This is a genomic window from Pikeienuella piscinae (genome assembly GCF_011044155.1).
Lineage (GTDB): Bacteria > Pseudomonadota > Alphaproteobacteria > Rhodobacterales > Rhodobacteraceae > Pikeienuella > Pikeienuella piscinae.
Genome location: NZ_CP049056.1, coordinates 1,968,608 through 2,023,872 on the forward strand (window position 1 = coordinate 1,968,608; position 55,265 = coordinate 2,023,872).

Annotated in this window: 55 protein-coding genes (2 of these 55 running past the window's edge); 25 read left to right on the plus strand and 30 right to left on the minus strand. The window is 65.8% G+C overall.

Annotated elements, in window-relative coordinates; genetic code table 11:
• Both G5B40_RS09535 and G5B40_RS09540 read left to right on the plus strand, forming a co-directional pair.
• Nucleotides 1-215, plus strand: partial view of a tetratricopeptide repeat protein gene (locus G5B40_RS09535; RefSeq protein WP_165097885.1) — the 3' end only. The gene continues 1,972 nt to the left of window position 1, outside the view; the window shows 215 of its 2,187 coding nt (coding positions 1,973-2,187); the start codon falls outside the window, past its left edge; its stop codon occupies nt 213-215.
• 36 nt (nt 216-251) lie between these two features.
• Nucleotides 252-1,211, plus strand: coding sequence for a hypothetical protein (locus G5B40_RS09540; RefSeq protein WP_165097887.1), 960 nt, complete (start codon nt 252-254; stop codon nt 1,209-1,211).
• Here G5B40_RS09540 and G5B40_RS09545 read toward each other — a convergent pair.
• Entirely contained in the window at nt 1,204-1,533 is a 330-nt protein-coding gene (locus G5B40_RS09545) for a nucleotidyl cyclase domain-containing protein (protein ID WP_165097889.1), read from the minus strand. The two genes, G5B40_RS09540 and G5B40_RS09545, sit on opposite strands and share 8 nt — an antisense overlap.
• A gap of 319 nt (nt 1,534-1,852) precedes the next feature.
• A complete protein-coding gene (locus G5B40_RS09550; protein WP_165097891.1) occupies nt 1,853-2,323 on the minus strand; it encodes an Lrp/AsnC family transcriptional regulator in 471 nt (156 codons plus the stop codon).
• A 668-nt stretch (nt 2,324-2,991) separates the two neighbouring features.
• Here G5B40_RS09550 and G5B40_RS09555 point away from each other — a divergent pair.
• The 3 genes from G5B40_RS09555 to G5B40_RS09565 all read left to right on the plus strand — a co-directional run bounded on the left by G5B40_RS09555 (nt 2,992) and on the right by G5B40_RS09565 (nt 5,903).
• On the plus strand, nt 2,992-4,173 hold the full coding sequence (locus G5B40_RS09555) for a diaminopropionate ammonia-lyase (RefSeq protein ID WP_165097893.1): 1,182 nt from the start codon (nt 2,992-2,994) through the stop codon (nt 4,171-4,173).
• Nucleotides 4,174-4,674: 501 nt separating this feature from the next.
• Entirely contained in the window at nt 4,675-4,818 is a 144-nt protein-coding gene (locus G5B40_RS09560) for a hypothetical protein (protein ID WP_165097895.1), read from the plus strand.
• A gap of 464 nt (nt 4,819-5,282) precedes the next feature.
• The gene (locus tag G5B40_RS09565) at nt 5,283-5,903 is read left to right on the plus strand and encodes a hypothetical protein (RefSeq protein WP_165097898.1); all 621 of its coding nucleotides are present in this window, start codon (nt 5,283-5,285) and stop codon (nt 5,901-5,903) included.
• Between the two features lie 997 nt (nt 5,904-6,900).
• On the opposite strand, the gene G5B40_RS09570 is transcribed toward G5B40_RS09565, so the two are convergent.
• From G5B40_RS09570 to G5B40_RS09600, 7 genes are all read right to left on the minus strand, one after another.
• Complete coding sequence (locus G5B40_RS09570; protein ID WP_165097900.1) at nt 6,901-7,956, minus strand: amidohydrolase family protein; 1,056 nt, start codon at nt 7,954-7,956, stop codon at nt 6,901-6,903.
• A gap of 33 nt (nt 7,957-7,989) precedes the next feature.
• Nucleotides 7,990-9,753, minus strand: a complete 1,764-nt coding sequence (locus G5B40_RS09575; protein WP_165097902.1) for a thiamine pyrophosphate-requiring protein — start codon at nt 9,751-9,753, stop codon at nt 7,990-7,992.
• The gene (locus tag G5B40_RS09580; protein WP_165097904.1) at nt 9,750-10,484 is read right to left on the minus strand and encodes a GntR family transcriptional regulator; all 735 of its coding nucleotides are present in this window, start codon (nt 10,482-10,484) and stop codon (nt 9,750-9,752) included. Before G5B40_RS09580 ends, G5B40_RS09575 begins: the two co-directional genes overlap by 4 nt.
• Nucleotide 10,485: 1 nt before the next feature.
• Nucleotides 10,486-11,811 (minus strand): RidA family protein, encoded by a 1,326-nt coding sequence (locus tag G5B40_RS09585; protein WP_165097906.1) that lies wholly within the window; start codon nt 11,809-11,811, stop codon nt 10,486-10,488.
• Nucleotides 11,808-13,325 (minus strand): tripartite tricarboxylate transporter permease, encoded by a 1,518-nt coding sequence (locus G5B40_RS09590; protein ID WP_165097909.1) that lies wholly within the window; start codon nt 13,323-13,325, stop codon nt 11,808-11,810. Before G5B40_RS09590 ends, G5B40_RS09585 begins: the two co-directional genes overlap by 4 nt.
• A gap of 12 nt (nt 13,326-13,337) precedes the next feature.
• Nucleotides 13,338-13,844, minus strand: a complete 507-nt coding sequence (locus G5B40_RS09595) for a tripartite tricarboxylate transporter TctB family protein (protein ID WP_165097911.1) — start codon at nt 13,842-13,844, stop codon at nt 13,338-13,340.
• Nucleotides 13,845-13,925: 81 nt separating this feature from the next.
• Nucleotides 13,926-14,882, minus strand: coding sequence for a tripartite tricarboxylate transporter substrate binding protein (locus G5B40_RS09600; protein ID WP_165097913.1), 957 nt, complete (start codon nt 14,880-14,882; stop codon nt 13,926-13,928).
• Nucleotides 14,883-15,095: 213 nt separating this feature from the next.
• Here G5B40_RS09600 and G5B40_RS09605 point away from each other — a divergent pair, with 213 nt between their 5' ends.
• From G5B40_RS09605 to G5B40_RS09615, 3 genes are read left to right on the plus strand one after another with little or no spacing between them, the layout of a single operon-like run.
• A complete protein-coding gene (locus G5B40_RS09605) occupies nt 15,096-16,004 on the plus strand; it encodes a polysaccharide deacetylase family protein (protein WP_165097915.1) in 909 nt (302 codons plus the stop codon).
• Between the two features lie 9 nt (nt 16,005-16,013).
• Nucleotides 16,014-17,549, plus strand: a complete 1,536-nt coding sequence (locus G5B40_RS09610) for an aldehyde dehydrogenase (RefSeq protein WP_165097918.1) — start codon at nt 16,014-16,016, stop codon at nt 17,547-17,549.
• 49 nt (nt 17,550-17,598) lie between these two features.
• Nucleotides 17,599-18,540 (plus strand): asparaginase, encoded by a 942-nt coding sequence (locus tag G5B40_RS09615; RefSeq protein WP_246209843.1) that lies wholly within the window; start codon nt 17,599-17,601, stop codon nt 18,538-18,540.
• Nucleotides 18,541-19,129: 589 nt separating this feature from the next.
• Here G5B40_RS09615 and G5B40_RS09620 read toward each other — a convergent pair.
• Nucleotides 19,130-20,233 (minus strand): porin, encoded by a 1,104-nt coding sequence (locus tag G5B40_RS09620; protein ID WP_165097922.1) that lies wholly within the window; start codon nt 20,231-20,233, stop codon nt 19,130-19,132.
• A 1,114-nt stretch (nt 20,234-21,347) separates the two neighbouring features.
• Between G5B40_RS09620 and G5B40_RS09625 the strand changes: the two genes are divergently transcribed.
• The 3 genes from G5B40_RS09625 to G5B40_RS09635 are packed head-to-tail and all read left to right on the plus strand — an operon-like array spanning nt 21,348 to nt 24,808.
• Nucleotides 21,348-22,595, plus strand: a complete 1,248-nt coding sequence (locus G5B40_RS09625) for an aminotransferase class III-fold pyridoxal phosphate-dependent enzyme (RefSeq protein WP_165103483.1) — start codon at nt 21,348-21,350, stop codon at nt 22,593-22,595.
• Between the two features lie 37 nt (nt 22,596-22,632).
• Complete coding sequence (locus G5B40_RS09630) at nt 22,633-23,799, plus strand: cytochrome P450 (protein ID WP_165097924.1); 1,167 nt, start codon at nt 22,633-22,635, stop codon at nt 23,797-23,799.
• Between the two features lie 46 nt (nt 23,800-23,845).
• Entirely contained in the window at nt 23,846-24,808 is a 963-nt protein-coding gene (locus tag G5B40_RS09635; RefSeq protein ID WP_165097925.1) for a DUF6635 family protein, read from the plus strand.
• A gap of 69 nt (nt 24,809-24,877) precedes the next feature.
• Here G5B40_RS09635 and G5B40_RS09640 read toward each other — a convergent pair whose 3' ends face one another.
• The 3 genes from G5B40_RS09640 to G5B40_RS09650 all read right to left on the minus strand — a co-directional run bounded on the left by G5B40_RS09640 (nt 24,878) and on the right by G5B40_RS09650 (nt 26,820).
• The gene (locus tag G5B40_RS09640) at nt 24,878-25,402 is read right to left on the minus strand and encodes a DUF992 domain-containing protein (RefSeq protein ID WP_165097927.1); all 525 of its coding nucleotides are present in this window, start codon (nt 25,400-25,402) and stop codon (nt 24,878-24,880) included.
• Nucleotides 25,403-25,504: 102 nt separating this feature from the next.
• Complete coding sequence (locus tag G5B40_RS09645) at nt 25,505-26,641, minus strand: AI-2E family transporter (protein ID WP_165097930.1); 1,137 nt, start codon at nt 26,639-26,641, stop codon at nt 25,505-25,507.
• The gene (locus G5B40_RS09650) at nt 26,638-26,820 is read right to left on the minus strand and encodes a PLDc N-terminal domain-containing protein (protein ID WP_165103485.1); all 183 of its coding nucleotides are present in this window, start codon (nt 26,818-26,820) and stop codon (nt 26,638-26,640) included. Before G5B40_RS09650 ends, G5B40_RS09645 begins: the two co-directional genes overlap by 4 nt.
• A gap of 284 nt (nt 26,821-27,104) precedes the next feature.
• On the opposite strand from G5B40_RS09650, the gene G5B40_RS09655 reads away from it, so the two are divergent.
• Nucleotides 27,105-28,679, plus strand: a complete 1,575-nt coding sequence (locus tag G5B40_RS09655; protein ID WP_165097932.1) for a phospholipase D-like domain-containing protein — start codon at nt 27,105-27,107, stop codon at nt 28,677-28,679.
• Nucleotides 28,680-28,715: 36 nt separating this feature from the next.
• Here the strand turns inward: G5B40_RS09655 and G5B40_RS09660 are convergent, their stop codons facing one another.
• The 6 genes from G5B40_RS09660 to G5B40_RS09685 all read right to left on the minus strand — a co-directional run bounded on the left by G5B40_RS09660 (nt 28,716) and on the right by G5B40_RS09685 (nt 31,428).
• Complete coding sequence (locus tag G5B40_RS09660; RefSeq protein ID WP_165097935.1) at nt 28,716-29,075, minus strand: hypothetical protein; 360 nt, start codon at nt 29,073-29,075, stop codon at nt 28,716-28,718.
• 3 nt (nt 29,076-29,078) lie between these two features.
• Nucleotides 29,079-29,423 carry a glycine zipper domain-containing protein gene (locus G5B40_RS09665; protein ID WP_165097938.1) on the minus strand — a complete coding sequence of 115 codons (345 nt, stop codon included), beginning with the start codon at nt 29,421-29,423 and terminating at the stop codon, nt 29,079-29,081.
• 90 nt (nt 29,424-29,513) lie between these two features.
• On the minus strand, nt 29,514-30,248 hold the full coding sequence (locus G5B40_RS09670) for a Crp/Fnr family transcriptional regulator (RefSeq protein ID WP_165097940.1): 735 nt from the start codon (nt 30,246-30,248) through the stop codon (nt 29,514-29,516).
• A 197-nt stretch (nt 30,249-30,445) separates the two neighbouring features.
• Nucleotides 30,446-30,673, minus strand: coding sequence for a YMGG-like glycine zipper-containing protein (locus G5B40_RS09675; RefSeq protein ID WP_165097943.1), 228 nt, complete (start codon nt 30,671-30,673; stop codon nt 30,446-30,448).
• Between the two features lie 62 nt (nt 30,674-30,735).
• Nucleotides 30,736-31,224: a Dps family protein gene (locus tag G5B40_RS09680; RefSeq protein WP_165097946.1), complete on the minus strand. Its 489-nt coding sequence runs from the start codon at nt 31,222-31,224 to the stop codon at nt 30,736-30,738.
• A 51-nt stretch (nt 31,225-31,275) separates the two neighbouring features.
• Nucleotides 31,276-31,428, minus strand: coding sequence for a hypothetical protein (locus tag G5B40_RS09685; RefSeq protein WP_165097949.1), 153 nt, complete (start codon nt 31,426-31,428; stop codon nt 31,276-31,278).
• Nucleotides 31,429-31,562: 134 nt separating this feature from the next.
• Here G5B40_RS09685 and G5B40_RS09690 point away from each other — a divergent pair, with 134 nt between their 5' ends.
• Nucleotides 31,563-31,736, plus strand: a complete 174-nt coding sequence (locus G5B40_RS09690; RefSeq protein ID WP_165097952.1) for a DUF1328 domain-containing protein — start codon at nt 31,563-31,565, stop codon at nt 31,734-31,736.
• 71 nt (nt 31,737-31,807) lie between these two features.
• Here G5B40_RS09690 and G5B40_RS09695 read toward each other — a convergent pair whose 3' ends face one another.
• From G5B40_RS09695 to G5B40_RS09705, 3 genes are read right to left on the minus strand one after another with little or no spacing between them, the layout of a single operon-like run.
• Nucleotides 31,808-33,526, minus strand: coding sequence for a sensor histidine kinase (locus G5B40_RS09695; RefSeq protein WP_165097955.1), 1,719 nt, complete (start codon nt 33,524-33,526; stop codon nt 31,808-31,810).
• Nucleotides 33,527-33,534: 8 nt separating this feature from the next.
• Nucleotides 33,535-34,110, minus strand: coding sequence for a sigma-70 family RNA polymerase sigma factor (locus tag G5B40_RS09700; protein WP_165097957.1), 576 nt, complete (start codon nt 34,108-34,110; stop codon nt 33,535-33,537).
• On the minus strand, nt 34,107-34,277 hold the full coding sequence (locus G5B40_RS09705) for a NepR family anti-sigma factor (RefSeq protein WP_165097960.1): 171 nt from the start codon (nt 34,275-34,277) through the stop codon (nt 34,107-34,109). The genes G5B40_RS09700 and G5B40_RS09705 overlap by 4 nt, the downstream gene beginning before the upstream one ends.
• 111 nt (nt 34,278-34,388) lie before the next feature.
• On the opposite strand from G5B40_RS09705, the gene G5B40_RS09710 reads away from it, so the two are divergent.
• The 7 genes from G5B40_RS09710 (at nt 34,389) to mdoH (ending at nt 43,879) form a co-directional block, all read left to right on the plus strand.
• Nucleotides 34,389-35,162 carry a response regulator gene (locus tag G5B40_RS09710; protein ID WP_165097963.1) on the plus strand — a complete coding sequence of 258 codons (774 nt, stop codon included), beginning with the start codon at nt 34,389-34,391 and terminating at the stop codon, nt 35,160-35,162.
• Nucleotides 35,163-35,358: 196 nt separating this feature from the next.
• Entirely contained in the window at nt 35,359-36,345 is a 987-nt protein-coding gene (locus tag G5B40_RS09715; protein WP_246209791.1) for a tripartite tricarboxylate transporter substrate binding protein, read from the plus strand.
• A 67-nt stretch (nt 36,346-36,412) separates the two neighbouring features.
• On the plus strand, nt 36,413-36,895 hold the full coding sequence (locus G5B40_RS09720) for a tripartite tricarboxylate transporter TctB family protein (RefSeq protein WP_165097967.1): 483 nt from the start codon (nt 36,413-36,415) through the stop codon (nt 36,893-36,895).
• Nucleotides 36,896-36,904: 9 nt separating this feature from the next.
• A complete protein-coding gene (locus tag G5B40_RS09725) occupies nt 36,905-38,398 on the plus strand; it encodes a tripartite tricarboxylate transporter permease (RefSeq protein ID WP_165097969.1) in 1,494 nt (497 codons plus the stop codon).
• 42 nt (nt 38,399-38,440) lie between these two features.
• Nucleotides 38,441-40,057, plus strand: a complete 1,617-nt coding sequence (locus G5B40_RS09730) for a thiamine pyrophosphate-dependent enzyme (RefSeq protein WP_165097972.1) — start codon at nt 38,441-38,443, stop codon at nt 40,055-40,057.
• Nucleotides 40,058-40,241: 184 nt separating this feature from the next.
• Nucleotides 40,242-41,759 carry an OpgD/OpgG family glucan biosynthesis protein gene (locus tag G5B40_RS09735; RefSeq protein ID WP_211907440.1) on the plus strand — a complete coding sequence of 506 codons (1,518 nt, stop codon included), beginning with the start codon at nt 40,242-40,244 and terminating at the stop codon, nt 41,757-41,759.
• Nucleotides 41,747-43,879 carry a glucans biosynthesis glucosyltransferase MdoH gene (mdoH, locus tag G5B40_RS09740; protein WP_165097974.1) on the plus strand — a complete coding sequence of 711 codons (2,133 nt, stop codon included), beginning with the start codon at nt 41,747-41,749 and terminating at the stop codon, nt 43,877-43,879. Before G5B40_RS09735 ends, mdoH begins: the two co-directional genes overlap by 13 nt.
• Nucleotides 43,880-43,922: 43 nt before the next feature.
• Here the strand turns inward: mdoH and G5B40_RS09745 are convergent, their stop codons facing one another.
• The 6 genes from G5B40_RS09745 to pcaD all read right to left on the minus strand — a co-directional run bounded on the left by G5B40_RS09745 (nt 43,923) and on the right by pcaD (nt 47,588).
• Nucleotides 43,923-44,132, minus strand: a complete 210-nt coding sequence (locus G5B40_RS09745; RefSeq protein ID WP_165097976.1) for a dodecin family protein — start codon at nt 44,130-44,132, stop codon at nt 43,923-43,925.
• A 135-nt stretch (nt 44,133-44,267) separates the two neighbouring features.
• A complete protein-coding gene (locus tag G5B40_RS09750; protein ID WP_165097978.1) occupies nt 44,268-45,098 on the minus strand; it encodes a 3-oxoadipate:acetyl-CoA acetyltransferase in 831 nt (276 codons plus the stop codon).
• A 7-nt stretch (nt 45,099-45,105) separates the two neighbouring features.
• The gene (gene pcaG / locus G5B40_RS09755) at nt 45,106-45,717 is read right to left on the minus strand and encodes a protocatechuate 3,4-dioxygenase subunit alpha (protein ID WP_165097981.1); all 612 of its coding nucleotides are present in this window, start codon (nt 45,715-45,717) and stop codon (nt 45,106-45,108) included.
• On the minus strand, nt 45,714-46,424 hold the full coding sequence (gene pcaH, locus G5B40_RS09760) for a protocatechuate 3,4-dioxygenase subunit beta (RefSeq protein WP_165097984.1): 711 nt from the start codon (nt 46,422-46,424) through the stop codon (nt 45,714-45,716). Before pcaH ends, pcaG begins: the two co-directional genes overlap by 4 nt.
• Nucleotides 46,421-46,798, minus strand: coding sequence for a 4-carboxymuconolactone decarboxylase (gene pcaC / locus G5B40_RS09765; protein ID WP_165097987.1), 378 nt, complete (start codon nt 46,796-46,798; stop codon nt 46,421-46,423). Before pcaC ends, pcaH begins: the two co-directional genes overlap by 4 nt.
• Nucleotides 46,791-47,588, minus strand: coding sequence for a 3-oxoadipate enol-lactonase (gene pcaD, locus G5B40_RS09770; protein WP_165097989.1), 798 nt, complete (start codon nt 47,586-47,588; stop codon nt 46,791-46,793). Before pcaD ends, pcaC begins: the two co-directional genes overlap by 8 nt.
• 127 nt (nt 47,589-47,715) lie before the next feature.
• Between pcaD and G5B40_RS09775 the strand changes: the two genes are divergently transcribed.
• Entirely contained in the window at nt 47,716-48,144 is a 429-nt protein-coding gene (locus tag G5B40_RS09775; RefSeq protein WP_165097991.1) for a VOC family protein, read from the plus strand.
• Nucleotides 48,145-48,164: 20 nt separating this feature from the next.
• On the opposite strand, the gene G5B40_RS09780 is transcribed toward G5B40_RS09775, so the two are convergent.
• Nucleotides 48,165-48,824 (minus strand): rhomboid family intramembrane serine protease, encoded by a 660-nt coding sequence (locus G5B40_RS09780; RefSeq protein ID WP_165097993.1) that lies wholly within the window; start codon nt 48,822-48,824, stop codon nt 48,165-48,167.
• Between the two features lie 69 nt (nt 48,825-48,893).
• On the opposite strand from G5B40_RS09780, the gene trpS reads away from it, so the two are divergent.
• Nucleotides 48,894-49,928: a tryptophan--tRNA ligase gene (gene trpS / locus G5B40_RS09785; RefSeq protein WP_165097995.1), complete on the plus strand. Its 1,035-nt coding sequence runs from the start codon at nt 48,894-48,896 to the stop codon at nt 49,926-49,928.
• Nucleotides 49,929-50,104: 176 nt separating this feature from the next.
• Here trpS and G5B40_RS09790 read toward each other — a convergent pair whose 3' ends face one another.
• Nucleotides 50,105-50,656, minus strand: a complete 552-nt coding sequence (locus G5B40_RS09790; protein ID WP_246209794.1) for a 3'-5' exonuclease — start codon at nt 50,654-50,656, stop codon at nt 50,105-50,107.
• 125 nt (nt 50,657-50,781) lie between these two features.
• Between G5B40_RS09790 and G5B40_RS09795 the strand changes: the two genes are divergently transcribed.
• From G5B40_RS09795 to G5B40_RS09805, 3 genes are all read left to right on the plus strand, one after another.
• Complete coding sequence (locus tag G5B40_RS09795; RefSeq protein WP_165097999.1) at nt 50,782-52,458, plus strand: FMN-binding glutamate synthase family protein; 1,677 nt, start codon at nt 50,782-50,784, stop codon at nt 52,456-52,458.
• Nucleotides 52,459-52,547: 89 nt separating this feature from the next.
• A complete protein-coding gene (locus G5B40_RS09800; RefSeq protein WP_165098001.1) occupies nt 52,548-53,498 on the plus strand; it encodes a TAXI family TRAP transporter solute-binding subunit in 951 nt (316 codons plus the stop codon).
• A 185-nt stretch (nt 53,499-53,683) separates the two neighbouring features.
• On the plus strand, nt 53,684-55,265 hold the 5' portion of the coding sequence (locus G5B40_RS09805; RefSeq protein WP_211907441.1) for a TRAP transporter permease. It continues 206 nt past the right edge of the window; the window shows 1,582 of its 1,788 coding nt (coding positions 1-1,582); the start codon lies at nt 53,684-53,686; its stop codon lies off the right edge, out of view.

Here is a 55,265-nt window from a genome sequence, read left to right on the forward strand (position 1 = left end):
TCGATCCGGAAGCGGAAGCTTTCAAGCTCAACCGCGCGCACGCCCTGATGTTCGCCGGAGACGCCGATGACGCGCGCGCCATCTATCTGGACTCGGCGAATTCCGATGAGTGGAGAGACATGGTGGATGCGGATTTCGAGACGTTCAGGGCGAACCGACTGGAAACGCCGCTGATGACGGCAGTAGAGACGGCGCTCGACGCCGGAGGGAAATGATCCGATGAACCAGAGTGACGGGAGCGGAGACAGAAGATGAAATTCAAGATCATGGCGGGCGCGGTCCTGCTGGCCTTTACCGGTTGCGGCGCCGATTCGGCGCGCGCGGACGATGATCTCTACGAGGGTTATCTCTGGTCCGTCTTCTTTGAGGCCGGCGCCCGAGGGCCCGCCATCGCCGATAGCGGCGATTTTCCAGTCGTGCTGACCGATGTCGCCTCCCAGCGCCAGCTTGGCTTGATGGAGGCGAATTACGGCCCCTATGCGGGCGAAGAAACGCTGAAGAACAAGTGTTTCTATTACGGCGACGGCGGCGGACTTCTATCCGTTTCGGACGAATTCCTTGGCCGCTACCGCGCAGGGGGCTTCACGCTCGACACCCTTTGCATGGCGCTCGTATCGGGGATCACCCACGATCCGGAGACGGGCGCGCGCCTCGCCACCGTCCAGATGGCGAACGTGGAACAGCTTTCGCAGCCCGACTATCTCGGCGAGCCGGGGCCGCTGAGCCAGGAATACCCGGTTGAGATTCCCGCCTGCTTTAGGAACGGCGCGCCGCTCTCTGATTGTGCATTCAACTTCGATCCATGGTCCGGCGCGCGGCTGACCGCTGAGGAGGCGGGCCGGGTCGCCGCCGCGGGAGCGCGCATTACCGAGAGGCTCCAGGCCCTCCTCGCCGCCGGCAAATTCGCCAAGCCGTGCGCGCCCGGCGCCAACGCCGATTTCGACGACAGCTGCTTCAGCGACGTGGAATCCCCGTCGGGCTATCGCGGCCGCGCCTACAATGTGGGCGCAGTGTATCCGGACCTCTTGCCCCTCAACGGCTTTTACGTGTTCTCGGACGCTTACGCGCTTGGCTTCGCCTACTCAATCGGGGCCGACGGCGCGGCCGGACCCTCCGCCTCCATGGAGAGCGTGCGCCTCGCCGTCAGCGGCAAGAACCGCGCGACAAGCGCGCGTCTCAAGACGCTGCAGGTCGTCGCCTCGGCTAAGTGACGGCGGACGCAGTCTGAGGCCCCCTCGGCACAGGCAGAGGGGACGGCTGCCGCCTTAGCCGATAAAGACGGAAACGTCCGTATTTCTTCGCCGTGTCGCGGGCGCCGACATATTCGGCGGCGGCAGGGCTTTCTGGGTCCAGCGAAAGGGCCGCGGCGAACTCTTCCGAGACAAAGACGCGGCCCTCGGTGGTGACCGGCTCGATGCGCGCCGCCCGCGCAACCGCCTCGCCGAAATAGTTGTCGACGCCGGTCACCGGCTCCGGCTGGCGGATCGCCATGTAGCCGGAGGTTGGGCGAACAATCGGGCGGAGGTCTCCCACCAGCCGACACGATAGCGGGAACGAAGGCGCCGGCGATTTCGCACGCCAGGATCAGCCCAGCAATTCCACGCGACCCACGCCGCCATCGACAACCAGTTCAGCGTCCAGCGCCACTTGATTTCCCGCCGCAGCCTGAAGGCCTTGCGGGCCGAGGCGTTCGCGGGATGGCGCGAGATCGTCGCCGCCTGAATTCCGCCAAGATCACATCGCCTGTTTCTGTGCAGTTAACGTGACAAAGCGTGTACCCGGTCTTCGAGCGCGTCACCTGGCTGGACACAGGCCGCATCTGGCGGCCACATGGATGACAGCCCAGCAGGCCTCAATCGAAGTCGGCGACATCAAGTGGCACGCTCAGCCGCATCTTGACCCGATCCATGACAACCGAGGTCTCGAACCTGCGGATATTCGGATTCTCGAAAAAGAAACGCTGTGTAAAGGCATCGTATTGCTCCATGGTCTTCGCTGTCACAATCAATATGAAATCGACACCACCGGTTACATATAGGCATTGCATGACCTCAGGCATTGCGCGCATCGATTCCTTGAATCCGTTGATGATATCGGGGTGTTCGCGCTCAAGGGTAACGCCGACGACCATCATCAATCCGCGCCCTACCGCGGCCGGGGACAACACAGCCACCTCGGCCTCGATCACGCCATCGTCACGCAGCCGCTTGATCCGCCGCTGACAGGCTGAAGGCGAGAGATTGACGAATTCGCTCAGTTGATCCGCCGTCAGTCGGCTGTTCTCCTGGATAAGTTCCAGAAGTTTCACGTCGAATGAATCCATCTGGGTTCCGAACTCCCTGGATAATCCCGTTCTTGAATGGCCGCACCAGCGGCGGCACGTCGAACTTTGCGCACGTCTCCGTTGCCCGAGGAAGGCGAGCGTCGTCACGCAGCCGGGCGGATGGCGAGGAAGTGTCACTATTCCATGAGACCGGGGAGCCGGGTCATGGAGGTCTTCTTTCGAACCCCAACGTGATTGCGAAAATTCCATCCTGCCAACAGAATGTTGGCTGAAATTCCCCGCAGTTGCCAGCCAAATCTCACCACATCAACGCCTCGTCCGGGCGAAGGTATGTCGTCATCACAACGTCCCTTGAACGAAATTCGCAAGCTTGCCGCCGGGTACGGGCGCATGCCCCCATGACCCAGTCTGCAAGGATCGACCGGTAAAGGCGGCTGTGATCTGTGACGCGATTTCACGGTCTGCGGTGCAACGGTCGGCCAGTTTCAGGCGGTTTCCGAGCCGCAGGACGGGATCGCTCGGCCATCGGCGCACCCGTTGCCGGCGCCCGTATGGCGATTTATCCTGAATTGGCCGCGAGATCGCGGAAATTCCACACCGGCGGGAAGACAATTGCCGAAATTCCCGCCGTTCGCCGCACTAACGTCACCCGAAATACCCGCGCGCGAACGGCGAACGCCGCGCACCTCATGCGATGGAGGCCCACCATGTGGCAGATATTCGATGAAGCCAGACTCGGCCATATTCACGTCAACGCGCGTCCGGGCGATGCCGCCGAAACCGTGATGACCCGTGACGACTTCGCACAGGCGGCTGCGGAGATCTCGTCATGGACAGGCTACTGTCCCACGCCCCTGCACCATCTGCCCGAACTCGCCGCCGCACTTGAACTGGGCGAAGTCCTTTTCAAGGACGAGGGGCCGCGCTTTGGCCTAGGCAGTTTCAAGGCGCTTGGCGGCGCCTATGCGGGCCTTCTCGTCTTGCAGCGGGAATTAAGTTTGCGGCTCGACCGCCCGGTCTCGACGCATGAAATCCGCGATGGGTCGCTGAGCGCCGAAATCGCACAGATTACACTCACTTCCGCGACCGATGGCAACCACGGCCGCTCCCTGGCCTGGGGCGCCCGGATGGTTGGCGCGCCGTGCCGGATCTACATCCACAAGGAGGTCAGCGAGGGTCGAGCGCAGGCGATGCGCGATCTTGGCGCCGAGGTCGTCCGCGTACTGGCCGACTACGACGAATCCGTGCGCGTCACCCGGAAGGAATCCGAGGAGAACGGCTGGTTTGTCGTTTCCGACACATCCTGGGAGGGGTATACGCAAACGCCGCGGGACGTGATGGCGGGGTATGGCGTGATGCTCGACGAGATCGCCGCGACGCTTCATGACCGTCCCACGCATCTGTTCGTCCAGGCCGGCGTCGGCGGCCTCGCTGCGGCGATAACCGCCCGGTTGGTGCAGAAGATGGGGCGGGGGACTCGCTACGTTGTCGTCGAGCCGGAACTGGCCGCCTGCATGTTCGCCAGCGCATCAAGCGGCATCGCCACGGCCGTGCCGGTCGAGGAAGAGACGCTGATGGCCGGACTTTCTTGCGGTGAGCCTTCGCCTGTCGCCTGGGAGGTGCTGCGCGAAGAGGTCGAGGATTTCGTAACCGTTCCCGAAAGCCTCGTCGGACCCGCGATGCGACTGGCCGCGCGTCCGCTCGGCTCGGACCCGGCAATTGCGGCCGGCGAGAGCGCAGTCTGCGGCCTTGCCGCGTTGATCGCCGCGGCCCGCCAACCCACCCTGCGCAAAGCCCTCGGGCTGAACGAAAGATCGCGCGTCCTGCTGATCGGTTCAGAGGGCGTCACGGACGCTGACATCTACGCCCAGATCGTGCGGACGCCGTGATGGGTGGTGATCGGCGCATCGCGGGCCCCCGACAGGCGCCCAATCGAGACCCCAGTCTGTCGCCCCTAACATCATGGGGTGGCAGAGGTTCTCGGCCTGCGACCGGGGTTTCACTTCGGCGCTGACTGGGGAGCCTGCGGCGCGCCGATCAACAACCAGTTCGCAGAGGAACGTCAGCACAGCCAGCCGGTCCATCGCAAACGTCGCCTTCCGCCCCGCCCGCCGAATTTTACTGTGTTTCTGTGGAGGGCGGTTAGCGGCGGTGCGCGATGCGGGAGGCCGGTCTCCAAAGACGAATTGCCAATCCGTTTCGCGATACTGCTGCGTCGGTCACGTCTGTCGGCGCGGGCGTCAGCGAAATCCGTGCGCATTTCCGCCCGCGACACCGGGCTTGCTCCGCACAGCGCGGCAAGACGGCGATCCCGTTTCTGTGCGGCGGCGATAAGGTAACGTAGACCCAGGACATTCGTCGGGCGCAGGCCATCGTGAAGGAGAGTGGCGGTGGAAGCAACGATGTTCGATCCGACCAAATCTCTGGTCGATGCGGAAATCCAGGCCGGGTTTGTCTCGGAGACGATCGCACCCGCCGACGTGCAGTTTGAGAGGGGCGACTGGAAGTGTTTGAGCGCGGACAGTCCGGCCTAGACATGACCTCCGTGGGCCAGACGCCGGACCGCGAGGCGCGCCTGCGCCCCGGAAGGAATACAACCATTGCGGTTCTTGGCCGCCAGAGCGTTTCTGCGGCTGAGGAGCGTGGCCTGAAGAGCCTGGCGCGGGACCCGCAGCTTGGCGGATATCCTCTCAAATACTTGAACTCGCCCTACTATCTTCGCTCTTCCTGTCATTATGGCGCTCGGATGGCGATGGTGCGGCGGCTGCGCCATAGTCGCATTTCGCATTTGCGAAGCGCTCAGATTTGCAAATCGCCAATATCCGGACGGCGGCGTGGCGCCCGCTCAGGTTGATCGCCTTCAGGTAAAATTACCGTCCCATTGCAAACCCTTAGGCGGCACACGCCCCGGTGGATGGACGAATTTCAATGCCCGCTCAGGTTTTGGCACGGCGTTTGCAACACACCCTGTATCGAAACCTTGTATCGGGACGGGATCATGAAAAGTTCAGTTGGTGTTCTGGGGTGTGTGGTCGGACTTCTCATGGGTGGGGCCGCGCAGGCGACGACGCTGCTCGAAGCGGATGTGAAGGGGGGCGAGTACAGCGCCGACTTCCGCGCGCCGACGGTGATCGAAGCCGGGATCGTCGCCTTGGAGGGAACCGGCGGGGCAAAGAGCGACGACTACTTCGTCTTCACCGGGCTCCCCTCGGGCGCGCAGGACATCACGCTGAGCTTCTTCGCTCCCGAGAAATACGGCTATTCCTACTCGGCGGGCGGGACGGTGCTCTTCGACAACGCGCCCTTCGACCACGAATGGGACGGCAAGAAGCTGAACAAGAAAGTCCAGATCGACTACCGTTCGCCGCGCCAGACGCTCACCCTGAGCCTCAACGAACGGTTCACCGGCTCGCTCTATCTCGCCCTGAACTTCACGCATGGCGCGGATCTGCGCTACGCGGTCTTCACGCCGTCGAACGGTTTCGATGGGCGGGACATCCCGAACGCGGCCGAGGGCGCGTTCCAGGCGCCGAGCCAGGTTCCGCTGCCGCCCGCCCTGCTGCTGCTTGGCACGGGCGTGCTGGGGTTCGTGTATCTGGGCCGCGTGCGCAAGGCCTGAGGCTTCTTCCGGGGTGTGGCCCGGCGATGAAGCTGCCGAATTGTGGGACTGACTGTGTGGGTGTGGAGCGAGGCGCGTATGTAAGCCTCAGGCTGTCTCCGGGGTGTGTGTGTTTCGCCCCGTCGAGAAGCCTCCCGAAGGGTCCGGCGCTGTGGGGCGGCCGGACCCTTCTCTTTTGCATGAAATATCGCGACCAAATGGAAAACCGTCAGCTTGGACCCACCGCGGCGCGCACTGGCTCATGAGCCCTGACAACGCCCGATCAATGATCGGGCGCTCGCGTGGGGACTACAATGAAGCCCGCCTTCACCCTGCGATTGCGAATTACACGCCGATAACGCTGATGAACGGCTCAGGCACGGTGACGCCGCCCCGAGCATAACCCCCGGCAAACCTCGAGCCGGGCGGGCCAAACGGTGACAGCGGCTCAAGGCGCCGGAAAACTCCAGCAACTGGTGATCCCGTGATGGATAGCGGAACAAGCGGGCGGGCGGCGCTGAGCGGAGACATGGAATTGGAAGCCCTTTCGGCGAGAGTTCGGCCATTCATGCGTCACTCGGCGCGGCGCTCCGCCTACTGACGATGGTGACGTGGAGCGTGGGCGACACCGTCGAGCCCAAGCGACGTCTTGCTGTAGCGGAAGGGATTCTCGCGTGCCGTCAAACGGCCGAATGGGGGCGGATTCCAACCCGTGTCATCGGCGCCGGAAAAGCCCACTGCGAGGGTCCCGAATATCCGGAAGTCGCTGCGCGTCGACCTCGCAGGAGGCGCGGAGGGCGCGCACTGATCGCAAGAGTCAGGGCGCGAAGCCGCTCGGCATAATCAAGCGATAGCGCGGCCTGGCCGCCATTTCCCCCGATATCCGCCAGAGCGGGTCGCGTCAGATAATCATCCGTCTGGCTAATTCCTGAAGACCGCAGGCTCCGCCACCCTCGACGCGTCGACGCGAGATGATTGCGCGAACGGCTTCACAAACCGAGGAAATGCTCCGGCGCGGTCATATTTTCAGTAACCGGCGCGCGTTGGTTTCCATAATCGCCTGTTTGTCGGCGTCGCTGATCGATTGATTTTCGGTCAGGATCCGGCGCGGCTGCTCGCACCCCATATCGAAACAATAGTCGGACCCCAACAGCACTCGATCGGCGCCGACGACATCGATCAGATACTTCAGCGCAGATGCGTCGTGTGTGATCGTGTCGTAGTAGAATCGGCTGAGATATTCGCGCGGGCTGCGCTCGAGGTGCTTGCACTCTGCGCGCACGCGCCAGCCATGCTCCAGACGACCGATAAGAAACGGGAAAGCCCCGCCACCGTGAGGCAGCACGATGTCGAGATCGGGAAAACGGTCGAGAACGCCGCCGAACACGAGGTAGGCCGCGGCGATGGTGTTATCCATCGGATTGCCGAGCAGATTTGAGAAGAAGTAATCTTTCAGCCTGTCCTCCATGCCGATGACGTTCAGCGGATGCAGAAACACCGGCAGGCGCAATTCCGAAAGGACCTCATAAACCGGCCAGAACGCCACGTCCGCGAGCTCCCGGTCAAGGATGCAGGTGCCCAGATAAACGCCCTTCATGCCGGGCATGGCGGCGATGCGCCGGGCCTCCTTGATGGCGAGGTCCGGCTTCTGCATCGGCAGCGTGGCGAGACCGTAGAGCCGTTCGGGATGCTTTGCGTGCGCCTCGGATAGGCTGTCGTTGAACGTCACGCACAATTTCTCCGAGAGCGCATCGTCCGCCCAATAGGCCATCGGCTGGGTAAGAGACAGAGCCTGGGCCTGAACGCCCTGACCGTCCATGGCCGCGATCCGAAGGTCGAGGTCGATGAACTTCGCCTCGATTGGCCCGGCATGCAGCGGCGGCGCCTTTACGACAGGGCCGGCATCCGTGCGCTTGAAGTTGGCGCCGCACTCCTCCCCTTCTCGCTCGATGAGATCGAGGAACGCGTCGGGGTAATAGTGGGCGTGAATATCGAAGGCGGACGTCCGGGCGATATCGCACCCCCGACATTGACAGGTTGCGGCATGCCCGCCGCGGGCGGTTTTTTCATTCATTTGCATGGGCCTGCTAGTTTCGAGAGACGCCGCTCAGAGGGGCTTCTCCGCGGCTTCTATGACGATGTTCAAAACGGCGGTGCGTCCCGCGCGCACGACGTCGAGCGCCTCGCGCAGCTTGGGCCGGAGATCGGCCGGCGCCTCCACCCGCTCACCCCAGGCGCCGCATGACTCGGCCAGCGCCTCGAACGCCGGCGGATCGGTCAGGTCGACGCCGACATAGCCGTCCGTCGCCTGGACGCCTTGCGGATAGGAGTCCCGCGTCGCCAGCCGGACGGAATTGTAGCAGGCGTTGTTCAGCACCACGATCAGCAAAGGCAGCTTGTGCTGCCTGGACGCCCACAACGCCGCCGTCGGCACGCCGAATATGAAGGAACCGTCGCCCACAACGGTCGCGATCAGCTTCTCCCGATCCGCCAGCTTGGCGCCCAGCGACGCCCCGAGGCCCCAGCCGAGGAAGGACCCGCCATTACGGTTGTAGGCGCCATCCTCGTTCGGCCGAAAACCATAGGCGAACGGATTTCCGGAGGTCACGGCCTCTTCAAAAACCTGCGCTTCGGGGCATGTCTCTGTCATGACCTCGCCGACCATGAAGGGCGTGATGCGGTTGGTCCGCGCCGGGTCCTCCGTCTTCGGATAATCGGCGAGCGCCGCGCCATGATCGGCGAGCGCCTTGGAGCGGCGCGCATCGAGCTTCGCCGTCTCCTCCGGCTTCAGTCCGGCGGCGCGCGACCTCGCCGCGGCGACCAGAGACGACAAGCCGGCCAGCGTGTTGCATGCGATGGTCTGATCCGCGGGAAAGCCCCAGATGGTCAGGTTCTGCTGGATCGGGTCCGGCCCCATATGCACGATCGCGACGTCGTCGCGGAGTTTGCGGTCCGCCGGCACGAACGCCACGTCCTGATCGATGACCAGGATCAAATCGGCGTCGCCGACCCAGCGCTCCGGGTTGAAGCCAAGATGCATCGGATGATCGAGCGGCGCATTGAAGCGGCCGCGATATTCCGTGACCGGCACGGAGAGGGTTTCGGTCAGAGCGACGATGGCGTCCCGATGCGCGCGCGAGCGCCCGCCATAACCGGTGATGATCAACGGGTTCTCCGCCGCCAAAAGCTTGTCGACGAGCGCGGAAGCGGTCGCCTCGTCCAGCGCCGGCAGCTTGACCGGCCGCGATCGGTCCGGCCCCAACGCCAGAGGGGCCTCGATCTGCTCCATCATCGTCTCGCGCGGAAAGGCCATGTAAACCGGCCCCATCGGCTCGCTCCGGGCCATCTGAAAGGCGCGGTCGACCGCCGTGCAGACCGAGGCGGGGTGGCTGACGACCTGACTCCATTTGACATAATTGCGGACGAGCGCCAGTTGATCCGGCACATCCTGCAACCAGTTGATGAATTTCATCCGCGCGCCGGGTATCGTCGAGTCGGTCGTCACTGGCGACATGCCGGCGCATAGAATCATCGGGATCTGCGACGCACGCGCATCGTTCAGACCGCCCGATGCATTCGCCGTGCCGACATCCACATGCACGAAGGCGACCTGAGGCTTGCCGCTGGCGAGATAATACCCCTGCGCCGCGGTCACCGCGATGATTTCATGCGGGCACAGCACCAATTCCGGAACCGGCCACCCTTCGGCCTTCAACCTGGCCCACGCCTCTTGCAGGGGCGGCGTGTCGGTGCCCGGATTGAGAAAGATCGCCTCGCATCCGTGCGCGATCAGGGAGCGCAAGAACCATTCCGCGACAGTCGGCGCGCTGGTGCTCGTGTCCACGGTTCGGGGTGAGATGTGTTCGTTCACTGGAGGTTTGTCCTTTTCTTCTGCCGTTCCTCCGGCGGAGGCGTGTTCGCAGCGTCGGTTTGCGCGCCGCCATCGGGCAGGTGGCTCGCCAGCGATTCAGCGGTGTGGCGCAAGTGATCGGAAATGGCGGCTTGCGCGGCTTCCGGGTCACGATTCCGGCATGCCTCGTAAAGCGCCCAGTGTTCTCGTTGCGGCGTTTCGCGCCCCATCATCGACACATAGGCGCGGACATAGCGCTCCACGTTGACGCGCAGCACATCGATCATCTCGATCAGGCGCGGCCAGCCGGAGGCGCGGTTGACTATCTTGTGGAATTGCCGGTTCAGGTCGATCCACTCGTCGTGCTGATCCATCAGCGCATCCATATCTTCCAGGATCCGCTTCATCTTGCCGAGGTCGCCCTCGCTCAGGCGCGTCACGGCGCGCGCCGCGGCCTTGCGCTCCAGCACGTCGCGCAGCCCGAACAACTCATCGAGGTCGTCGGCGCCCAAGCTCGACACCTCCACGCCGCGATACGGGTAGATTTTCACCAGTCCCTCGGCCTCAAGCATCTTGATGGCCTCGCGAACCGGCATCCGGCTCATGCCGAAATGTTCGGACAGGTCGTCCAGATTGAGGCGCTCCCCCGCCTCGAGCGCCCCCTCCAGGATCGCTTGCCGCAGCGCATCTGCGACGGTCTGCGTTCTGCTGGTGTGAAGTGATGCGGCCCGTATCGGCTTTCTTGCGTTCATCTCAATCCCTCCGGGTCCGTTGCTCCACGCCTGCCGGCGGAATGTACACCCAAAGGTCGAGTTGTATGGTCGCGTCCTTGACGGGCAACGGCCCCGGCACGCCGACGGCCGAAATCGGCAGCGGCCGGTCGCCCAGACGTTCCCGCCACGTTTCGACAGTTTGCGGGAATTCCCGCAAGTCCGTCTGAAACTGTTGAATACGCACGACATTGTCGAGACGTGCGCCGGCGGCCGCGCAAAGCGCCTCGGCCTGATCCAGGATATGGCGCATCTGCGCCTTGGCTGTCGAGCCGAAATGGGGCTGACGCGGATCCGGGCGCGCGGCCGGGATCAGGCCGCCCTCATCGCATGCGATGAGTCCGGAAATCATCAGCAGGTCCCCGGCGCGGACCGCCGCGGCGCTGGAGGCGAAGACTGGCGACACGTCGTCGACCGCGATCTCGCGGCGCTCGGCGTTGCGATCCGTCCGCATCGCGACGATGTTGATCTCGATGGACGCCTCGATGACGTTGAACCCCGGGGTCGCGCATGGAACCACGGTCAACGCCGCCGCCGCGTCGCCGAACCACTGGCTCCATACATCGTGGAACGCTGGAATATCGTTCGGATCGGACAGGTACGCCTGCGCCTTCACGACGTCGGCGAGCGTGGCGCCGCCCGCTTCCAACGCCGGCTTCAGCTTGTTGCGGATGATGTAATCCGTTTCCAGGCGAATGGCGGAGCCCTTCCAATGATGCGTCGACGGCACCCTGGCTTCCGGAGCGATGCCGTCGTTGTCCTTCTCCGCCATCTGGCCGGACAGGAACAACATGTCGCCGACACGCACGATGGGCGCGAAGCCCATATGCGACGACACCGGCAGCCCGTCCGGGCGCAGGACTTCGATCGCCTCTCCGCCTGCGCGGGTGTGGGCGAGCATCTCGACGTGCAGGCTGGCGTCCGGATAAAGCAGCGCATCCTGAAGAATCGACGTGCTGGCGGGCACGCCCTGCGTCCCCTTGAACGCCTTGTGGCGCGCCCGATGATAGTGCGGCACCGCGCGCCAGTCGGGGTAGTATTGATCGAGGCGGACGATGTTCGAGAAATCGGCGCCGCATTCCGCCAGAAGGCCGGACAGGCGCCTGAAGATATGCGCCGCCTCCGCCTCCTGCCGGGCGCCGGACCGAAGATCGCGGGTCGCGGCCAACACGGCGGGATCGATCCCGACGGCGTAGTCGGCGGCCATGTGGCCGCTGGCGAAGACCCAGGGCCCCGCCTTCATCGCCGGCGCGAAGGTGAATCCCGCGCGCGGGATCTCGACCGGACAGATAGCCTCGACTGCGCTCATTTCGAACCTCCGGCGCCATTCACCGCCAATGCTGCGCGCCGTCGGCGCCAGCCCAAGACCTCACGCCGGACCCCATAGAGCACCAGGATGATCGCCGCTCCCAGGAAGAGCCCCGAAATCGGGCGGGTGAAGAACATCGCTACGTCGACGCCCGGCAGCATCAGCGACGAGCGCAGGTTGGATTCCAGTATCGGACCGAGGATCAGACCCATGGCGATGGCCAGGACCGGGAAACCGCCCTTTTCGCAAAAATATCCGATCAGGCCGAAAAAGATCGCGACCCAGAAGTAATAGACGTGGCCGTAGCCGATCGCGGGGCCGGTGATGGCGATGACCAGCACAACCGGGATCAGGTAGCGCTTCTCGACCGTGGCGATCTTGGCGACCCATTTGGTGAACAGCACCCCAAGGAACAGGATCATCAGGTTCGAGAGGATCATCGCGCCGAAGATCACGTATACGAGGTCGAGCTTTTCGGTGAACATGGTCGGCCCGGGGATGAGACCGTGTACGAACATCGCGCCGATAAGAAGCAGCGTGTTGATATCGCCCGGGATGCCCAGGGTTAGCAGCGGGATCATCGTGCCGCCGGAGGACGCGTTATTGGCCGATTCCGCCGCCGAGACGCCCTCGGGCGCCCCTTTCCCGAAGCGCTCCGGGGTCTTGGACAGGAACTTCTCCAGGTTGTAGGACAGATAGGATGCGACCGTCGCGCCGGTGCCCGGCAGGATGCCGACCAAGGTGCCGAGGACACTGGATCGCGCAATGCAGGGCGCGAATCTCGGCAACTGGCGAAAAACGCCGCCCATGCCTGCGAATTTGCTGTCGAGGGAGTTGCGGGTGTTGGGCGTCTCCAGCATGCGGAACGCCTCGGCGACGCAGAACATGCCGATGGTGGCCGGCACGATCGGCAGACCGATGGCGATCTCTGGAATATCGAAGGTGAAGCGCGGATAGGGCGCAATGGGATCGATTCCGATGGTCGACAGCAAAAGGCCAAGACCCGCGGCCGCGACGCCCTTCAGCGCCGACTCGCTCGAAAACACGAAAACAACAACGATGGCGAACGTGCAGAGCGCGAAATATTCGGGCCCGCCGAAACGCAGCGCGACCTGCGCCAGTTGCAGCGACAGAAACACCAGGAAGAAGCAGCTGATGACGCCGCCGATCGTGCCCGAGAAGATCGAAATGCCAAGCGCATTGCCGGCCTTGCCCTCCCTTGTCATCGGAAAGCCGTCCTGCGTCGTCACCGCTGCGGACGGCGTGCCCGGCAGATTCATGAGGATCGCCGGGATCGAGCCGCCGTACATGGAGCCGACATAAATGCCGAGAAGGAGGATGAACGCGGTCTCCGGCGTGAAACCGAAGGTGAACGGGATCAGAAGACCGATTGCGACGGCGGACGTGAGTCCCGGAATGGCGCCGACGATAATACCTGCGAGCACCGCGCCGATGAGCAGCGCCATGTTGACCGGGTCCGCGAGGATCGAGACCGCGGCGAGAATGGGTTCCATGTTCCCGAGCCCCTAGAGCAGCATAAGAATGTCGAAGATCTGGCCTTCCGGCACGCGGGCCTTCATGATCTCGTCGAAAAGCCAGTAGATGAGGGTCGGAGTCAGGATCATCAGGATCACGCTTCGCAAGACCTTGAGCCGACAGATCCAGCAGAGAAGCCCCACCAGCGCCGCGGTCGCGAGGAGGAAGCCAAACTCCGTAATGCCGAGCGGATAGAGACACACTAGCAGCATGGCCACGAACACCCGCGGACCTTCCGACTTTTCGGCGCGGACGCCGAGCTTGAAGTCAGCGAAGAACGATCTGATCGTCGCCGCGACCACCCGCGCGCCATCCTGTTTGACGATGGTCAGCACCAGATTGGCGCCGGCGGCGACGATGGTCAGAACGCAGAGAATCTGCGGCACGATGGCCGGCCCGCCCGGGTCGGCGCGCAAGGTCACAAGAGTGAAGCTCGCCCCGAAGAACAGCAGACTGAGACCGATTGAGAAGAGACTTACGAGCCAATTCGCAAACATGCGCCGCGTCCTGTGATGTTGTGGGTGGTGGCGCGGCCGGGCCTCAAGGGCGCCGGCCGCGCCTGAAAAATCTTGTGTTGCTTACTGGTTCATCAGTTCGACGACATGGTCCATGGCCTTTTCCGTCGCCTTGAGTTCGTCGTAATACTCCGGGCCTCTCGTGTGCAGCGTGAGACCCACTTTCCGCATGTCAGCCGCGAAATCCGGGTTCGCCCAGACCTTCTTCATTGCGGCCAGAAGCTTCTCCTTGGCTTCTTCGGGAATGCCCTTCGGCGCGCCGAGGCCGTAGGAGTGCTCCCATACGATGTCGTAACCCAACTCCTTCGCGGTCGGGACGTCCGGGAACGCCTCCAGACGCTCGGCGCCGAAATACGCGATGTAGTTCATGTCGCCGGCCTGCACGTTGGAGAGCGACTGCTTCACCCAGCTCGAGATGATGTCGACGTGGCCGCCAAGAAGCGCGGCGTTCATCTGCGGCGAACCGTCATGCGCGATAACCGGCGCGTCGATGCCGGCGGCTTCCTCCAGCAAGACGACCGGCTGATGGTGTACGCCGCCGATATTGGAAACGCCCACCGTCACCTCGCCGGGGTTGGCCTTGGCCTTTTCGATGAAGTCTTCGAGGGAGTGGATGTCCGAATCGGCGCGGGCGACCAGAATCGGCGACTCGACGGCGAAACTGCCGATGATGTCGAAATCGTCGACCTCGATGCCCTTGGTGCCGAGCGGCTTGTATTTCGGCAGGTCGCTGAGCGCGCTGACGACGGTATAGCCGTCCGGACGGGCCGCCTTCGCGGTCAGGTAGCCGACGGTGCCGCTCGCGCCGGTGACGTTGCGGACGACGACGGTCTGACCCAGCTCCTTTTCGAAGTACTTGGTGAAGATGCGGGTTGCCGTGTCGGCGCCGCCGCCGGCCGACCACATGATGATCCATTCAATCGGCTTGGTCGGATACTCCGCCTTAACGACGCCCGCCGGCAGAACGGCCGCGGACGCCAAGGCGGCGGCGGCGACGAGCTTCGATACTAGTGGCCTCATGAGAGCCTCCTCTGTTTGCTTTCTTCTTCACCGACAACGTCGCGACGAGAATCGCGGAAGCCGCAAACTCATCGGCTTGGAACAGGTTGCGCAGCGCACACTAGGGGTGGAGACGCAGTTTGACAAGATATTATATCTAATATATTTGTTGGGCCAAGCCATTGAGAAGGAGCGCTAGCATCCGTTTCGCTCCTGATTGAAAGGACTCTGCTGATGACGGACGATACGGATATCGGCGCAACGCTACGCCGCCGGCTGGACTATCTGCCCATCGTCGATCGCCCCGGGATCAAGTTGCCGAACGGCGCCCGGGTCGCGGTCTGGACCATCGTCAATGTCGAGAACTGGATCCCGACCAGCGCCATGCCGCGCGCCGTTCTGCCGCCCCCCATGGGGCAGCCGATGCTGCCGGACGTCCCCAACTGGTCATGGCACGAGTACGGTATGCGAGTCGGGTTCTGGCGCTATCTGAAGACGCTGGAGGAGCGCGGCCTGAAGGCGACCTTCGCCGTCAATGGTTCCGCGTGCGAGGTGTACCCGCAGGCCTGCAAGGCCGCGCTTGACGCCGGCTGGGACTTCATCGGCCATGGCTATACGCAGCGCCCCATGCACAAGGTCGACGATCAGAAGAAGGCCATCGCCGACACGATCGAGGCCATCAAGGCCTTCACCGGCAAGGCGCCGCGCGGCTGGGAGAGCCCTGGCCTGACCGAAACCGATCACACCCTCGATCTGCTGGCCGACGCCGGCATAGAATACGTTTGCGACTGGGTGCTGGACGACCTGCCGTCTCGGCTACGCACCAAAACCGGCAATATCACCGCCATCCCCTATACCGTCGAAATCAACGACGTGGTCATGACCGCCGTACAGGGCCAGCCATCGGACGAGATCTTCCGCCGCGGCAAGGATCACTTCGACTGTCTCTATAAAGAGGGCGCGGATATCCCCCGCGTGATGGCGATTTCCATCCACCCGTTCCTGACCGGCGCGCCGCACCGGATCAAGTATCTGGAGCAGCTCTACGACTACATCCTCGGGCACGAGGGCGTCTGCATGTGGACGGGATCGGAGATCCTGGACTGGTACGCGGACGCGACGAAGAACGAAACGCTAGCGTAAAGAACGGGTATGCCCACGATGAACGAAGTGAAATCCAGGCCGGTTGCGGCGCTCGCTGCGTACTATCCCCTCGAAATCGGCGGCGAAAGGGTCGACGCGCTCTCGGGCAAGACGTTCCCCGTCATCAACCCCGCCACCGGCCAAACGCTCTGTGAGATCGCCGAGGGCGACGCCGCGGATATCGAGGCCGCCGTCGCCGCCGCCGAGAAGGCCGCGCCCGCATGGGGCGGCATGTCGCCGTTGCAGCGCGCCGAAATCCTGAATCGCGCCGCCGCCATCCTGGCGGAACGCATGCCGTCCTTCGTGGAGATTGAAGTCGCGCAGACCGGTCGCCCGATCCGCGAGATGAAGGCGCAGCTCGCGCGCATGCCGGAATGGTATTCCTACTTTGGCGCCGTCGCCCGGACATACGAGAGCAGCGTGCCGCCGTTCGGCGGATCTTACGTCAACTACACGCGGCGCAAACCCATCGGCGTGGTCGGTCTGGTGACGCCGTGGAACCACCCGCTGCTGATCCTCACCAAGAAAGTCGCCCCCGCGCTCGCCGCCGGCAACACCGTCGTGGTGAAACCGAGCGAAATCGCGCCGATCACGCCGCTGATGCTCGCCGATGTCCTCCGCGACGCAGGCTTGCCGGACGGCGCCTATAACGTGGTGCCCGGCTTCGGCGTCGCAGCGGGCGCGTCGCTCTGCGACCACCCCCGTATCGGCAAGCTCGATCTGACCGGCGGCACCGAAACCGGCCGCAAGGTCGCCGCCATGGCGGGCGAGAAGCTGATCCCGTTCTCGGGCGAACTTGGCGGCAAGGCGTCGGTCGTGGTCTTCGACGACGTGCCGGAACAGGAAGCCGTCGCCGCTGCGCTCTTCGCCTCGTTCGTGGCCGCCGGCCAGACCTGCGTGCAGGGCGCGCGGCTGTTGGTGCAGCGGAATATCTACGACAAGGTCGTCGAGCTGCTGGTGAAGCGGACTGACGCGCTGCGCGTCGGCGATCCGACCGATCCGCGCACTCAGATGGGGCCGCTGGTCTCCGCCCGCCAGCTCGCCATTGTCGAGAAGTATGTCGAGATCGGCCGCCAGGAGGGCGCCACCGTCGCCGCCGGCGGCGAACGTCTGACGGACGGCGCCTTCGCCAACGGCTTCTTCCACGCACCGACGGTGTTTACCGATGTGACCAACGACATGCGGATCGCGCAGGAGGAAATCTTCGGCCCCGTGGTGTGCGTCATGCCCTTCGAGGGCGAGGACGAGGCGGTGACGCTGGCCAACGGCACGCCGTTCGGCCTCGCCGCCAGCGTCTGGTCCAGGAACGTCGCCCGCGCCCACCGGGTCGCAGAACGGATCGACGCCGGCATCGTCTGGATCAACGATCATCACCGCATCGATCCTTCGTCGCCCTGGGGCGGCTTCAAGGACAGCGGCATCGGCAAGGAAAACGGCATCGTCTGCTACGAGGGATACACCAAGCTGCAAAGCGTCGTTGTCAACCTCTCCGACGAGACGTTCGATTGGTTCGCCGACGACGAAACCGAAAAGCGGTACAGCTGAGATGACGCAGCCCCGCGTTCTGCTGCTGGCGCTCGGCGGCACCATATCCATGAAGGGCGCGCCCGGGCGGGGAATCGTTCCGACCCTGACCGGCGCCGACCTTGTCGCCGCCGTCCCCGGGCTGAGCGCCGTCGCCGAGATCGAGGCGCGCTCCCCCTATCAGTTGCCCGGAGCGTCCTTGACGTTTTCGCACCTGAACGCGCTCGCGGGCATGATCGACGCGGCGCTTGCCGATGATTTCGCGGGCGCGGTCGTCGTTCAGGGCACCGACACCATCGAGGAGACGGCCTTCGTGCTGGATTGCCTCGTCGGCGGCGTCAAGCCCGTGGTCGTCACCGGCGCGATGCGAGGCCCGGAAGCGGCTGGCGCGGACGGCCCGGCCAACATCCTCGCCGCCGTGACCTACGCCGCCTCGCCCGGCATGGAAGGGCGCGGCGTGGTCGCGATTCTGAACGACGAAATCCATGCCGCACGCTATGTCAGAAAGGGGCATACCGGGCTCACCTCGGCGTTCACGTCGTCCCCGCAGGGGCCGATCGGCTTCGTGCTCGAAGGACGCGCGCTGATGCATGCCCGCACGGAACCCATGCCGAAACTCCCGCGAACGCCCGAAGACGCCGAGCCGCCAGCGGTGGCGCTGGTGACGCTCGGCCTTGGTGATGACGGCCGCATGATCGAAGCTGTTTCGAGCTTGGGCTATGCTGGCGCGGTCGTCGTCGGCATGGGCGCCGGACATGTCCCCAGTGCACATGTTCCAAGACTCTCGGCGCTAGCGGAACAGATGCCCGTCGTTCTCTCAACACGTGTCGCCAATGGCCCGGTTTTCACCGGAACTTACGGGTTTCCCGGTTCGGAAACGGACCTTCTCGCGAGAGGGATTATTCCGTCAGGCTCCCTCGGTTTCGCCAAAGCCCGTCTCTTATTGCAGATGCAGCTATCTATCGGGTACGATAGAAAAGAAATCAAATCCGCATTTTCACGTTTTTACTAATAATCAATTGATTTAGTATAAAAATAATATCGGCCTTATTAAAACAATTGTTCAGGCGGACTTATATGCAAACGACCCATATTTCTGAAAGGCGACGTGAACGACTGCGGAAAGATAACTGAAACAGGTTTCGGGATTGAGCGAAGGGAGGCGCTCAGATGCTCGACAGCTTGCAATCGACATGGAAAGATTGACCGGCGCGGAAACGCGCAACCCGGCGTCGCGCGGAAGACTTTATCGACCGGGAACAGGGTGTTCGCCGCCAGGTGGCTTGCGGCGCGGAGGCCCGACCGGAAGGGGAGAACCGGGTGCGATCAGTTTGCATTCGCACCATGGTGTCGCGATGCGCCAGGCGGCGCTTCCCGATGGTCATGGGTTCAATCCCCGTTCGTCATTCAAGGACGAATTCGGGCCGGCCACGACCGGCGCCGGAGGGCGTGATGTCGTCGCGCTTTCATTCGACTCGGCGGTCAAGCCAGGGGCTTGAACTGAGAGCGCGCCGACAGAGCGACAATCCGGCGGAGCGCTTGACGGCGCCCGGCGCGCCGGCTCAACCGAACGCGCCGGGCGCCTCCCCCTTACATGCCGATCAGAACCGCCATCGCGCGCCGGCGAGCACGGTTCCGATGTCGTGATAATTGGCGCCGGTGTCGTCGTCGAAGGAGAAGGATCGGTAGCCGGCATAAGCTTCAAGGTTCAGATCGGTGAAGTTCTGCACCGCCTGGATCCCCCAGGAGCTCGAGTCCGAGCCGGAAACATTGAAATCCGCCCCATCATAATAGTCGACCGAGATGGCTGAGGGGCCAAACGAGATGAGTTCCCCCTTCCATCCGACCTTCACATAGCCGAACTCTCCGCCATTATCGTCGGCCATTCCGCCGGAGAGCGTGATGTTCAGGCCCGTCGGAAGATGGACCACGGAGCCGGAAGCCATGATCTGCTCGGTGTTGCTGCTGTCGTCCTTCCACGCATAGCCGAGACCCGCGTCCAGCTTGATGGTGTCATTGGCGAGCCCGTAACGGATCGCCGCGTCGTAATAGTCGGCGTCATCGCCCTTGGAGAGAACCTCCTGGCCATAGGCGGCGGAGAGCATGAAGCCGCGGAAATCCGGCGTGTCGTAGCGGACGCGCATCCGGCGAGCGCCGTCAAAGTCCTTGTAGGCGCTCCCGATGCTTGTGCCGGACAGCACCGCGCCGTTCCGGAACTGAAACGACCCGGCGGTGTCGCCGAGGTTCACGTAGCCTGCAAGGGTGGTTCCGGAGTTGTCGATCTCAGCCAGGCCGTCGGTGGCCATGCTGCCCTGACCGAGCCAGAGCGAGCCGAAGTCGCTGACGAAGACGCCTTCGCCCTTGCGGATGTCGGTCTCTCGCCAGTCGAAGAAATCCACATTGTCGTTCTGGCTGGATTCCGCGGTATTCCTCAGGCCGAGGCCGGTTTCGAAGTTGAACCGGAACAGGCCCTCGGTCACCGGCAGTTCAACCCAGAGGCCGACACGGCTGGTCGAATTGCTGTTGTCGACGAACTCGTTGTAGGTCTTCTCGCCGTCGTCGACACCCTGATAGGTCAGGTTGATCTGACCATAGAGCGTAGCGGACGCGCCAGAATCGTCCGTAAACACGAGATCGCCCGCCATCGCGGGCGCGCCAAGCGCAAAACTGGCGATCGACGCTACTATGAAAATGTGGAACTTCATTTTCGGCGCTCCATGATTTATCAGCGCCCTTTCAGCGCAAAAGGCATAATCCCAAGGCAACAGCGTCTTCATACGAATTATCAACGCGTTGTCCAGCCGCCATATTCACGGTGGGGCGCGCATAACGCGCCATGGCTGCGGTTGCGTCGGCGTCTGCTCTCAAAGCGTCGATCCTTACGTCGACAACAGGGAAGGCCCGTATTGAATTACATCGACGATCTCGGACAATAGACTATCCACGAACTGACGTCGCGGGGTTCCACATCATTCAGTTCACTATTGCCTGTTGTGAGGGTTTTCGGTGACTATTCATCGCATGCGGTCTGTCGCCCCGCGCGCACTTGCAGGGAAGGGATTGAGTCGGCCTAGGCGCGCGCGCATGATTACCAAGCGCGACGGCGGGTGGATCTGACGGATACGCCAGTTGGTCGGCAAACCCGGAGTCTCAGAAGCAGCGCGAGCCTTCCGGTCGCCTCGAACGCGACCCGGACCAGCAGATCACGATCCTTCTGCGACGCGGTCAGGCGATCGAAGTTGGCGCGCGCGTTGAGCGACGCCAGGCGCCGCGACGCCAAGCTCGTGGCGGTCCCGGCGGCCGGAGCCAGAACCGCGTTCATCGAGCCTGATGGCCCCTGGGAGAGCGGATACAGCGGGAGCTAGAAATCCACGCTCCGCAACGTGCCGCTGAACGGGGAATTGCTCTACAGCCTCGCCGCGGCGAAAATCGCGATCGAAGGCAGGCGGGCTCTCGATCGCATACGCCGGAACGCCCGGACTTCCAGCGGTCAGCATGCCCCCAGTCTCGAGAGGCGTCGACATCGCGCGGCGCGCATCGGCCAAGCGGCGGCGACAGGCGCGTCTTCCCACCGAGTGTCGAGCGGGAGAATAAATCTCCGGCATTCTCCATGCAGGCATCCTTCATCAGCAGCTTGCCTCAATCTTCACCCTGTTCATGCCGCCCGGCGTCAACCGGCCATCGCGGCGCTTTTCGGGGCGTCGTCTACGGATCGCGATCATGATCTGTCAATTCGCCGCCTCTTGCGCCAGAATTGGAGCGCACGAGACGCCGCGCGTCCGGATCGGACAGTCGGCGCCGCCCGCGCCCGAGGAGACCATGCCTGAGCAAACCGCGCCCGACCGCGCCCTGCCCGCCGACGCTGCGCTGCGCGCCCGCGCCGTTCGCGTCATCCCCGGCGGGCTCTGGGGACATATGAATGCGGCGCGCCTGCCGGCCAGCTTCCCGCAATATTTCGGCCGCTCCGAAGGGTGCCGGCTCTGGGACGCGGACGGGAACGAATATATCGACTTCATGTGCGCCTACGGCCCGGTCGTGCTCGGCTATCGCGACGCGGAGGTCGAGGCGGCCGTCGCCGCGCGGCTGGCGAAAGGCGATATCTTCAACGGCCCGGCGCCCGAACTGGTGGAGTTGGCGGAGGCGCTGGTCGACACCGTCGCCCATGCCGACTGGGCGATGTTCCAGAAGAACGGGACCGACGCCACCACTGCTTGCGTGACGCTCGCGCGGGCCGGAACGGGGCGGCGGAAGGTCCTGGTGGCGAAGGGCGCCTATCACGGCGCCGCGCCCTGGTGCACGCCCTCACTGGTCGGCGTGACCGCAGAGGACCGAGCGCATATCGCGGAGTTCGCGTATAACGACATAGCCTCGCTTCAGACGGCGGCCGAGGCGGCGGAGGGCGAACTCGCCGGCGTGATCGTCTCGGCGTTCCGCCACGACGCGCGCCGCGATCAGGAGAGCCCGGCGCCGGAATTCGCCCGCGCCGTCCGCGCGCTCTGCGACAGGACAGGCGCGGCGCTGATCCTCGACGACGTGCGCGCCGGCTTTCGTATCGACATAAGGGGGAGTTGGGAGCCACTGGGCGTGCGCCCCGATCTCTCGGCCTGGTCGAAAGCCATCGCCAACGGTCATCCGCTGGCGGCGGTCACCGGAACCGACCGCTTCCGCGAGGCGGCGCAGTCGACATTCATGACCGGCTCGTTCTGGTGTGGGGCGGCGGCGATGGCGGCGGCGCTGGTCACACTTCGCCGACTCCGCGACACGGACGCGATTCAGCACATGAAGACGATGGGCGAGCGGCTGCGCGAAGGACTTGCGGCGCAGGCGCGCGCGCATGGCGTCGCGCTTCGCCAGACCGGCCCGGCGCAGATGCCGATGCTGCTTTTCGACGACGACCCCGACCTCGCGAAAGGCGACTCGTTCGTCAAGGAAGCGCTCGCGCGCGGAGTCTATCTCCACCCCTGGCACAACATGTTCCTGAGCGCCGCGCACAGGCCAGAGGATATCGACCTTGCGCTTGAGGCGACAGACGCCGCCCTCCGCGAAACCGCGCGGCGATTCTCGTGAACGCGCACGCCGCCCCCCCGGCCGGAGACTCGCGGGGATGAGCACGGCGCCGGTTTACGAGATCGACCACGCCCGGTTCTGGGCCGATCCATATCCCGACCTCGCGCGGATGCGGGCGGGTACGCCGATCGCCTTCGTGCCGCAGCTCAACGCCACGCTCTTCACCCGCCGCGACGCGATCTTCGAGTGCGAGAAGAATATTGCGGTCTTCTCATCCGAACAGCCGGGCGGGCTGATGACGGCGCTGATGGGTGAGAACATGATGCGAAAGGATGGGGAGGCGCATCTTGCCGAGCGCAAACAGATGTTCCCCGCGGTCTCACCCAGAACCGTGCGCGATCGCTGGACGGCGCAATTTCGCGAGGATGCGCAGCGCATCCTGGACCAGCTCGCGCCGCGGGGCGCCGCGGACCTGACAGTCGATTACGCCATGCCCGTCTCCGCCAATGCGCTGCGCGCGCTCACCGGGCTCACGTCGATGACGCCGGCGGAACTGGACGGATCGAGCCAGGCGATGATCGACGGCTGCGCCAATTACATCGGCGACCCGGCTGTGGAGAAACGCTGCAACCGCGCGACCGCGCTGATCGACGCGCATATCGATCGCGCGGTCCCGTTGAAGGAAGCCGCGCCCGACCACTCCATTCTCTCCGTCCTGATGCAGGCCGGCCAGCCGCTTTCGCAGATCAGGGCCAATATCAAGCTCGCCATATCCGGTGGGCAGAATGAACCGCGCGACGCCATCGCCGGCGCGGCATGGGCGTTGCTGAGCCACCCCGAACAGCTTGCGCTGGTGAAGAAAGGCGAAGTCGGCTGGGACCGGGTCTTTGCGGAATATGTCCGCTGGATGTCGCCGATCGGCATGTCGCCGCGCCGCGTCGCGCGGGCGTTCGAGTATGAAGGCGTGCGATTCGCGCCCGAAGAGCGCGTCTTCTTCATGTTCGGCGCCGCCAATCGCGACCCCGCGCATTTCGACGCGCCGGACCGTTTCGACATCACCCGCGACGCCTCCGCCCATATCGCCTTCGGCGCCGGGCCGCATTTCTGCGCCGGGGCATGGGCGTCGAAGGCGCTGGTCGCCGAGGTCGCCCTGCCGATGCTTTTTGCGCGCCTGAAAGGTTTGCGGCTGAATGGCGCCGCGAAGATCGGCGGATGGGCCTTTCGCGGCCCGCTGAATGCGCCGGTCGCATGGGACGCGGGCTGAGCGGGGTCTTCCACGGCCCCGGCCGCGCGCCCATATCGCGATGGTGATGGAGACCGAAACCCCCGGGGCGCAACCGACGCCGGAAGAGGTCCGCGCCGCTGTCATCCGGGCGGCGCGCGCCTATTTCGACGCGCGGCGCGCGCGTGTCGACGGTTTCGTCGACAAATGGTTCTCGGCGCGCGGCACGCTGCGCCTGCATCGCCACGCGCTCGGCTGGGACATGGCGAAAGCCCCGGCGAACATCGCGCTCGCCCCGGTCTTCGTCGGCGCCCGGCTCTCAGCCTCGCTCGCCGATCTCGCGCGCCGAAGACAGACGGCGAAATGGCTCCGTTCTCGCCACATTCTTCTGGAGACGGCGGTGATGCGCGAGGTCCAGAAGCTCGTCATGGCGGAGCTGCTGGAATTACCGCTCGACGATGGCGGACCGCATGCCCGGGATGACGCGCTCGCCGCCGCGATCGGCGCCGACCCGGAGATCAGGCGTATGCTCGGCGCCGCGCGGGCGGAGGGCGCGGCGCTGAACGCGGGGCTTACGGAATACGCCGGCTCCCGGGCGGCGGTGGGGGAGATGACGACCGCGCTGGCGACCATCGGGGCCGGCGCCGCGGCGTTTCATAAGCTCACGCCGGGCGCGTTGACCCTCGGCCCGGCGCTCGCCGCCGCGATGACGCAGAGCGCGGCGATCGCGGCCTTCCCGCTCGGCGCCACGGCGGGTTCGATATGGTACGGCTACATGACGCCCGCGACATCGCCCGCGCTGGTCGCTGGCGTCACCGCGGGCATGGCCGCCGGGGCGGCGGTTTTCGCCGCTTTCGCAGGGCTGATCGCGGACCCGGTTCAGCGCCGGCTCGGGTTTCATCGCCGCAGGCTGCTCCGCCTGATCGATGCGCTGGAGCGCCAGTTCACCGATGGAGAAGCCGCCGGATTCGCCGCGCGGGAACATTACGTCGCGCGGCTGATCGACTTGATGGACGCCGGCGCCGCAGCGGCGCGAAACCTCCGCTTCTGAAGCACGCAAGACGAAAGCGGCCGCCGCGTTTCCGCGACGGCCGCTCTCCGCTTCAAACGTCCCTTGACGTCAGTCCCCGGCGACGTGGGTCAGCGTCAGGCTTTCGAACGCGAGCGAGACGCCGACGCCCTCCTGCGTCGTTACCGAAACCGGCTGAAGGGTGATCGATTCGTCCAGCCCGCCGACCAGCGCCTTGGCGCCGACCCCCGCGCCGACCGCGGCGTCCGCCGAGATCCCGGCGTATTCGCCCTCGAGAACCCCGACGCGGTATTTCTGGGCCGGCGCGAGCACCGCCCAGCGGATCGTCTCGCGATCGGTCTTGGAGAGATCGAGCCCCATTTTGCTGAACGTCGCGACATAATTCTCGTCCGCGCGGCCGTCCTCGGCCGGGTCGAACGTGCAGGTGAATTTCTGCTCGGAGACGAGGATATTGCCTTCGTCGGAAACCATCGCGCACTCGAGATAGCCGACTTCGACCCGTCCCTCGTCATCGGTGTTCGCGCCTGCGGCGGTCTCGTCGGCCTGGGCGGCGCCGGCGAGCGCGGTCGCGCCGAGAAGCACTGCGGTGATCGTCGTGGTCATGGTCCGATGCATCTGTGGCTCCATCTGTTTTTCGGTCTGATACGGGACGAAACTCTCGCCGCCGTCGTGGCGATGAAACGGGCGCGATCAGGATCGGTTCCTGCGCCGGACGCATTACTCCACGTCAGACGATTCCACCGTCCTTTCACGCGCGCTGAGAAAGGCGCTGATCGGCTCCAACGCTTCGACATTGTCGCATACGACCTTGAAGGCCACGAGGATCGGCACCGCCATCAACGCGCCGGCGACCCCCCAGAGCCAGGCCCAGAACATCACCGCGAGAAAGACCGAGACCGTATTGATCTGCAACCGCCGGCCCAGGATCGCCGGCGTCACCACCTGCCCTTCGAGCGAGCCGCAGGCGAGATAGGCCAGCGGCGCCAGCGACGCATAGGCGAGGTTGTCGAATGTCACGATGGACACCGCCGCGACCACCGCAGTCCCGATCACGGTGCCGATGAACGGCAGGAAATTCAGCAGGAAAACCGCTACCCCCCAGACCGGGGCATAGGGCATTCCGATGAAATAGAGACAGGAGCCGACAGCGACGCCGAGTCCGAAATTGATCGCCGCGATGGTGAAGAGATAGTGTGAAACCCGCCGCTCGATGTCGTAGACGATCTTGAGCGCGTTCCTCTTGTCGCGAAACCGCGGAAAGGTCTGCACCAGCTTGGCGTAGAAAAGCTGACCGGAGGAAAGGAGGAAGAGCGCAAGCACCAGCGCGATGGCGAGCGCGGTTCCGGCGCCAGTCAGGCTGCCGATGGCCGCCGACAAGAGACCGGAGCCCCGCACGACGACGCGCTCTCCTTCTGTTTCCCCGGTCGAGCCGCTGGTCATCTTCTCGACATCGTCGGCGGCCTTCTTCACCGCCTCGACCGACTCGCTGACATTCTCGAGCCGCCGCTTGACCTCGGCGCCCAATCTCGGCGCATCGTCGATCCAACCGCTGATCGTGTCGCTCATCGAGTAGGCGCTGACAAACCCGACGCCGCCGAGAAACGCGACAAGAACGATCGCGGAGATCGGCGCCGGAACGCCGCGCTTCCCAGCGCCGCGAACCAGCGGGCTGAGCGTCAGCGCAAGGAGAAATCCCATCACGATGGGCATCAGTATCTCGACGCCGAAATACGCCGCGGCGATGATGTGGATGACCATGATGACGGTCAGCCGGCGGCGTATGGATCTGAGGTCCGCGCTGGCGGCGTCCTGCGGCGCGGGGTCGCCCGCCGCCACCTCGCGCTCTGTCGTCACGCGCGCGCGGCGCGCGGGCCGAACAGAAGCCAGAGGATGAAGCCGACAAGGGGCAGAAACAGAACCAGCAGCACCCATAGCACTTTGCCGCCGGTCGACGCCCCGGACCCGACAATCGAAATGATCGCCCAGATGTCGAGGGCCAGGAGGATCAATCCGCCGATCCCGGTAATTTCCATGCTCATATCCGTGCGCTCCACTGTTGTCGGGCCCGCTTCAGGGACATCATGCTATCGCGCGGCCGGGACGGTGACGAGATCGTCTCCCGCGGCGCAGAGGGTTGGCGCGCCGCAGGATCCGGCCTTGCGCCCCGACCGCATGATGGGAACGCGAACGCAATCTTTTCGTTCCATGATGGATGTCGGCGACTATCGTCGCATCGGAAAGCGGCGGAGACGGGCCGATACTCGTCCGATCCGCCGCAGCCCAATTCTTTTCCCCGGAGAGCAGGGAGCCCGTACCGATGAACGCAGACGACCCCAACCGCACAGGCGCGGCGCCGCCGGTCGCGCCGATGATCACCGCGGCCGAGGTCTATCCGGTTCTGGAGCGCCGCGCGCTGAAGGCGCAGGCGCAGATCGCTCTCCTCTTCCGTATATTCGACACCAGAACCCGGCTCCGCACCCCGGAGGCCCGCGCCGCCGCGGATGGCGACGACTGGGCCGCGCTGCTCGTCGCGCTCGCCGCGCGCGGCATCCGGATCCGATTGCAGACCTCGGATTTCGATCCGATCGCCGCGGCAAGCCTGCATCGGGAGGCTTGGGCCTCGCTCCGCCACCTCGCCGAGCGTGTGCGCGCGGTCCCCGAGGCGGCGGGGCGCATCGAGGCGATGGCGGCGCGCCATCCGGCCGAACTTGGCGCGGCCTGGCGGCGCGTCTTCGCCGGCCGCGCGCGCAAACGCCTCGCCCTGATCAGGAATCACGCCTCAGGCGATGTGGCGATCAGCCATCCGGGGCTCCGTCCGGTGCTTGCAGGCGGGGCGCCGCGGCTTTTCCCGGCCTCTCATCATCAGAAACTGGCGGTCATCGACGACAATTTCGCCATCGCCGGCGGGCTGGATATCGACGAACGCCGATGGGACACCCCGGAGCACGCGCAATCGGCGGATGAAACCTGGCGGGACGTCAGCCTCGCGCTGGAAGCAGACGCCGCCACCCCGGTCGCGGAGGCCGCGGCGCGCATCTGGACCGATTGCGCGCGGGACTGGCGCGCGCGCGACGAAGGCGGCGATCTCCTGGGCGGGTTGGCGACCCCGACGCCCTGGACGCTCCGTCCGGCCGACGCCGCGCATCCGCATGTCGAAGTGGTCACAACACGTTCGGTCGCGCGCGCGGGTCTCTTCGCCTTCGCTCCGCGCACCGTCAATGACGGCACGCAAAGGGCGACGCTCGACCTGATCGGACGGGCGCGTCGTTTCCTCTATGTCGAGACTCAGTTTCTGCGCTCGCGGATCATCACCGAAGCATTAGTCGCCGCCGCGAGGGATGCGCCGGAACTGGAGCTCGCCATCGTCCTGCCCTTCGCACCCGAGAGTTTCGCCTTTGACGGCCATCGCGGGATGGCGATCCGCCACGGAGAGGCGTTGCAGGCGCGGATGCTACGCCGCGTCGGCCGGGCCTTCGGCGACCGCGTCGCGGTGCTCAGCCCGGCGAAGCCGACGCGCCGCGCGCCCGACGACGCCTTTATCGCCTATGGGGCGGGCATGATCTATGTGCATTCCAAGGTGATGATCGCCGACGCGGCGGAGGCGATGATCGGTTCGGCCAATCTCAACGGCCGGTCGATGCGCTGGGACACCGAACTCACGATCTGCTGGCGCGACGCGCCGGCGGTAGCCGCCTTTCTGGACGAGTTGGCGACGAGTTGGCTGGGAGCGGACACCGGCCCGGCGAACCGGCTCGCGACATGGCGCGAGGCGGCGGCGGCCAACAGCGTCGCGCCGCCGGAGCGACGCAAGGGTTTTCTTCTGCCGCACAACCCGAAGCGCGCCGCCCGCTTCGGCCGGCTGTCAATGTGGCTGCCGGACGACATGTTCTGAAGGAAATCGGACCAGGCGCGCCGATCGCAAACGCGATCAGCGCCGCAACCCGCGCCCGATCCGGATCGCGGCGAGGAACGCCTCTTCAAGCGGCGGTAGCGGCCGCGGCGGAGGGGCGGCGCGGGCCGCACGCTCCTTCGCCTTCCTGCGCTGCGCCGCCTGGTATCTGGCGTAGGCGTTCAGTCCCAGAGCGAGGATGAAGAAGATCAGCGCAAGGATGAGCGACGCCGCCGCCGGCCCCAGCGCCTGCGCGAGCGCCGTCCAGAGCGCGGCGAGCGCGAACGCGCAGGCGAGAAGCGCGGAGATCCCCGTCAATCCGGCGATGACGACGCGCGGAGCCGCCGCCGAGATCATATCCTCGGCGGCGGCGCGAACGGTCGCGGTGATGTCGCGCACGGGCTACCTGCGCGGCGCGGAGAGATAGCCGATCAGCAGACCGGCGCCCGCCGCGATCGCCAGCGCATGCAGCGGCTTCTCACGGGCGTAATCGGCGACACGCTCGCTGTTCCGCGCCGCTGCTTCGAGCGCGGAGTCCGCGACCTGAGCGCCGGCGTCGCCCGCAGCGCGCGCCTTGCGTTGCGCCGCGGCGCTCGCGGCGTCGACGCCCGAGGCGGTGAGCGTCTTCAGCGAGCCGGCGAGCCCGGCGAGGTCCTTGCGCAGGACGGCGATCTGCTCGGACAGTTCAGCGCGCGCATCGTCGAGCGGCGGCGAGTCTTTCTCGTTCTGCTTCGTAGCGGTCGACATATCTCTCTCCTGGAAATCTCATGTTCCGTTGTCGCAACGCGCCGCGGCGCGGATCGTTCCGCCCAGGCGTCGTTTCACGGCGAGGTTCCGCTAAAGCAGCGGGCGGCCCGGCGGATCGACCGGCTCGGAATATTCCGCGAGTTCGCCAAGCGCGGCGGGCTTGAGGATCTCCAGCTCGCCAGCATCGAGCCGGATCATTCCCTGGCGGCGCAATGCCTGCAAAGTCTTGTTCGTGTGAACGGAGGAGAGGCCGGCGGCGTCCGCCAGATCCTGCTGGCGAAAGGGAAAGCGCATGCGGGCCTCGTCTTTCGTGAAGCCGCTCTCCACGGCGCGGCGCAGCATGTAAATCAGTAGCTGCGCGATGCGCTCCTTCGCCGCGCGCCGGCCGACGCTCAACAGGGCTTCGCCAAGCGAACGCTCCTCCGTGGCCGCGAGCCAGGTGACGTCATAGGCCCGCTCGGGGTGCTGACGAAACAGTTCCCAGAGACGTTCACGCGAGAAGACGCAGAGCGCCATGTCGCTGACAGCCTCCACCCCGTGCTTCATCTCGCCGAGCAACCCGGACTGCAGCCCGACCAGATCGCCGGGAAAGATGAAATTCACCACCTGCCGGCGACCGTCCGCCAACCCCTTGTCGCGCATCCCGGCGCCCCTGAGCACGGTGTAGAAATGCGGACTGTTCGATCCTTCGAGGATCACCGGCGCGCCGGCGTCGACATGCAACTCACCCATCTTGAAGCTGTCCATGAAGGAAAGCTCGTCCTCCGTCAGTTGCTTGAAAGCGGGGCGACGGCGGAGCGGGCATTTCTGGCAATGGACCGACATCGTCGTCTCCGATCGAACTGGTTTGGCTCCGCGCTCGCCTGCTCTTCCGGCAGTCAAGACGCATTTCCGGATTCGTTCCAGTCGCGTAAATCAATACGGAGGAGCCGCGCCCACCCTATCGCGCCGCGGGCGTGGCGCGGACGCGGCGCGCGTGAACCTCGCGCCGCGTCGTCGCCCTGATCCGCCGGTGGGCGGCGTCAGTCGAGATCGTGATCCTCATCCGTCACCGCGCCGGCGACCGCGCCGGCCGCGCCGCCGATCGCGGCGCCCGTGGCGGCGGAACCCCCGATCAGCGCCCCGCCGACAGCGCCGGCGCCGGCGCCGAGCGCGCCGCCCGAAAGCGCGCGCTCGCCTCTCGTGTCGCCGCAGGCCGCCATCGCCAGCGTGGCGGCGGCGAGGATCGCGGCCTTGAGTCCGGTTTTCATCTCTCTTCTCCTTGCTTTCGGCCCCGGGAACCCCGGCGCTCTTCGGCTTCGGTTATCGGCGTTCACCCGGCGACCATCGCGCGGAGCATCCAGGCGGCCTTTTCGTGAAACGCCGCGCGCTCGGTGGCGAGGTCGGCGGTCACCGCGTCGCCGCCTTTCTCAGCGACGGAAATCAGGTCATGGAGCCGGCGCGAGATGTTCTCGTGGCTAGCGACCAGCCCTTCGACGAGCTCCTCGGCGTCAGGGGACTCCTTCCCCTCGCTCATTGCGGCGTGGTCGGCCAGCGCCTTCATGTTCGCCGGCGCGAAATGACCAAGCGCGCGGATACGCTCCGCAAGTTCGTCCGCAGCCGCGAAAAGATCGCCATACTGATCTTCGGTCAGCTTGTGGATGGAGTAGAATTGCGGCCCCACCACGTTCCAGTGGCAGGCGTGCGTCTTGATCGTCAGCACGTAGGTGTCGCCGAGAACGTCGGCCAGGCCATCGGCGATTTTCGCCATGTCGCTGAAGCCCGTGTCCGGTTCCGAACTCTTTTTCGCGTTCTTCTTCATGTCATGCTCCTGAATGTCTGGGTATTGCTCTTTCGAGCGACCTTGCGGCGCTCACCCGCCGGAACTGGCGGCGTTGTCGAGAGCCTCCCCGGCCTGCTCAAGCGGCCCGTCCTGGGCGCCGCCGTCGAAGTCGATCATCAGGCCGGCCGCGAACGCCGCGATAAGCGCCGTCGCGGCGATCAGGCCTGTTGTCACCGGGTTCATGCTGCTCTCCTTCGTTTCATGAATCCGAAACGGAGGCGGAGGACATTAGTTCCTGAAAAAGCGCCGGGAACTTCTAAAGATCATCTGCGTTAATATTCCCATCCTCGATACAAATATCTCAAAAGGAGTGAAAGATGCTTGGTTGGGCCCTAACATTTCTTATCATCGCGCTGATCGCCGGTGTTCTCGGTTTCGGCGGCGTGGCGGCGATTTCCGCGAATATCGCGCAGATCATCTTCGTGGTGTTCATCGTGCTCTTCGCCGTCGCGCTCGTCGCGAGCGCGCTGCGCAAGCGTTCGCCGCGCTGAGATGCAGGCGAAAGAATCCGAGACCCCCCGGGCGACGCGCGCGCCCGGGGGTTTTCATGCGCCGTCCGGGCTCAGTGCGGTCGCAGGCCCTCTGCGCCGGAGCGCACCCTGAATAGGGCCGGCGGCGGCGCCACGGGTCCGCTCAGCCGCGCTTCGTAGGCGTCCGCGGTTTCGGTGAACTCCAGCTTACCGCCGATCTGCTTGGCGAACCCCTGCATCAGTCGAACGCCGAGCCCGTCTCCCTCCGCCTCGTCTCCGGTTCGGCCGGTCACCCGGTTCCTGACCGCGATCGAGAAGCTTCCCTCCTCGCTTGTCAGTTCGATGTCCACGCGGGGCGTCGTCCCGCCATGCTTGAACGCGTTCCCGAGCGCTTCCGAAATGAAGAGCGCGACCGGCGTCGCGATCAGGGTCGGCACGAAGACATTCTCAAGCGAGGTCCGGATATGCTCCTTCGGACCGGACGGCCCCAGCGAAGCGGCGAGGTGCGAGCTGATATCCAGCACAAGCTGGTCCAGCGCGACCTCCTCGAGGTTCTCCGCCGCGTAAAGGTTCTGATGCACCATGGCGAGGCTGTGGATCCGGTCCTGGATCACCCGGATCGCCTTGAGGCTTTGCGGGTCGCGCGCCCGGCGGCTTTCGAGGTTCATCAGGCTCGAAATGGTCTGAAGATTGTTCTTCACCCGATGATGGACCTCCAGCAGCAGTCGGCGCTGAACATCCAGCGTCTCACGCAACTTCGCATCGCGCTCGGAGAGATTGTTCGCCATCGCTTCGATGGCCTCCGCGAAGGAGCGCACCTCCGAGGGCGCGTCCTCGTAATCGCCGATCGGCGCATCGAGCTCGCCACGCCCGATTCGCACCGCCGTCCGGCGGAGCGCGCCGACATGGCGCGTCACCAACGCGTCGATGGCGAAATAGGCGACCGCGACAGCGATGAGCCAGAGCGCAAGCGGCACGAAGAGCGCGCGCCCTTCAGGGCCGAGCATGACCGCGCCGAGTTTCGGTTTCTCCATGGCGGAGACGGCCCAGACCTGTCCCGGCTCCAGCGCGGTGACGAAATACGTCCGGCGCGCTCCGGTGCTGTCGAGTTCGTCGAAACTGCGGGTGGAATACGGCATGAACAGCGCCCGATCATTCGGCAGCCAGTCGACCGGGCCGTTCTGCGCCGCGAAGAACGCCTTGCCCGAACGGTCGAGAAGCAGCAGATCGCGCGCGTCCGGATCGCGTTGCGTCAACCGATTCAGGTAGTGGGAATCGATACGGATCATCAGTGCGAACGCATCGGCGTCCCAGCGCGGGAGCGGGCTCAGCGCCGCGATGAACGGCTTCGTCATCGCGTCGTCGGGCCGGGAATTGACGATAAAATACCTGGGGTCGGCGGTGAATGCCCGCCAGTCGGGATCGTCGGTCATGTCGAAGGGGACGTTCGCGCCGCATACGGCCTCCCCATCACGATTCAGGACGAGCGCGCCGCTGAGCCAGTCGTGATCCTCCGCAAGCGACCTGAAGGTGCGCCCGCAGCCGCCGGACTCGATCAACTCCGCCTGCACGGCGGCGGCGGCGATCCGCGCCGTCTGCCGGACTTCGACAAGCGCCGCCCGCACGTCGTCAACTGCGGCGAGCGTGCGCGCCTCGAACTGATCGGAACGCCTGTCAGCGGCGACGTCAAGCGCGTTGAGGCCCTGTACGACGGCGAGCACGCCCGCCGGAGCGAGCGCCGCCGCGATAATCACCGCGAGCCGGGACCGCAGCCGCCCCAGACCAATGAAGCGGAACGGATTCACGCTCATCGCCGCCTTCAGGAGACCGTCTGACGGAGGAGAACGCCCTTGCCAGCGCGCGGCGGCTTCCGGGGGGAGTCGCCCGCGCCACCGTCCGGCTCCGCGCCCTCGCCGTTCTCGCCCATCAGATCGGCGAGGCGGGCGCGGGCGCGGCTGACGCGGCTTTTCACGGTGCCCGCAGCGACGCCGATGACCTCGGCCGCCTCATCGTAGGAGAGGCCGGCGGCGCCCACGAGTATTACCGCCTCGCGCTGATCGTGGGGAAGCGTGGCGAGCGCGTCGCGCAGATCCAGCATCGCCAGGTGTCCTTCCTGACGGCCGCGCTCCGAGAGCCCGGCGGTCAGCTCACCGTCCGCGTCCTCAACCTCGCGCTTCGCCTTGCGGTATTGTGAAATGTAGCTGTTGCGCAGAATCGTGAACAGCCAGGCCTTCATGTTGGTTCCCGGCCGGAAGCCGGCGCGGCTGGCCCAGGCCTTGACCATCGTTTCCTGCACCAGATCGTCCGCGCGCGCCTGATTGCGCTCGAAGGTTCGCGCGAAACCGCGCACCGCCGGCAGCGTCGCGATGAAATCTTCCCTGAAGCTGTCGCTCATCGGTTGCGCTCCGCTTCGTCCAGCCGATCCAGAAGTTTCATCAAATCGTCCGGCAGCGGTTCGTTCGCGACCTCGTCATATAGCTTCTTCAACGGCCCCAGAACAGGATCGGCGTCAGGCGCGCCCTCCTCGCCTGATCCTTTCGTCCGGGTTCGAGTTCTTGACATGCGCCCACCTCGTTGGACTTCACAATATGCGAAAAATCGCGATCGTCACGGAACTAACGCCGTTCATAAGCGTTGGTTCCCTGTTCCAAAGCACTTTTTTCGAGGCTCAGAATGAACAGCACGACGCCGGCGACGGACCAGACGAACCTTTCGGCGGTCATCGCGCCCTATCTGCCCTATCTCCGGAGATTCGCGCGCGCGCTCACCGGCTCGCAAGAGGCGGGCGACGGATTCGTCGCCCAGACGCTGGAAACGCTGATCGCGGACAGGAATGCGATGGATCACGCGCTCGAGCCGCGCACCGGGCTCTACCGGCTTTTTCACGCGATCTGGTCCTCCGCCGCGATTCCCGACGGCGCGGCGGGCGGCGGCCGCGCCACGTCGCCCGCACGGCAGTTTCTTCTGCTGACGGCAGTCGAGGAGTTCACCCCCGAGGAGGCGGCGAAGGTGATGGATATCGACGCTGACGAGGCCGGGGTTCTTGCGCGCGCGGGCAGGGACGAAGTCGAAAAATCCCGCCGCGCGCGCGTCCTGATCATCGAGGACGAGCCAATCATCGCGCTCGACATCGAGAGCATCGTCGCCGGCATGGATCACACCGTCGTCGCCGTAGCGCAGACTCACAAGGAAGCCGCGGCCAGCGCGAGCGAAACGAAGCCCGACCTCATCCTCGCGGATATACAGCTCGCTGACGGATCGTCCGGCGTCGAAGCGGTCGACGAGATTCTCACGAAGATGACGGTCCCGGTCATCTTCATCACCGCCTATCCTGAACGGTTGCTCACCGGCGACCGGGTGGAGCCGCCTTTCCTGATTACGAAACCCTTCCGCCCCGAAGCCGTCGAGGCCGCGATCGCGCAGGCGCTGTTCCACGATCAGGCCTGACGCAAAATCAGTTTTCGGTTCACCCGCCCGGCCTCCCGTCGACGCTCAGTCGACGGGAGGTCGCACTTTGTCAGGGGATCGCTTGCAACGTCAGTTATCCTGACACATCATCATACCGCTTCACCGAAGTGAAACGGCTCGACGGACCGATCAGAGTTTCCGCGCGCCGGAGGAAACGCCTGATAGGAGGATGCACATGCTGAAACGAAACAGTCTTGGCGCGCTCGCCGCGCTGGCCATCGGCGGGCTGGTCGCCGCGGCCGCCGCGGTCCCGGCTCAGGCCGAATATCCCGAGCGCCCGATCACGCTCATCGTGCCATGGGGCGCCGGCGGCGGAACCGACGCCACCGGGCGTATTCTCGGCAAGTTGCTCGAGGAAGATCTCGGCCAGCCGGTCAATGTCGTGAACCGCACCGGCGGCAGCGGCGTCGTCGGCCATTCGGCCATCGCCACCGCGGAGCCGGACGGCTACACGATCGGCGTTCTGACCGTCGAGATCGGGATGATGCACTGGTCGGGCATCACCGAACTGACGAGCGCCGACTACACGCCGCTCGTGATCTACAATTTCGACCCCGCAGGCGTTCAGGTGCGCGCCGATTCCCCATGGCAGTCCGTCGATGACGTTCTGGCGGCCGTGAAGGCCGATCCGGGCGCGCACAAGGCGTCCGGCACCGGCCAGGGCGGCATCTGGCATCTCGCCGTCGCGGGTCTGCTTCAGTCTTCCGACATCTCGCCCGACGCCGTGCCGTGGGTTCCGTCGAAAGGCGCCGCGGCGGGCCTTCAGTCACTGGCCGCCGGCGCCGTCGACATCGTGCCGTGCTCGCTGCCCGAGGCGGAATCGCTGATCAGCGCCGGCAAGGTGCGCTCGCTGGCGATCATGGCGGATGAGCCGCTCGCCGCCTATCCGGACGTTCCGACGCTGAAGGACGCGACGGGACTCGACTGGAAGATGGGCGCATGGCGCGGCATCGCCGGCCCGAAGGGCCTGCCGCAGGATGTCGCCGACAGGCTGAAGGCCTCGCTGGAGAAGGCGTATAACTCCGACGAGTTCAAAGAGTTCATGAACAGCCGCGGCTACGGCATGATCTGGGCGTCCGGCGACGACGCCGCCACCTTCATGGCGGAGAGCAACGAATCGCTCGGCAAGGTCATGAAATCGGTCGGCCTGGCGAAAGAGTGACGGTTCCGGGCGGAGCGGCCCCGGCCGCCCCGTCCGGCCCCCGCCGACCCAGCCACGGATAGGCCACATGCGTTTGAACGATGCCGTTATCGGCGCATTCCTTATCGTTTTCGCGATCGCCGAGATCGCCTACACGACAACATTCCCCTCGCTTCACGGTCAGGATTTCGGGCCCGACCTCTTTCCGATCCTGATCGGGATCGGCCTCATCATCTGCGGGGTCGCGCTGATCTTTCGCGGTCAGGCCGCGCGGCGCGAAGCCGGGGCGGGGGCGCTGATCGCCCTCGGCCCCTGGGCGAAGGACCGGCGGATGGCGCTCAATCTCGGCCTGCTGATCCTCGGCGTCATCCTCTACATCCTTCTGGCGGACCCGGTCGGCTTCATCCCGGTGTCGACGGCTCTGCTGACAGTGCTCATGCTGAGGCTGCGCGTCAGCGCGCTGACGAGCGTCATCGTCGCGGTGGTGACGACGCTGGTCATCCATTCCCTGTTCGCGAAGCTGCTTCTGGTGCCGCTTCCCTGGGGAGTGCTGCTCCCCGTCGCCTGGTAGGAGATCCGCATGGACCCCATCCTCAAGGCGCTCGAACTCATCACCGAACCGTACACGATGGGGGTCATGCTGCTGGCGGCGCTGTTCGGCCTTTTCGTCGGCGCCATGCCCGGGCTTACCGCGACGATGGCGACAGCGCTCCTGATCCCTTTCACCTTTTTCATGGATCCGATTCCCGCCATCGCGATGATCGTCACCGCCGTCGCGATGGCGATCTTCGCCGGAGACATTCCCGGCGCGCTGCTTCGGATCCCCGGCACGCCCGCCTCGGCCGCCTATTGCGAGGAATCCTACGCGATGACGCGAAAGGGGCACGCCGAACGCGCGCTCGGGATTCTGCTCGTCTGCGCGGTGATCGGCGGTCTGACCGGGTCGGTCGTGCTCTCCTTCACCGCGCCGGTGCTCGCCGAATTCGCGCTTCAGTTCTCCTCTTTCGAATATTTCTGGCTCGCCTGTCTCGGTCTCTCCTGCGGCGTCGTGATCTCATCGGGTTCGACCTTGAAGGGGTTCGTTTCGCTCCTGATCGGCCTCTTCGTCGCCACTATCGGCCTCGACATCACCGCCGGCTATCCCCGCTTCACCTTCGGCAACACGGAACTGCTGGGCGGGGTGAGCTTCATCCCGGCGATGATCGGGATGTTCGCGATCTCGGAGATCATCCGTTATTTCACCGCGACCACGTCGCTCCCGCGTCCGCCGCAGAAAGCGATGGGAAACATCTTCCGCGGGCTCGGGCCGATCCTCTATCGCTACAAGCGGAATATCGGCCGCGGCAGCCTGATCGGCGCGGTCGTCGGCATCCTTCCCGGCGCCGGCGGCGACATCGCCGCGTGGATCTCCTTCGCCATCTCCAAGAAGTTCTCCAAGGAGCCGGAAAAGTTCGGCACGGGGAATCCCGAAGGACTGGTGGACGCCGGCGCCTCCAACAACGCTTCGCTCGCCGGCGCATGGGTGCCGGCCACGGTTTTCGGCATCCCGGGCGATTCGATCACCGCGATCGTCATCGGCGTCCTCTACATGAAGGGCCTGAATCCGGGGCCGATGGTCTTCGTGAACAGCCCGGAGCTGATCTACGCGGTATTCATGTCGTTCTTCATCGCTAATATCGCCCTTCTCCCGCTCGGCTTCATCGCGATCCGCATGTCGCGGCAGATACTGAAGGTCCCGCAGAACGTGCTGATGCCGGTGATCCTGATGTTCTGCATCGTCGGCTCCTTCGCCATCAACAACACCGCTTTCGGGGTCACCGTGATGCTGATCTTCGGCGTTCTCGCCTACGTCATGGAGGAGAACGGCGTCCCGGTGGCGCCGGCGATCCTCGGAATTGTTCTCGGTGGGATGCTGGAGGACAACTTCATGTCGTCGATGATCATTTCGGACGGCGACCTGCTCGGCTTTTTCTCCCGCCCGATCGCGGCGACGTTGGGTGTGACCACGCTCGCGCTCTGGCTCATTCCCCCGCTTCTTTCGCTGCGGCGACGGCGGCCGGCGCGGGCGGAGTAACGACCACGGGCCAGCGGTTGCCCACATGAAAGGAAGTTCCAAATGCCACAAATGACTGGGGGTGAAGCGATCGTGGCGACGCTTCAGCGACACGGCGTCGATACGGTCTTCGGGCTGCCCGGCGCGCAGACCTACGGCATATTCGACGCCCTCCATGGCGCCAGCAACGCGATCCGGACGATCGGCGCGCGCCACGAGCAGGGCTGCGGCTACATGGCGTTCGGCTACGCCCGCTCGACCGGCCGGCCCGGCGTCTTTTCGGTCGTCCCGGGACCCGGCGTGCTGAACGCTTCGGCGGCGATGCTGACCGCCTTCGGCTGCAACGCCCCCGTACTCTGTCTGACAGGACAGGTCCCGAGCAGTTTTTTCGGGGCCGGGCGCGGCCATCTTCACGAGATGCGCGACCAACTCGCCACCTTGCGCCAGCTGGTGAAATGGGCGGACCGGATCGAGCATCCGGCGGCAGCCCCCGGCCTGGTCGCGGAAGCCTTCCGCCAGATGCTCTCGGGCCGACAGGGGCCGGCGGCGCTTGAGATGTTCTGGGACCAGATCACCACGACGGCGGAGGTCGATCTTGTCGATCCGATCGCGCCGGCCGCGCCGCCGCCGGTTGACGAGACCCGCGTCGCCGAGGCCGCGAAGCTCATCCGGGCGGCGAAGGCGCCGATGATCCTGATCGGCGGCGGCGCGATCGACGCGGGGGCTGAGGTGCTCGAGCTGGCGAACATGCTGGAGGCGCCCGTCATCGCGCTCCGCAACGGCCGCGGCGCGATTTCCGAGGCGGATGAACTCAGCCTCACCATCGCCTCCGGCCATCCGCTCTGGCGCGAAACCGACCTCCTGATCGGGATCGGTTCGCGCCTCGAAATCGCCGGCTGGCGCTGGGACGCGCCGCCGTCCGGGCTGAAGCGCATCCGCATCGACATCGACCCGGCCGAGGCCCGCCGCGCGCCGAGCGACGTGGATATCCTCGCCGACGCGGCGCCGGCGACCAGGGCGCTGATCCGGGCCGCAGCGAAGGCCGGCGCCGGATCGTCAGGCCGCCGCGAAAAGATACTCGAGACCAAGGCCGCGACCGAGCGGAAAACCGCCGGAGTGCGTCCACAGGTCGATTATCTCAAGGTGATCCGCGAAGTTCTGCCGGACGACGGATATTTCGTCGACGACCTCTCGCAGGTCAGCTTCGCCTCGTGGTTCGGCTTCCCCGTCTATCGCCCCAGAACCTACATCTCTTCCGGCTACCAGGGGACGCTCGGCAGCGGATTCGGGACCGCGCTCGGCGTGAAGGCGGCGCATCCCGACAAGCCGGTGATCTCGGTCTGCGGCGATGGCGGCTTCATGTTCGCGGTGCAGGAGCTGGCGACAGCGGTGCAATACGGGCTCGCGGTCACCGTCATCGTGTTCAACAACAGCTCCTACGGGAATGTCCGGCGCGATCAGCAGACCGCCTTCGATGGCCATGTCATCGGCGCGGACCTGACGAACCCCGATTTCGTGAGGCTAGCGGAAAGCTTTGGCGTCGGGGCCTGTCGCGTCGAAAATCCCGACGCGCTTCGGCCTGCGCTAGAGGCGGCGCTCGCCGCCGACGCGCCGCGTCTGATCGAAGTCGCGCTTGAGCCGGGGTCGGAAGCCAGCCCTTGGCCCTTCATTCGCTATTGAACGGACTCGATCGGAGAGCCACGGGAACCAAATACTCCCGCGCGGCGTTTGAACAGACGGCGCGCAGACTTGTCGCACTGCGTTAACGAACGTGATGCGCCGCCCCATGGGCGGCGATTGCAGTAGGGTGGACGAGCTTGGTAATGATGGCCCCAGACGAGAGTGTTCAGGGAGTGGCGAGATCGTGAACCGGCGTCGATTTCTGGGCGCCCTGTCAGCGCTCCCCCTGAACAGGTTGTTTGCGGCGAACGCGGCCGAGGCGGCCGAGGCGGAGCCGTTCGGCCGCACGACTGTTGTGGAGCGCGCCCGCGCGCTCGCTTCCGCGCCGTTCGCCTGGCCCGAGCCGGCGCTGCCCGATTCGATGAAGGGGCTTTCCTACTCCGAATATCAGGGCATCCGGTTTCGCGAGGATCGCCGCCTCTTCGCCAATCCGCCGAGCGGGTTCTCCGTCGATCTCTTCCATTCCGGGTTCATCTTCAACGTTCCGGTCGAAATCTTTCTCGTGAGCGAGGGCGAAGCGGCCAAGCTGGAATACACGCCGGATCTCTTCACCTTCCAGTTCACCGATCCACCCGCCGCCGACATCCCGCTTGAATTCGCCGGTTTCCGCGCCCGGACCGAGCTTAATCAGCCCGGCGTGATGGACGAATTTCTTGTCTTCGCCGGCGCCAGCTATTTTCGCGCGGTGGCGAAGAATCAGATCTACGGGCTGAGCGCGCGCGGCCTGGCGATCAACACCGGCGACCCTGAAGGCGAGGAGTTTCCATTCTTCCGCGCCTTCTGGCTGGAGCGGCCGCGCGACGGGCGAATGGTGGTCCACGCGCTGCTCGACAGCCCGAGCGTCTCCGGGGCCTATCGCTTCACCATCCGCCCGGGCGAGACGACACAGATGGATGTCGAGATGACGCTCATCGCGCGAAAGGAAATCCACCATCTCGGCATCGCGCCGATGACCTCCATGTTTCTTTTCAACGCGAAGGACCGTTTCGGCCACGACGATTACCGCCCCTCGATCCACGATTCCGACGGGCTGGCGATCTGGAACGGCGGCGACGAGCGCATCTGGAGGCCGCTCGTGAATCCGCAGCGCCTTCAGGCGAGCGCCTTCACGGACACCGGCCCGCGCGGCTTCGGGCTGATCCAGCGCGAGAAACGTTTCTCCGAATATGAAGATCTCGAAGCCCTCTATCACAAGCGGCCGAGCCTCTGGGTCGAGCCGATCGGCGACTGGGGCGCCGGCGCGGTCAACCTCCTCGAGATTCCGACCAAGGAGGAGATCCACGACAACATCGTCGCATATTGGCGCCCGGACGAGCCGCTCGCGGAGAAAAGCGAAACCGATTTCACCTACAGGCTGACCTGGGGCGCGGACGCGCCACCGGCGGACGTCAAGCGACTTCGGGTCGTCCGGACGCTTGAGGGCGTCGGGACGGGCGAAGGCTCGCGTCGTTTCACCATCGACTTCGCCGCGCTCGACGCCACCCCCGGCGATGCGTCCGCCGCCGAAGGACTGGCGCCCGTGATCACGGCCTCCGAAGGCGAAATCCAGAACGCCGTATTCATGAGCAATCCGGAGATCGGCGGCGCGCGCATCGCTTTCCAGCTCGCTTACGGGAGCGCCAAGGTCGTCGACCTGCGCGCCAGCCTGGTGAGGGGCGACGCCGCCGCATCCGAGGTCTGGATCTTCCGATGGGTGGCCTGAAGCTGACGAGCGCCACAACGGCCGAGACCGAGGCCGCGCCGCTCCCGCCGCAAGCCGCGCTCCCGATGCCGACGCAGTCTCTCGGGCATTTCGACCGCGGCGCCCGAACCCGGCTCGCGACCGACGCGGCGACGATCCGCGCGCGTCTCCTCGTTTTCATCGGCGCCGCCGCGGCGACCGCGATCCTCGCGCAGGAGATGTGGCGCGTGCTCGCGGTCGGCGGGATGAACGCGATCGAGTTCGCCATGCTCGCCCTTTTCGTCGTGAATATCGGCTGGATCGCGCTCGGCGCCTGCTCCAGTCTCGCCGGGCTGCTTCGCCGCGGCGCCGGCGCGGGGGGCGCGCCGGCGATGACGGACGGGCCGCTTCCGGCGCGCATCGCGCTGCTCCTGCCGATCTACAACGAGGAGCCGGCGCGCGTCGTCGCCGCCGCCCTCGCCACGCTTCGCGCCCTCGACGCGGAAACGGCCGAAACCGACGACGCGCCGGTCGACGCGTTCCTCCTGAGCGACACGAACAATCTGGCGGTATGGCTGGCCGAACAGGACTTGGTGGACGCCGCGCGGGCCGACCCGGACATGAAAGAGCGGCTTTTCTATCGCCACCGGCTACGCAACAGGGCGCGAAAATCCGGCAATATCGGCGACTGGATCGAACGCTGGGGGAGCGAGTACGACGCCTTCATCGTGCTGGACGCGGACAGCCTGATGGCGCCGGCGACGATTCTCGAACTCGCCCGGCGGCTGAATGCGGACGAGACCGCCGGGATCATCCAGACCGCGCCCCGGCTCATCGGCGGCGAGACGCCGCTCGGCCGGCTTCAGCAGTTCGCGAACCGGGTCTATGGCCCGCTGAACGCGCGCGGTCTCGGCGCCTGGTTCGGCGACGCCGGCAACTACTGGGGGCACAACGCAATCATCCGCACCGGGGTCTTCGCCGATACGGCCGGCCTTCCGACGCTCAGCGGCCTGCCGCCCTTCGGCGGTTCGATCCTCAGCCACGATTTCGTCGAGGCCGCGCTGGTTCGCCGCGCCGGCTACGCGGTCAGGATGGCCGAAGACCTCGACGGCAGCTTTGAACAGGCGCCGCCCAATCTCATCGAGCTCGCGGCCCGCGACCGGCGCTGGTGCCAGGGCAATCTCCAGCATCTCCGGCTGCTCTTCACCGCCGGGCTGCACCCGCTCAGCCGACTGCATCTCGCAATGGGCGCGATGTCCTATCTCGCCTCGCCGCTCTGGCTGCTCTTTCTGCTCGCCGGCATGGCGCTCGCCCTCTACGCCTATGTCACGCCGCCGGATTATTTCGCCGAGCAATGGTCGCTCTTTCCGACCTGGCCACAGATCGACTCGGAGCGCGCCATCGCGCTTTTCGCTGTCTGCATGGCGGTGCTCTTCCTGCCGAAGTTCGTGGGAGTCGCGGTCTATCTTCGCGACCCGGCGTCGAAAGGGGCGCGGCGCGGGGTGATTCCCAGTTTCATCCTCGAGAGCGTCCTCTCGGCGCTGATCGCGCCTGTGATGATGCTGACCCAGACTTCGGCCATCACCGAAATCCTGACCGGACGCGACAGCGGCTGGAACATCCAGACGCGCGGCGCGCTTCGGCTCCGCTGGCGGCGCCTCTGGCGGTTCCATCGGCCGCATATCGTCGCTGGTTTCACGCTCGCGCTGGTCGCGGGCGCGATTTCATCGTCGCTCCTGGCGTGGATGAGCCCGGCCTTGGCCGGCCTCTGCCTTTCGGTTCCGGTCGCGGCGTTTCTCGGCGGCCGGCGCTCAGGCCGGCTTCTGCGTCGGCTCGGCCTCCTCGTCACTCCGGAAGAACGCTCGCCGCCGCCCATCGCAGAGGCCGTCGCGGCGGAGACCGATCGCCTCGCGAACCGCGCCGCCACGCTCACCATCGACCTCGCGGGGCTGATGAAGACGGAGAGGGCCTGGCGCCGACACCTCGCCTGGCTCGACGACAAGACCGCGCGCCGCGCCGGTGAAACCGACCCCGCCCTCGCGGGCGCGCTCCTGAAGATCGCCGACGGCGCGGCGCCCGAAGCGATGGACGCGAAAGAAAGCTATGCGATCGCCGCCACGCCGACGACGCTCGAAGCCTACTACCACCAGGCGCGCGCCTGACCGGAGCGGCGACCGGACCGCCGCCCGGCGGCGGCTTTCCCGTTCAGTCCTCGAACTTGAACGAGACCTTGAGCTTGGTCCGATAGGCGGTGATCGCGCCCTTCTCGATGACCAGATCCTGTTCGGTCACCTCGGCGACACGCAGGTCGCGCAGCGATTTCGATGCGCGCTTGACCGCCGCAGCGGCGGCCTTGTCCCACGAGGTGGGGCTCGTCCCGACGATCTCGATAACCTTGTAGACGCTCTCGGCCATTTTCTCGTCCTCCCTTGCTAGAACGAGAACCTTAGCATCTTTTCGCGCCCACGGGCCGCCTGGTTTTGGACCGCGGAGCGCCGGCCGCCCATCGGCGGGGGCCGACCCACATCCGGGCCGAAGCGACGCGCCGGCTCAGCCCGCCCGCAACCCCAGCATTTTCCGCGCCTCTTGCGGCGTCGCGACAGGCCGGTCGTATTTGGCGCAGAGGTCGACGACGCGTTGCACGAGAGCCGCGTTGGAGGGCGCGAGCGTATCGCGGTCGAGGCGGACATTGTCCTCCAGTCCGGTGCGGGCGTGGCCGCCGCCCGCGACGCACCATTCGTTGAGCGTGAGTTGACCGGCACCGATGCCCGCCGCGCACCATTCGGAGTCCGGGCTGAGCCGTTTCAACGTCGCGACATAAAAGTCGAACACCTCCCGATCGACCGGCATCGCGTTTTTCACGCCCATCACGAATTGAACGTAGATATCGCGCTTGAGCCGCCCGTCGGCCTGCATTTTCGCCGCCTGGAAAATATGCGAAAGATCGAACGCCTCAATCTCCGGCTTGATATCCGCCGCCAGCATCTCCGAGGCCAGCCAGTCCACCAGGTCTGGACCGTTTTCATAGACGCGGGTCGGAAAATTGTTCGACCCGACGGTAAGCGAGGCCATATCCGGCTTCAACGGCAGCATGCCGCCCCGGTCCTTGCCGGCGCCGGAGCGCCCGCCGGTGGAGAACTGGATGATCATGCCGGGACACGCCGCTTCCAGCGCCTCTTTCAGCCGAGCGAAGCGCGCCGGGTCCGAGGTCGGCTTTCCGGCGTCGTCGCGGACATGGAGATGCGCGATGCTCGCCCCGGCCGCGAAGGCCTCGCGGGTCGACGCAACCTGTTCCTCGATGGTGATCGGCACCGCCGGATTGTCGGCTTTCGTCGGCACCGAACCGGTGATGGCGACGCAGATGATGCATGGCTTGGTCATGGGGTCCTCAACAGTCGAAGAAGATCGTCTCGTCCGGCCCCTGAAGATGAATATCGAAACGGTACTGTCCCGCCCCCTCCCGTTTCGCGATCAGGGTCGGGACGCGCGTCCGATGCTCGATCCGGGAAAGGACCGGGTCGGCGGAGACGTCGTCCTCGGGAAAATACATCCGCGTATGAAGACCGATATTGATCCCCCGCGCGACGATCCACAAGGTGACATGCGGGTTCTGCATCCGGCCGCCAGGGCCGGGAACCGGGCCGGGACGGATCGTCTCGAACCGCCATTCGCCGGTGTCGTAATCCCCCGCCCGCCGACCGAAACCGGTGAAATGCGGATCGGCCTCTCCGCGAGTCTCTTCGGGCGAATTGTAGAGCCCGGCGGCGTCCGCCTGCCAGATCTCCACCATGGCGTCCTTCAGCGCGGCGCCGGTCCCGTCGAGAACCGTCCCGCGAATGGTGATCCGCTCACCCTTCGCCTCGCCGGTTATCATCGTCGCCCCGAGGTCTTCCGGGAAAACCCCGCCGATGCCGCAGAAATTCGGCACGCAGCCGATATGAACGTAAGGTCCGGCGGTCTGGCTCGGGCTCTCTTTCAGGTATTCGGTTCGCCGGATCATCTCGCGTCCCCCTCGAACATCGTCCGCCGCCGGCCGCGAAGCACGATATCCCAACGATAAGCCCGCGCATCCATCGGCACGGTCGCCGCGTGGTCATATACGGCGATCAGCGACTCGATCCCTTCCTTCGACGGGATCGAAGAGACGATCGGGCAGCGCCAGATCATCGGGTCGCCCTCGAAATAGATCTGGGTGATCAGCCGCTGCGTGAAGCTGCGCCCGAAGATCGAGAAGTGGATATGCGCGGGGCGCCAGTCATTCGGCCCGTTCGGCCAAGGATAGGGCCCGGGCTGCACGGTGCGGAACTCGTACCAGCCGTCATCGTCGGAGATGCAGCGTCCGCAACCGCCGAAATTCGGATCGAGCGGCGCGACGTAGCCTTCTTTCGCATGGCGATAGCGCCCGCCCGCATTGGCCTGCCAGACTTCGATCAGCGCACCGGGAACCGGTCGCCCGGCCTCATCCTCCACCCGACCATAGACGATGATCCGCGGCCCGATCGCGTCTTCGCCGGAGGGCGAAAAATTGCGGATCAGATCGTTGTCGAGCGGACCGAGCGCCGACTGGCCGAAAACCGGCCCGGTCGCTTCCGACAATGTCTCCGGCAGCATCACCAGCGCCGATTGCGGCGAGCGCCTCACGCTTGTCTTGTAGGGTGGGAAGAATGCCGGCGGATGCCAGCTCCGATCGCGTTGGAAATAGGTCATGCCTGCTCGTCCTCCGCGTAAACCTGCTTTATCACCTTGATCGCGGCGTTCGCCCGCGGCACGCCGGCGTAGACAGCGACGTGCAGCATTGCCTCCATCAGGTCGTCCGCCGTCGCCCCGGTGCTGCGCGTCGCGCGCACATGCATCGCCACTTCATCGAGATTGCCGAGCGCGGCGAGAAGAGAAAGCGTAACGATGGAGCGCTCGCGTTTCGTGAAATGCGGCCGCGACCAGACCGAACCCCAGGCGCCCTCGGTGATGAAGCGCTGGAAGGGTTCGTCGAACTCTGTTTGCGCCGCCTCGGCGCGATTGACATGCGCGTCGCCGAGCACCGCGCGGCGGGTCTCCATGCCGAGCGCGTATCTGTCAGACATGGCCGATCCGTTTCATGAACTGGGTCAAATGCGTCGCCAGGATCTCCGGCTGCTCGACGCAGGGCAGGTGCCCGGCGCCGGGGATCAGATGGAATTCCGCGCCCGGGATCAGCGCCGCCGTCTCGCGCACCAGATCGGGCGGCGTCGAGCCGTCCTCGTCGCCGCAGACCGCGAGGGTCGGCAGACGGAGCCTGGCGGTGCTTTCACGAAGGTCGGCGTCGCCGATCGCGGCGCAGGAGCCGAGATACCCGTCGAGCGAAGTGCGCGTCAGCATGTTTCGCCAGAGCCGCAGTTCGGCCTTTTTCTCCGTACGGAAGCGTTTCGTGAACCAGCGCTCCATCACCGCGTCGGCCATGCCCTCCAGCCCGTCGGCCTCGATGGTCTGGATCCGCTCGCCCCACATGCTCGGCGCGCCGATCTTCGCCGCGGTGTCGCAGAGCGCCATGCCGTGCACCAGGTCCGGCCGCTCGGCCGCCAGCCCCTGCGCGATCTGCCCGCCTACCGAGAGCCCGACGACGACCGCGCCCTTCACCCCGAGCGCGTCGAGCAGGGCGGCGGCGTCGGCGACATGATCGCCCATGCCCCAGGTTCCACGCGGCGGACAATCGGAAGGTCCGTGCCCGCGTTTGTCGTAACGAATCACCCTCAGACCGGCGGGAAGCAGCGGCGCGACCCGGTCCCAAACCCGCAGATCGGTGCCGAGCGAGTTGGAGAAGAGCACGACGCGGCCGTCCTTCGGCCCCTCGTCGCGGAAATGGATAGACCCCGCGCCGGTGGTGACTGCTTTCATGCCGCTTTCATCCTTCCTTCGGCGTCTTCATCAACGCCTCGATCGCGTCTTAACATGCGCCGCCTCCGCGCCAACAGGCAAGAGCGCGGCGCTTGGCGCGCGGGGCGGGCGTCTGCTATCGGGGCGCATGGACCAGCGTATCACCCTCGTCACCCTCGGCGTTCGCGACTTCGAACGAAGCGTCGCCTTTTACGAGGGGCTCGGATGGCGGCGCGCGGTGCGGGCGGCGACAGGCGTCGCCTTCTTTCAGTGTGGCGGGGTCGCGCTCTCGCTCTTTCCGCGCGCCGCTCTCGCCGCGGATCCCGGCGTCGCCGAGAGCGGGATGGCCGGAAGCGGCGCTTTCGCGCTCGCGCAGAACGCCCGCACGAAGGGCGGAGTCGACGCGGCGATGAGGGAGGCGGCCGCCCTTGGCGCCGAAATCGTCAAACCGGCGCGAGACACCGACTGGGGCGGCTACGCCGGTTATTTCCGCGATCCCGACGGGCATCTCCGGGAGATCGCCTGGAACCCCGGCTTCCCGCTGGATGACGATGGCGCGGTGCGCCTGCCTGACTGAACCGGCCGGATCGGCGCCCGTCAGATCGGCGACGGCCCGGCCCGGCCCGGCGCGAGGGCGGGCGCGATCAGCCAGCCGCCGACAAAGCCGCCGAGATGCGCCTGCCACGCCACCGCCGCCCCGCCCGGCCCGGCGAAGGCGAGGAGGACATTGAGCAGGGTCAGCGCGATAATCGTTCCCCAGAACCGGTTCTGCGGCGCTCCGGTCGCCGCGATCCAGCGCCATTCCCATCGTTTCAGCGTTCCGATGAAACCGAAGATCGCGCCGGACGCGCCGACGAGCTGCGCATGCTCGTCGCCGGTGTAGAGAAGCCCCCATACTAGAGCGCCGGCCGCCGAGGATGCGAAGAAGAGGATCAGGAACCGCCCCGGTCCCAGCGCGTTCGCCAGCATTCCGCCCAGCGCGAGAAAGATCGCGCCATTCATCAGCAGGTGCAGAAGCCCGCCATGCAGGAACCCGTAGGTGAGGAACGAGGTCCAGAAAACGAAGGGAACATCCTCGCCCGCCAGCACGCGCTGGAACCAGAAATCGAAGAAGGAGAGGCGCGAGAACGCGAGCGCGCGCAAATAATCGCCGGTGGCGCCGAGATGAAACGCCAGCTCGAACGCCGCGAAGATCAGCGCCATCGTCCACACGATCGGCGGCGGCGCCGGCCGGGTCTGTTGAAATCGGTCGGTCATTCCACCTCGCTTGACCACGGCTGGAGCCGCATACATAACCCCGCCGGTCCCATCAAGAAGGAGACGGACATGGCCGAAGCCGGAGTCCACACCCGGCGCGTCTTTTCCGGCGTGCAGCCCTCGGGCAATCTTCACCTCGGCAACTATCTCGGCGCCGTGAAGCGCTTTGTCGAGATGCAGGAGCAGGATTTCGAGACCATCTACTGCATGGTCGACCTCCACGCCATCACCGTCTGGCAGGAGCCGAAGGCGCTGACCGCCGCGATCCGGGAGCTGGCGGCGGCCTTCATGGCCTGCGGGCTGGACCCGACGAAGTCGATCCTTTTCAACCAGTCCCAGGTGCCGGCGCACACCCAGCTCGCCTGGATATTCAACTGTGTCGCGCGGATGGGCTGGATGAACCGGATGACCCAGTTCAAGGAGAAATCCGGCAAGAACGCGGAGGCGTCGTCGCTCGGTCTCTACGCCTATCCTTCGCTGATGGCGGCGGACATCCTCGTCTATCACGCGACGCATGTGCCGGTCGGCGAGGACCAGAAGCAGCATCTGGAATTGACCCGCGACATCGCGATCAAGTTCAACAACGATTACGACTGCCCCGGCTTTTTCCCGGAAACCGAGCCGATCATCGAGGGCGCGGCGACGCGGGTGATGAGCCTGCGGGACGGGTCGAAGAAGATGTCGAAATCGGACCCTTCCGACCTTTCCCGCATCAACCTGATCGACGACGCCGACGCGATCGCGAAAAAGATCAGGAAGGCGAAGACCGACCCGGAGCCGCTGCCCACCGCCGCCGCCGGGCTGGAGGGCCGACCGGAGGCCCGCAATCTCGTGGGCGTCTACGCCGCGCTCTCGGGCGAGAGCGTCGATCAGGTGCTTGGCGAATGGGGCGGGAGGATGTTCGGCGAATTCAAGCCGGCGCTCGCCGATCTCGCGGTCGAGATGATCGCGCCAATCGCCGGACGGATGCGCGACTACCTCGCCGATCCGGCCGAAATCGACCGCATCCTCGGCGACGGCGCCGACCGCGCGAACGCCATCGCCCAGCCGATTCTGGAGGCGACCTACGATCATGTCGGCCTGCTCCGAAGCCGCCGGGGATGAGGCGATTTCACCCGGTAACTACGGCTACCGGGTGAATTTCGTTGAAATCATTGGGAAATTCCGAGTTGATGATTTCTTCACGCCCGCGACGCGCCGGTTTCCGGGGGCGGCGTATCGCAATCAGGGACGGGGAGCCGGCGTAGATGGATTAACCGTCTGACGTTGGTTACGGGCAGCTATCGAACCTGGCCTGCGGAGAAAAGCATTGCCTCGAACGTCTGCCCGGTACGCTTCTCGGCATGAAGAACCACCTCAGCCGCAGCGCGGGCGTCCTCGCCCGCATCGTGGTGAACGAAGGTCAGCTTGAGGCGCCGCTTCAGATGCGCGAGGCCATGACCGCCATTGCCGATGAACTCCGGCCAGGCGCGGCGGGCGATCCTCACGCTGTCACCCCATGTCCAGGGCGGCGCCTTCCGGCCGATCAGGGCGTGGGCGCCGTGGATCGCGCGGCGGTCGAAATTGCTGTGTTGAATGATGTGATGGCGCGCGAGCAGCGGCTCGACCAATGCTATCGCCTCGGCGAAATCGGGCGCGTCCGTCACATGGGCGGGGCCGATGCCGTGCAATCTGCTGTTGAAAGGCGAGAAATGCGTCCGGGGGTTCACATATGTGGACCATGTCTGGATCATGTCGTCCGATTTTACGCAGGCGATACCGATCTGGCAGATGCTCGCGACGTCGCTGCAGGCCGTTTCCACGTCGAGGGCGAAGAAGCGATAGCTGGACACCCGCAAGAACCGCTTGAGCGGGCGCCGTGGGTTTGAATGGCTTCGCCGGCGACCGACGCCGGCGCGTTCGCGCGGATCGCGAACAGGCGATTTCGCAATGCTGGCGATAGCGATATGTTGCCCCCATGAAACAGGGCAGAAGCGCGCCGGCGCGAACCGGTCTCTCCGGCTTTCTCGACGCCGACGGGCTGAAACGGGCGATTGCGCCGGTCGCGGCGTTCGTCGCCTCCTTCGCTTTGATCGGGCTCGCGAGCCTGAGCGGATGGTGGCTGCTCGGGCTGGCCGTCACCCTGCCCGTGCTGGCGCTCGGCGTGTTCGATGCGCTTCAGACCGGCAACACGCTGACGCGCAACTACCCGTTCGCGGCGCGCATCCGCTGGCTTTTTTACGACCTCCGGCCCTATCTGCGCGCCTATATCGTCGAGGGCGACCTCGAAGGGAAGCCGTTCAGCTTCGACGCGCGCAACCTCGTGACCGCCCGCTCGCTCGGCAGGATCGACACGCAGCCGTTCGGCACCGATCTCGACCCCGCCGCCGGAAGCTTCAAATGGCTGACGCATTCCATCGCGCCGGCGGAGAACCCCGACCCGAGCCCGCGCGTCGCCATCGGCGGGCCGCAATGCGCGCGGCCCTATTCGGCCTCGGTCCTGAACATCTCCGCGATGAGCTTCGGCGCGCTTTCCGCCAACGCGATCTCGGCGCTGAACAAGGGCGCGAAGCTGGGCGGGTTCTATCACGACACCGGCGAGGGCGGGGTCAGCCCCTACCACCTCCAGGGGGGCGATCTGGTATGGGAGATCGGCTCCGGCTATTTCGGCTGCCGCGACGCGGAGGGCCGGTTCGACGAGGGGCTGTTCAGGGAGATGGCGTCGCGCGACATCGTCAAGATGATCGAGATCAAGCTCAGCCAGGGCGCGAAACCGGGCCATGGCGGGCTGTTGCCCGGCCCGAAGGTCTCGAAAGAGATCGCGGAGATCCGGAAAGTGCCGGTGGGGAAGGATTGCCTCTCGCCGCGCGGCCATTCGGCGTTTTCGTCGCCGCTGGAGATGCTGGCGTTCGCCGCCCGGATGCGGGAGCTTTCCGGCGGCAAGCCGGTCGGGATCAAGCTCTGCGTCGGCCAGCACCATGAGGTGATGGCGATCGCGAAGGCGATGCTCAAGTCCGAGATCTACCTCGATTTCATCGTCGTCGACGGGGCCGAGGGCGGCACCGGCGCGGCCCCGATGGAGCTTTCCGACAACGTCGGCGCGCCGCTGACCGAGGGGCTGATCGTGGTCCGGAACGCCCTTGTTGGAACCGGGCTGCGCGACAAGGTGCGGATCGGGGCCAGCGGCAAGGTCTATTCCGGCTTCGCGCTGGCGAAGAATTTCGCAATCGGCGCCGACTGGTGCAACGCGGCGCGGCCCTTCATGTTCTCAATCGGCTGCATACAGGCGAAGCGCTGCCATCTCGGCACCTGCCCGAGCGGCGTCGCGACGCAGGACCCGGGCCGCCAGCGCGGGCTGGTCGTCGATGTGAAGGCGGAGCGCGCGGCGCGGTTCCACCGCCAGACGCTGCTCGCGCTCGCCGATATCGTCGCGGCGGCGGGGCTCACGCATCCGACCGATCTCGCGCCGCATCACCTCGTCCACCGGCTCGGGGCCACCGGATCCTGCCCGATCGACCGGGTCTACAATTTCGTGGCGGCGAACGCGCTGCTCGATGCGCCGGAGGACACAATCTACGCCGACGCCTGGAAGGCGGCGGATCCTGAGAGTTTCCTCCCCCGCATCGACATCGTCGAGGAACGCGCGGAGGGATAGAGAACGCACGCGCCCCCTTGACCGGGGCCGCATCCCGCGCCTCTCTGCCGCATGACCGGCGGCCAACACCGGGATCAAGGGAGAGACCGATGAAATTCACGGCATTCATCACCGCGGCGGCGCTGGCGGCGACCGCGGGCGCGGCGGCGGCGGAAACCCGCGTCACCTACAAATCCGCCAAGACCGGCACGTCCTATTACCAGATGGGCGTCGAAATCGCCGAGGCTGTGAAGGAAGCGACCGCGGGCGGGATCATCGTCACGGTGGAGGAGAGCCAGGGCTCGGTCCAGAACGTGATGGAGGTCCGCGCGCGCGGCGGCGATTATGTCTTCACCACGCCGCCGGCGCTGGTCGGCGCGGCGCAGAAGGCCGCCGGGCCGTTCAAGGACAAGGGCGACCCGAAGTTCGACGAGATCCGCGCGCTCTTCCCGATCCCTTCGCTCACCATGCATTTCGTGATGCGGGCCGATGCCGGGGTCGAGGACATTTCCGGGCTGGCGGGCAAGACGATCCTCCTCGGCAAGGGCTCCTTCGGGGCGCGCGAAGGCGAGAAATATCTCGGGCTCTTCGGACTGGAGGGGAAGGTCACGCTGGCGGATGCGGAGCTTTCCAACGCCGTCGCGGCGCTGAAGAACGGCCAGATCGACGGGTTCGTGACCGCAGGGTCGTGGCCGGCGCCGAACGTGATCGAGGCGGCGGCGTCGCTGGACGTGAAGGTGCTCTCGCTCTCGGCGGAGGAGATCGCGGCGACGAAGCGGGCGAAGCTGGTGATCCCGGCCGGCACCTATGCCGGGCAGGACGCGGATATCGTCACCACCTCGCTGCCCGTCGTCGCCTATGCGACCGCGGCGATGAGCGACGACGCCGCCTATGAATTGACGCGGGCGTTCTGGGAGAGGAAAGCCGACCTCGCCGCCGCGTCGGCGTGGTGGGGCGGCGTCGATTCCGACCTGATGGCGAACATCGCCGGCAAGATCCATCCCGGCGCGGCGCGCTATTACAAGGAAATCGGCTGGGCGCTGACCGACGCGCAGATGTGAGGCGCGGTTTCCGCGAGGAAAGCGATCCGGGGCCCCGGACTTGATCCGGGGCCCCGAACGGTGGCGCGCAATCTTGGCGGGATCCCGGCTCAGGGCCAGGATCGGCGGGAGGGGCCGGCGCGGCGCGTGGCTCTTCGCGGTCCCGGCGGGGGGCCAAGACCGGCGATCAGAGAGAGACCTTCGCCTTGCAGGATGAGGACATCCCCTATCGCGCCGTCTGGGTGGCGCTTGGCGCCCTCAGCGTCGCGTTTCACCTCTGGCTGATCTTTTCCGGGCTCACCCCCAATCTGGTGGCGCGGCCGGTGCACATGGCGCTCGCCCTCCCCTTCGCCATGGTGCTGACGGCGAGGACCCGCGCCGGGCGGATGGCCGGCGCCGCGCTTGGCGCGCCGGGGTTCTTCGCCGCGCTCTGGGTGGCGCTGAACCATGACCAACTGGCCGACCAGTACGGCTTTCTCGAAGGGCCGATCCAGATCGCGCTGGCGGTCGTCCTGCTCGCCACGGCGTTGGAGATGGCGCGCCGGTCGATCGGCTGGCCGCTGCCGCTGGTCGCGGCGGTCGCGCTCGGCTACGGGCTTCTCGGGCATCTGATACCGGGCGAGTTCGGGCATACCGGCGCGCCGCTCGCCTCGTTTCTCGGCACGCTCACCATCGCCGAGGGCGGGCTCTGGGGGCAGCTGACCGGGGTGTCGGTCTCCATCGTCGCGATCTTCGTGATCTTCGGCGCCGTCCTCAACGCCGGCGAGGCGGGGGCGGGGTTCATGAACCTCGCCGGGGCGGCGGCCGGGCGGCTGAAGGGCGGGGCGGCGAAGGTCTCTGTGCTTTCCTCGGCGCTCTTCGGCTCGATCTCCGGCTCGGCCTCGGCGAATGTCGCCTCGACCGGCGCCGTCACGCTGCCGGCGATGCGCCGGCTCGGCTATCCGTCGTCGCTCGCCGGGGCGGTGGAGGCGGTGGCGTCCTCCGGCGGGCAGATCATGCCGCCGCTGATGGGGGCCGGGGCCTTCGTCATGGTGGAGCTGACCGGCGCCCCCTACGAGGCGATCATGGCGGCGGCGCTGCTGCCGGCGATCCTCTATTTCGCGACGGTCTGGATCGGCGTCGACGCGTTCGCCGCCCGTCACGCGCTGCGCGCGCTGCCCGAGGACGAGCGCCCGGCGCCGCGCGACGTGGCGATCACCGTGCTCTTCTTCGCGGTCCCGTTCGGGGTGCTGCTCTGGGGCATGTTCCTCGGCGGCGGCGGCGGTTACACGCCGCAATACGCCGCCTGCCTCGCGATTCTGGCGGCGGGGGCGCTGCTCGGGCTGGACGCGGGCGGGCCGGTCGGGCTGCGCCGGTTCGGCGCCCGGCTCGCCGGCGCCGCGCTGGCGGCGGGGCGGCAGGTGGCGCTGATCGCCTCGATCATCATCTGCGCCTCGATCATCATCGGCGTGCTTTCGATCACCGGGCTGGGCGTCAAGATCACCTCGCTCATTCTCTCCGCCTCCGGCGGCGCGCTCTGGCCGGCGCTGGGGCTGACGGCGCTCGCCTGTCTCATCCTTGGGATGGAGGTGCCGACCACCGCCGCCTATGTGATCTGCGTCTCGATCGCCGGGCCGGCGCTGATCGGGCTCGGCCTCGCACCCCTGCAGGCGCATCTCTTCGTCTTCTGGTTCGCGCTTCTCTCGACCATCACGCCGCCGGTCTGCGGCGCCGTCTTCATCGCCGCCGGCATGGTCGGCGAGAACTGGCTGAAAGTGGCGGGAACGGCGATGGTGCTGGGGATCGGGC

Excerpts from the sequence above, each read along its gene's own strand:
- G5B40_RS09540 (WP_165097887.1), top strand. The coding sequence starts at position 252 with ATGAAATTCAAGATCATGGCGGGCGCGGTCCTGCTGGCCTTTACCGGT.
- G5B40_RS09550 (WP_165097891.1), bottom strand. The coding sequence starts at position 2,323 with ATGGATTCATTCGACGTGAAACTTCTGGAACTTATCCAGGAGAACAGC.
- G5B40_RS09555 (WP_165097893.1), top strand. The coding sequence starts at position 2,992 with ATGTGGCAGATATTCGATGAAGCCAGACTCGGCCATATTCACGTCAAC.
- G5B40_RS09565 (WP_165097898.1), top strand. The coding sequence starts at position 5,283 with ATGAAAAGTTCAGTTGGTGTTCTGGGGTGTGTGGTCGGACTTCTCATG.
- G5B40_RS09570 (WP_165097900.1), bottom strand. The coding sequence starts at position 7,956 with ATGAATGAAAAAACCGCCCGCGGCGGGCATGCCGCAACCTGTCAATGT.
- G5B40_RS09580 (WP_165097904.1), bottom strand. The coding sequence starts at position 10,484 with ATGAACGCAAGAAAGCCGATACGGGCCGCATCACTTCACACCAGCAGA.
- G5B40_RS09585 (WP_165097906.1), bottom strand. The coding sequence starts at position 11,811 with ATGAGCGCAGTCGAGGCTATCTGTCCGGTCGAGATCCCGCGCGCGGGA.
- G5B40_RS09590 (WP_165097909.1), bottom strand. The coding sequence starts at position 13,325 with ATGGAACCCATTCTCGCCGCGGTCTCGATCCTCGCGGACCCGGTCAAC.
- G5B40_RS09595 (WP_165097911.1), bottom strand. The coding sequence starts at position 13,844 with ATGTTTGCGAATTGGCTCGTAAGTCTCTTCTCAATCGGTCTCAGTCTG.
- G5B40_RS09600 (WP_165097913.1), bottom strand. The coding sequence starts at position 14,882 with ATGAGGCCACTAGTATCGAAGCTCGTCGCCGCCGCCGCCTTGGCGTCC.
- G5B40_RS09605 (WP_165097915.1), top strand. The coding sequence starts at position 15,096 with ATGACGGACGATACGGATATCGGCGCAACGCTACGCCGCCGGCTGGAC.
- G5B40_RS09610 (WP_165097918.1), top strand. The coding sequence starts at position 16,014 with ATGCCCACGATGAACGAAGTGAAATCCAGGCCGGTTGCGGCGCTCGCT.
- G5B40_RS09615 (WP_246209843.1), top strand. The coding sequence starts at position 17,599 with ATGAAGGGCGCGCCCGGGCGGGGAATCGTTCCGACCCTGACCGGCGCC.
- G5B40_RS09620 (WP_165097922.1), bottom strand. The coding sequence starts at position 20,233 with ATGAAGTTCCACATTTTCATAGTAGCGTCGATCGCCAGTTTTGCGCTT.
- G5B40_RS09625 (WP_165103483.1), top strand. The coding sequence starts at position 21,348 with ATGCCTGAGCAAACCGCGCCCGACCGCGCCCTGCCCGCCGACGCTGCG.
- G5B40_RS09630 (WP_165097924.1), top strand. The coding sequence starts at position 22,633 with ATGAGCACGGCGCCGGTTTACGAGATCGACCACGCCCGGTTCTGGGCC.
- G5B40_RS09635 (WP_165097925.1), top strand. The coding sequence starts at position 23,846 with ATGGAGACCGAAACCCCCGGGGCGCAACCGACGCCGGAAGAGGTCCGC.
- G5B40_RS09640 (WP_165097927.1), bottom strand. The coding sequence starts at position 25,402 with ATGCATCGGACCATGACCACGACGATCACCGCAGTGCTTCTCGGCGCG.
- G5B40_RS09650 (WP_165103485.1), bottom strand. The coding sequence starts at position 26,820 with ATGGAAATTACCGGGATCGGCGGATTGATCCTCCTGGCCCTCGACATC.
- G5B40_RS09655 (WP_165097932.1), top strand. The coding sequence starts at position 27,105 with ATGAACGCAGACGACCCCAACCGCACAGGCGCGGCGCCGCCGGTCGCG.
- G5B40_RS09665 (WP_165097938.1), bottom strand. The coding sequence starts at position 29,423 with ATGTCGACCGCTACGAAGCAGAACGAGAAAGACTCGCCGCCGCTCGAC.
- G5B40_RS09670 (WP_165097940.1), bottom strand. The coding sequence starts at position 30,248 with ATGTCGGTCCATTGCCAGAAATGCCCGCTCCGCCGTCGCCCCGCTTTC.
- G5B40_RS09675 (WP_165097943.1), bottom strand. The coding sequence starts at position 30,673 with ATGAAAACCGGACTCAAGGCCGCGATCCTCGCCGCCGCCACGCTGGCG.
- G5B40_RS09680 (WP_165097946.1), bottom strand. The coding sequence starts at position 31,224 with ATGAAGAAGAACGCGAAAAAGAGTTCGGAACCGGACACGGGCTTCAGC.
- G5B40_RS09685 (WP_165097949.1), bottom strand. The coding sequence starts at position 31,428 with ATGAACCCGGTGACAACAGGCCTGATCGCCGCGACGGCGCTTATCGCG.
- G5B40_RS09690 (WP_165097952.1), top strand. The coding sequence starts at position 31,563 with ATGCTTGGTTGGGCCCTAACATTTCTTATCATCGCGCTGATCGCCGGT.
- G5B40_RS09695 (WP_165097955.1), bottom strand. The coding sequence starts at position 33,526 with ATGAGCGTGAATCCGTTCCGCTTCATTGGTCTGGGGCGGCTGCGGTCC.
- G5B40_RS09700 (WP_165097957.1), bottom strand. The coding sequence starts at position 34,110 with ATGAGCGACAGCTTCAGGGAAGATTTCATCGCGACGCTGCCGGCGGTG.
- G5B40_RS09705 (WP_165097960.1), bottom strand. The coding sequence starts at position 34,277 with ATGTCAAGAACTCGAACCCGGACGAAAGGATCAGGCGAGGAGGGCGCG.
- G5B40_RS09710 (WP_165097963.1), top strand. The coding sequence starts at position 34,389 with ATGAACAGCACGACGCCGGCGACGGACCAGACGAACCTTTCGGCGGTC.
- G5B40_RS09715 (WP_246209791.1), top strand. The coding sequence starts at position 35,359 with ATGCTGAAACGAAACAGTCTTGGCGCGCTCGCCGCGCTGGCCATCGGC.
- G5B40_RS09720 (WP_165097967.1), top strand. The coding sequence starts at position 36,413 with ATGCGTTTGAACGATGCCGTTATCGGCGCATTCCTTATCGTTTTCGCG.
- G5B40_RS09725 (WP_165097969.1), top strand. The coding sequence starts at position 36,905 with ATGGACCCCATCCTCAAGGCGCTCGAACTCATCACCGAACCGTACACG.
- G5B40_RS09730 (WP_165097972.1), top strand. The coding sequence starts at position 38,441 with ATGCCACAAATGACTGGGGGTGAAGCGATCGTGGCGACGCTTCAGCGA.
- mdoH (WP_165097974.1), top strand. The coding sequence starts at position 41,747 with ATGGGTGGCCTGAAGCTGACGAGCGCCACAACGGCCGAGACCGAGGCC.
- G5B40_RS09745 (WP_165097976.1), bottom strand. The coding sequence starts at position 44,132 with ATGGCCGAGAGCGTCTACAAGGTTATCGAGATCGTCGGGACGAGCCCC.
- G5B40_RS09750 (WP_165097978.1), bottom strand. The coding sequence starts at position 45,098 with ATGACCAAGCCATGCATCATCTGCGTCGCCATCACCGGTTCGGTGCCG.
- pcaG (WP_165097981.1), bottom strand. The coding sequence starts at position 45,717 with ATGATCCGGCGAACCGAATACCTGAAAGAGAGCCCGAGCCAGACCGCC.
- pcaH (WP_165097984.1), bottom strand. The coding sequence starts at position 46,424 with ATGACCTATTTCCAACGCGATCGGAGCTGGCATCCGCCGGCATTCTTC.
- pcaC (WP_165097987.1), bottom strand. The coding sequence starts at position 46,798 with ATGTCTGACAGATACGCGCTCGGCATGGAGACCCGCCGCGCGGTGCTC.
- pcaD (WP_165097989.1), bottom strand. The coding sequence starts at position 47,588 with ATGAAAGCAGTCACCACCGGCGCGGGGTCTATCCATTTCCGCGACGAG.
- G5B40_RS09775 (WP_165097991.1), top strand. The coding sequence starts at position 47,716 with ATGGACCAGCGTATCACCCTCGTCACCCTCGGCGTTCGCGACTTCGAA.
- G5B40_RS09780 (WP_165097993.1), bottom strand. The coding sequence starts at position 48,824 with ATGACCGACCGATTTCAACAGACCCGGCCGGCGCCGCCGCCGATCGTG.
- trpS (WP_165097995.1), top strand. The coding sequence starts at position 48,894 with ATGGCCGAAGCCGGAGTCCACACCCGGCGCGTCTTTTCCGGCGTGCAG.
- G5B40_RS09795 (WP_165097999.1), top strand. The coding sequence starts at position 50,782 with ATGAAACAGGGCAGAAGCGCGCCGGCGCGAACCGGTCTCTCCGGCTTT.
- G5B40_RS09800 (WP_165098001.1), top strand. The coding sequence starts at position 52,548 with ATGAAATTCACGGCATTCATCACCGCGGCGGCGCTGGCGGCGACCGCG.